The sequence below is a fragment of the Micromonospora sp. KC606 genome, from assembly GCF_004348675.1.
In the GTDB taxonomy this organism is placed as follows: domain Bacteria; phylum Actinomycetota; class Actinomycetes; order Mycobacteriales; family Micromonosporaceae; genus Micromonospora.
Genome location: NZ_SMKN01000010.1, coordinates 1 through 57,671 on the forward strand (window position 1 = coordinate 1; position 57,671 = coordinate 57,671).

At 71.6% G+C, this 57,671-nt stretch carries 43 protein-coding genes (1 of these 43 running past the window's edge); 18 read left to right on the forward strand and 25 right to left on the reverse strand.

All coding sequences use genetic code 11. The features are described 5' to 3' along the window. The 5 genes from E1193_RS04040 to E1193_RS04060 form a co-directional block, all read left to right on the forward strand. Positions 1 to 856 (forward strand): glucuronate isomerase (locus E1193_RS04040; protein WP_207922554.1); only part of this gene is annotated, 856 nt, incomplete at its 5' end. Then, complete coding sequence (locus E1193_RS04045; RefSeq protein ID WP_132180387.1) at positions 853 to 2,157, forward strand: enolase C-terminal domain-like protein; 1,305 nt, start codon at positions 853 to 855, stop codon at positions 2,155 to 2,157. The genes E1193_RS04040 and E1193_RS04045, both read left to right, overlap by 4 nt. Continuing rightward, positions 2,154 to 3,638: a mannitol dehydrogenase family protein gene (locus E1193_RS04050; protein ID WP_132180389.1), complete on the forward strand. Its 1,485-nt coding sequence runs from the start codon at positions 2,154 to 2,156 to the stop codon at positions 3,636 to 3,638. Before E1193_RS04045 ends, E1193_RS04050 begins: the two co-directional genes overlap by 4 nt. A gap of 55 nt (positions 3,639 to 3,693) precedes the next feature. Beyond that, positions 3,694 to 4,875: a Gfo/Idh/MocA family oxidoreductase gene (locus E1193_RS04055; protein ID WP_347877010.1), complete on the forward strand. Its 1,182-nt coding sequence runs from the start codon at positions 3,694 to 3,696 to the stop codon at positions 4,873 to 4,875. A 246-nt stretch (positions 4,876 to 5,121) separates the two neighbouring features. After that, the gene (locus E1193_RS04060) at positions 5,122 to 6,474 is read left to right on the forward strand and encodes a pectate lyase (RefSeq protein ID WP_132180391.1); all 1,353 of its coding nucleotides are present in this window, start codon (positions 5,122 to 5,124) and stop codon (positions 6,472 to 6,474) included. Positions 6,475 to 6,540: 66 nt separating this feature from the next. On the opposite strand, the gene E1193_RS32405 is transcribed toward E1193_RS04060, so the two are convergent. The 3 genes from E1193_RS32405 to E1193_RS04075 form a co-directional block, all read right to left on the reverse strand. Then, positions 6,541 to 6,924 (reverse strand): barstar family protein, encoded by a 384-nt coding sequence (locus E1193_RS32405; RefSeq protein ID WP_207922555.1) that lies wholly within the window; start codon positions 6,922 to 6,924, stop codon positions 6,541 to 6,543. Positions 6,925 to 6,979: 55 nt separating this feature from the next. Then, a complete protein-coding gene (locus tag E1193_RS04070) occupies positions 6,980 to 7,432 on the reverse strand; it encodes a ribonuclease domain-containing protein (protein ID WP_132180393.1) in 453 nt (150 codons plus the stop codon). A gap of 157 nt (positions 7,433 to 7,589) precedes the next feature. Next, a complete protein-coding gene (locus E1193_RS04075) occupies positions 7,590 to 8,045 on the reverse strand; it encodes a GNAT family N-acetyltransferase (protein ID WP_132180395.1) in 456 nt (151 codons plus the stop codon). 107 nt (positions 8,046 to 8,152) lie between these two features. Here E1193_RS04075 and E1193_RS04080 point away from each other — a divergent pair, with 107 nt between their 5' ends. The 4 genes from E1193_RS04080 (at position 8,153) to E1193_RS04095 (ending at position 13,170) form a co-directional block, all read left to right on the forward strand. Next, on the forward strand, positions 8,153 to 8,470 hold the full coding sequence (locus E1193_RS04080) for a hypothetical protein (protein WP_132180397.1): 318 nt from the start codon (positions 8,153 to 8,155) through the stop codon (positions 8,468 to 8,470). A 96-nt stretch (positions 8,471 to 8,566) separates the two neighbouring features. Next, positions 8,567 to 9,313 carry a TIM barrel protein gene (locus E1193_RS32860; protein ID WP_243707275.1) on the forward strand — a complete coding sequence of 249 codons (747 nt, stop codon included), beginning with the start codon at positions 8,567 to 8,569 and terminating at the stop codon, positions 9,311 to 9,313. Continuing rightward, complete coding sequence (locus E1193_RS04090) at positions 9,306 to 11,213, forward strand: heparinase II/III family protein (protein ID WP_243707276.1); 1,908 nt, start codon at positions 9,306 to 9,308, stop codon at positions 11,211 to 11,213. Before E1193_RS32860 ends, E1193_RS04090 begins: the two co-directional genes overlap by 8 nt. After that, positions 11,200 to 13,170: a DUF2264 domain-containing protein gene (locus tag E1193_RS04095; RefSeq protein WP_132180401.1), complete on the forward strand. Its 1,971-nt coding sequence runs from the start codon at positions 11,200 to 11,202 to the stop codon at positions 13,168 to 13,170. Before E1193_RS04090 ends, E1193_RS04095 begins: the two co-directional genes overlap by 14 nt. A gap of 25 nt (positions 13,171 to 13,195) precedes the next feature. On the opposite strand, the gene E1193_RS04100 is transcribed toward E1193_RS04095, so the two are convergent. Further along, positions 13,196 to 14,293: a substrate-binding domain-containing protein gene (locus E1193_RS04100; RefSeq protein ID WP_132180403.1), complete on the reverse strand. Its 1,098-nt coding sequence runs from the start codon at positions 14,291 to 14,293 to the stop codon at positions 13,196 to 13,198. Positions 14,294 to 14,462: 169 nt separating this feature from the next. Between E1193_RS04100 and E1193_RS04105 the strand changes: the two genes are divergently transcribed. From E1193_RS04105 to E1193_RS04135, 7 genes are all read left to right on the forward strand, one after another. Further along, on the forward strand, positions 14,463 to 15,476 hold the full coding sequence (locus E1193_RS04105; protein WP_132180491.1) for a hydroxyacid dehydrogenase: 1,014 nt from the start codon (positions 14,463 to 14,465) through the stop codon (positions 15,474 to 15,476). 57 nt (positions 15,477 to 15,533) lie between these two features. Beyond that, positions 15,534 to 16,796 (forward strand): sugar ABC transporter substrate-binding protein, encoded by a 1,263-nt coding sequence (locus E1193_RS04110; protein WP_132180405.1) that lies wholly within the window; start codon positions 15,534 to 15,536, stop codon positions 16,794 to 16,796. An 89-nt stretch (positions 16,797 to 16,885) separates the two neighbouring features. Then, a complete protein-coding gene (locus tag E1193_RS04115) occupies positions 16,886 to 17,800 on the forward strand; it encodes a sugar ABC transporter permease (RefSeq protein ID WP_132180407.1) in 915 nt (304 codons plus the stop codon). After that, on the forward strand, positions 17,797 to 18,702 hold the full coding sequence (locus tag E1193_RS04120; RefSeq protein WP_132180409.1) for a carbohydrate ABC transporter permease: 906 nt from the start codon (positions 17,797 to 17,799) through the stop codon (positions 18,700 to 18,702). Before E1193_RS04115 ends, E1193_RS04120 begins: the two co-directional genes overlap by 4 nt. 8 nt (positions 18,703 to 18,710) lie before the next feature. Beyond that, complete coding sequence (locus tag E1193_RS04125; RefSeq protein WP_132180411.1) at positions 18,711 to 19,451, forward strand: DUF624 domain-containing protein; 741 nt, start codon at positions 18,711 to 18,713, stop codon at positions 19,449 to 19,451. After that, entirely contained in the window at positions 19,448 to 22,615 is a 3,168-nt protein-coding gene (locus E1193_RS04130) for a glycoside hydrolase (RefSeq protein WP_132180413.1), read from the forward strand. The genes E1193_RS04125 and E1193_RS04130 overlap by 4 nt, the downstream gene beginning before the upstream one ends. 134 nt (positions 22,616 to 22,749) lie before the next feature. Next, on the forward strand, positions 22,750 to 22,962 hold the full coding sequence (locus E1193_RS04135; RefSeq protein WP_132180415.1) for a hypothetical protein: 213 nt from the start codon (positions 22,750 to 22,752) through the stop codon (positions 22,960 to 22,962). A gap of 188 nt (positions 22,963 to 23,150) precedes the next feature. Here E1193_RS04135 and E1193_RS04140 read toward each other — a convergent pair whose 3' ends face one another. The 3 genes from E1193_RS04140 to E1193_RS04150 form a co-directional block, all read right to left on the reverse strand. Continuing rightward, entirely contained in the window at positions 23,151 to 24,257 is a 1,107-nt protein-coding gene (locus tag E1193_RS04140; protein ID WP_132180417.1) for a cellulose binding domain-containing protein, read from the reverse strand. Positions 24,258 to 24,710: 453 nt separating this feature from the next. Then, positions 24,711 to 26,006, reverse strand: a complete 1,296-nt coding sequence (locus E1193_RS04145; protein ID WP_132180419.1) for a cellulase-like family protein — start codon at positions 26,004 to 26,006, stop codon at positions 24,711 to 24,713. Continuing rightward, positions 26,003 to 29,218 (reverse strand): DUF5107 domain-containing protein, encoded by a 3,216-nt coding sequence (locus E1193_RS04150; protein ID WP_207922557.1) that lies wholly within the window; start codon positions 29,216 to 29,218, stop codon positions 26,003 to 26,005. Before E1193_RS04150 ends, E1193_RS04145 begins: the two co-directional genes overlap by 4 nt. Before the next feature lie 245 nt (positions 29,219 to 29,463). On the opposite strand from E1193_RS04150, the gene E1193_RS04155 reads away from it, so the two are divergent. Then, positions 29,464 to 30,411: an AraC family transcriptional regulator gene (locus tag E1193_RS04155; protein ID WP_132180423.1), complete on the forward strand. Its 948-nt coding sequence runs from the start codon at positions 29,464 to 29,466 to the stop codon at positions 30,409 to 30,411. A gap of 75 nt (positions 30,412 to 30,486) precedes the next feature. On the opposite strand, the gene E1193_RS04160 is transcribed toward E1193_RS04155, so the two are convergent. Continuing rightward, the gene (locus E1193_RS04160) at positions 30,487 to 36,588 is read right to left on the reverse strand and encodes a DNRLRE domain-containing protein (protein WP_132180425.1); all 6,102 of its coding nucleotides are present in this window, start codon (positions 36,586 to 36,588) and stop codon (positions 30,487 to 30,489) included. A gap of 376 nt (positions 36,589 to 36,964) precedes the next feature. On the opposite strand from E1193_RS04160, the gene E1193_RS04165 reads away from it, so the two are divergent. Continuing rightward, positions 36,965 to 39,715: a BTAD domain-containing putative transcriptional regulator gene (locus E1193_RS04165; protein ID WP_132180427.1), complete on the forward strand. Its 2,751-nt coding sequence runs from the start codon at positions 36,965 to 36,967 to the stop codon at positions 39,713 to 39,715. Between the two features lie 242 nt (positions 39,716 to 39,957). Here the strand turns inward: E1193_RS04165 and E1193_RS04170 are convergent, their stop codons facing one another. From E1193_RS04170 to E1193_RS04250, 17 genes are all read right to left on the reverse strand, one after another. Continuing rightward, entirely contained in the window at positions 39,958 to 40,953 is a 996-nt protein-coding gene (locus E1193_RS04170) for a serine/threonine protein phosphatase (protein ID WP_243707277.1), read from the reverse strand. Positions 40,954 to 41,293: 340 nt separating this feature from the next. Further along, complete coding sequence (locus tag E1193_RS04175; protein ID WP_132180429.1) at positions 41,294 to 41,965, reverse strand: hypothetical protein; 672 nt, start codon at positions 41,963 to 41,965, stop codon at positions 41,294 to 41,296. A gap of 48 nt (positions 41,966 to 42,013) precedes the next feature. Then, positions 42,014 to 42,520 (reverse strand): sigma-70 family RNA polymerase sigma factor, encoded by a 507-nt coding sequence (locus E1193_RS04180; protein ID WP_132180431.1) that lies wholly within the window; start codon positions 42,518 to 42,520, stop codon positions 42,014 to 42,016. 812 nt (positions 42,521 to 43,332) lie between these two features. After that, entirely contained in the window at positions 43,333 to 43,635 is a 303-nt protein-coding gene (locus E1193_RS04185) for a hypothetical protein (protein WP_132180433.1), read from the reverse strand. 145 nt (positions 43,636 to 43,780) lie between these two features. Next, a complete protein-coding gene (locus E1193_RS04190; RefSeq protein ID WP_132180435.1) occupies positions 43,781 to 43,984 on the reverse strand; it encodes a cold-shock protein in 204 nt (67 codons plus the stop codon). A gap of 218 nt (positions 43,985 to 44,202) precedes the next feature. Next, entirely contained in the window at positions 44,203 to 44,427 is a 225-nt protein-coding gene (locus E1193_RS04195) for a hypothetical protein (RefSeq protein WP_132180437.1), read from the reverse strand. A 1,338-nt stretch (positions 44,428 to 45,765) separates the two neighbouring features. Beyond that, positions 45,766 to 46,743, reverse strand: coding sequence for a quinone oxidoreductase (locus tag E1193_RS04200; protein ID WP_207922558.1), 978 nt, complete (start codon positions 46,741 to 46,743; stop codon positions 45,766 to 45,768). Continuing rightward, a complete protein-coding gene (locus E1193_RS04205) occupies positions 46,740 to 47,717 on the reverse strand; it encodes a branched-chain amino acid transaminase (protein ID WP_132180439.1) in 978 nt (325 codons plus the stop codon). The genes E1193_RS04200 and E1193_RS04205 overlap by 4 nt, the downstream gene beginning before the upstream one ends. Further along, the gene (locus tag E1193_RS04210) at positions 47,714 to 48,388 is read right to left on the reverse strand and encodes an HAD-IA family hydrolase (RefSeq protein WP_132180441.1); all 675 of its coding nucleotides are present in this window, start codon (positions 48,386 to 48,388) and stop codon (positions 47,714 to 47,716) included. The genes E1193_RS04205 and E1193_RS04210 overlap by 4 nt, the downstream gene beginning before the upstream one ends. A 3-nt stretch (positions 48,389 to 48,391) precedes the next feature. After that, the gene (locus E1193_RS04215) at positions 48,392 to 49,786 is read right to left on the reverse strand and encodes a D-arabinono-1,4-lactone oxidase (RefSeq protein WP_132180443.1); all 1,395 of its coding nucleotides are present in this window, start codon (positions 49,784 to 49,786) and stop codon (positions 48,392 to 48,394) included. Continuing rightward, positions 49,783 to 50,673 (reverse strand): NAD(P)-dependent oxidoreductase, encoded by an 891-nt coding sequence (locus tag E1193_RS04220; protein WP_207922559.1) that lies wholly within the window; start codon positions 50,671 to 50,673, stop codon positions 49,783 to 49,785. Before E1193_RS04220 ends, E1193_RS04215 begins: the two co-directional genes overlap by 4 nt. Next, positions 50,670 to 51,344: an RraA family protein gene (locus E1193_RS04225; protein WP_132180445.1), complete on the reverse strand. Its 675-nt coding sequence runs from the start codon at positions 51,342 to 51,344 to the stop codon at positions 50,670 to 50,672. Before E1193_RS04225 ends, E1193_RS04220 begins: the two co-directional genes overlap by 4 nt. Positions 51,345 to 51,376: 32 nt before the next feature. Next, positions 51,377 to 53,323, reverse strand: coding sequence for a transketolase C-terminal domain-containing protein (locus E1193_RS04230; protein WP_132180447.1), 1,947 nt, complete (start codon positions 53,321 to 53,323; stop codon positions 51,377 to 51,379). A gap of 34 nt (positions 53,324 to 53,357) precedes the next feature. Continuing rightward, a complete protein-coding gene (locus E1193_RS04235; protein ID WP_132180449.1) occupies positions 53,358 to 54,152 on the reverse strand; it encodes an SDR family oxidoreductase in 795 nt (264 codons plus the stop codon). Next, entirely contained in the window at positions 54,142 to 55,236 is a 1,095-nt protein-coding gene (locus tag E1193_RS04240) for an N-acetylneuraminate synthase family protein (protein ID WP_132180451.1), read from the reverse strand. Before E1193_RS04240 ends, E1193_RS04235 begins: the two co-directional genes overlap by 11 nt. 616 nt (positions 55,237 to 55,852) lie before the next feature. Next, positions 55,853 to 57,190, reverse strand: a complete 1,338-nt coding sequence (locus tag E1193_RS04245; protein WP_132180453.1) for a hypothetical protein — start codon at positions 57,188 to 57,190, stop codon at positions 55,853 to 55,855. Continuing rightward, a protein-coding gene (locus E1193_RS04250; protein WP_132180455.1) for a hypothetical protein crosses the window boundary here: on the reverse strand, positions 57,187 to 57,671 show its 3' end. Its footprint extends 883 nt past the window's final position; the window shows 485 of its 1,368 coding nt (coding positions 884-1,368); its start codon lies beyond the right edge, outside the window — the gene reads right to left on this strand; it ends in the stop codon at positions 57,187 to 57,189. The genes E1193_RS04245 and E1193_RS04250 overlap by 4 nt, the downstream gene beginning before the upstream one ends.

Below are 57,671 nucleotides of genomic sequence, written 5' to 3' on the forward strand. Positions count from 1 at the left end.
GGTCATCACCACCTTCCGCCCGGACAACGTGGTCGACATGGAGTTCGACGGGTGGCGGGCCAACGTCGACCGGCTCGGCGAGATCGCCGGCGAGGACACCGGGACGTACGCCGGCTACCTGGCCGCGCTGCGCGCCCGGCGGGCGGCGTTCATCGCGGCCGGCGCCACCTCCTCCGACCACGGTCACCCCACCGCCCGTACCCTGGCGCTCGACCCGGCGCAGGCCGCCGCCCTGTACGACAGGGGCCTGCGCGGCGAGGCCGACGCGGCCGACGCCGAGGCGTTCCGGGCGCACATGCTGGTGGAGTTCGCCCGGATGTCGCTGGACGACGGCCTGGTCCTGCAACTGCACCCCGGAGCGGCGCGCAACCACAACCGCTGGCTGCACGCCACACACGGCCGGGACGTCGGCGGCGACGTGCCGCAGGCCACCGAGTACGTCCATGCCCTCGCCCCGCTGCTGGACGCGTACGGCAACGACCCACGGCTGCGGCTGGTGGTGTACACCCTCGACGAGTACACGTTCAGCCGGGAGCTGGCGCCCCTCGCCGGCGGCTACGCCGCGCTCTACCTCGGGGCGCCCTGGTGGTTCCTGGACTCCCCGGAGGTGCTGCGGCGCTTCCGGGAGGCGGTCACCGAGTCGGCCGGTTTCTACAACACCGCCGGGTTCGTCGACGACACCCGCGCGTTCTGCTCCATCCCGGTTCGCCACGACGTGGCTCGCCGCATCGACGCCGGCTTCCTCGCCCGGCTGGTCGCCGAGCACCGGCTGACCGAGGACGAGGCCGCCGAAACCATCGTCGACCTGGCGTACCGGCTGCCGAAGAAGGTCTTCAGGTTCGGGGAGTTCTCATGAGTGTCAGGATCATCGGCGTCGACGTGCACGACGTCCGCTTCCCCACCGCGGCGGCCGGCGACGGCTCCGACGCGATCAACAAGGGCGACTACTCGGCCACCTACGTCGAGCTGCGCACCGACGGGGGCCCTACGGGTGCCGGGTTCACCTTCACCAACGGCCGGGGCAACGAGATCACCTGCGCCGCCGTCCGTGCCCTGGCCCACCACGTGCAGGGCCGCACGGTCGAGGAGATCGCCGCCGCGCCGGTGGCGTTCTGGCGATCGCTCGTCGCCGACGTGCAGCTGCGCTGGTTGGGCCCGGAGAAGGGGGTCATCCACATGGCCACCGGCGCGCTGGTCAACGCGGTGTGGGACCTGCGCGCCAAGCTCGCCGGCAAGCCGATGTGGCGCTACCTCGCGGAGCTGCCCACCGAGGAGCTGGTGGCCAACGTCGACTTCCACCACATCACCGACGCGCTCACTCCCGACGAGGCGGCGGCCATCCTCGACAAGGGCCGCGACGGGCTCGCCGACCGGCTCGCCGAGCTGGAACGCGACGGGCTGCCGTCGTACACCACCTCGGTGGGCTGGCTGGGCTACCCGGACGACAAGGTCCGGGCACTGACCCGCGAGGCGTACGCCCGGGGGTGGCGGGCGATGAAGATGAAGGTCGGCGGGGCGCCCGAGGACGACCTGCGCCGGGCCCGGATCATCCGGGCGGAGATCGGCCCGGACGCGCTGCTGATGATGGACGCCAACCAGGTCTGGGACGTCGACGAGGCGATCGCCAACATGACGGCGCTGGCCGAGGTGGACCCGTACTGGATCGAGGAGCCGACGCACGCCGACGACGTGCTCGGCCACGCCCGGATCGCCCGGGCGGTCACCGAGCTGACCGGCGGCCGGTGCCGGGTCGCCACCGGCGAGGTCGCCGCCAACCGGGTGATCTTCAAGCAGCTCCTGCAGGCCGAGGCGATCGGCGTGATGCAGATCGACGCCTGCCGGGTCGGCGGGGTCAACGAGGTCCTGGCGGAGCTGCTGATGGCGGCGAAGTTCGGGGTGCCGGTCTGCCCGCACGCCGGGGGCGTCGGCCTGTGCGAGTACGTGCAGCACCTGACGGCCTTCGACTTTCTGCGCGTCAGCACCAGCCTGAAGGGGCGGATGGTGGAGTACGTCGACCACCTGCACGAGCACTTCGTCGACCCGGTCCGCACCCGCGACGGCCGCTACCTGCTACCCACCGCCCCCGGCTACAGCACCACCATGAAGCCGGAGTCGATCGCCGGGTTCCGCTTCCCGGACGGCCCCGCGTGGCGGTGAGCGTAGGAACCGAGCGGCTCGGCCTGGCCACCCTGCGCCGGGTGCCGGCCGAGAGTCGGCCACTGGTGCGTCCCGGCACGGTGGCCGCCGGCGTCGTCCACCTCGGGTTGGGCGCGTTCCACCGCGCCCACCAGGCGGTGTACACGGAGGCGGCGATCGACTCGGCCGGCGGGGACTGGGCCATCGTCGGGGTCGCCCCGCGCAGCACCGCGCTGGTGGAGGCCCTCGCGGCGCAGGACGGCCTGTTCAGCGTCAGCACGCTCTCCGCCGGGAGCGCGGCCACCCGGGTGGTCGGGTCGCTGGCCGGGGTACGGCACGCGGCCAGCGACCCGGCGGCGGTGGTCGCCCTGCTCGCCGACCCGGCGATCCGGGTGGTGACGCTGACGGTCACGGAGAAGGCGTACCAGCTCGACCCGGTGAGTGGGGTGCTGCGGGCCGATCCGCAGCTGACCCTCGACCTGTCCACCGACCGTCCGCCGCGGACCGTACCCGGGCTGCTGGTGCGCGGGCTACTCGCCCGCGCCGACGCCGACACCGGGCCGATCGCGCTGGTCAGCTGCGACAACCTGCCCGCCAACGGCCGCCGGCTGCGTGGGCTGGTGCAGCAGTCGCTGGCCCTGGCCGGCGCCTCGGACGCGACGTTGGAGCGGCTCGCCGCCCAGGTCACCTTTCCCGGCACCATGGTGGACCGGATCGTCCCGGCCAGCACCGACGAGACCCTGGCCACCGCCCGTGCGGCGCTCGGGGTGGCGGACCTGGCGGCGGTAGCCGCGGAGCCGTACACCCAGTGGGTGGTGGAGGACGACTTCCCCGGCGGTCGGCCGGCCTGGGAGCAGGCCGGCGCGGTGCTCACCGACGACGCCGGCCCATGGGAGCGGCTGAAGCTGCGCGGCCTCAACGGTGTGCATTCGGCGGTGGCCTACCTGGGTGCGCTGGCCGGCTGCGAGACGATCGCCGAGGCCCTGGCCCTGCCCGGTCTGGCCGGGGTGCTGCGGCGGTTCATCGCCGACGACGTGGCGTCCAGTTTCACCCCGCCCCAGGGGGTCCGGGTGGTCGACTACGGCGACGAGGTGCTGGGCCGGTTCGCCAATCCGGCGATTCGGCACCGCACCCTCCAGGTGGCGATGGACGGCTCGCAGAAGTTGCCGCAGCGGGTCCTGCACACCATCGCCGACCTGCGGGCCGTCGGTCGGTCGGCGCACTGGGGCGCGCTGGTCGTTGCGGCCTGGCTGCGGTTCCTCGGCGGGCAGGCCGACGACGGCCGGCGGTTGCCGCTGGACGACCCGCTCGCCGACCGTATCCGGGCCGCGCTGGCCGCCGCTCCAGACACCCCGGCGGGCACGGTGGATGCGGTCTTCGCGCTGCGCGAGGTCTTCCCGAGCGCGTTGGCCGAGGATGACCAGGTGCGGGCCGAGGTGACCGGCTGGTTGACCGCCCTGCGTGAGCACGGGGTGGTGGCCACGCTGGCGGGTTCACCGTGAGCGCGAGGAGCGAGCCGGGCCTGCGAGCCCCACAGCCGCGAACCGAGGCGGCACCGTGAGCGCCGTGCCGCCCCGGGTGGCGATCGTCGGGGCGAACGGGCACGGCCGCTGGCACCGGCGGGTGGTGGCTCCGCTGCACGAGGCGGGCCGGTTGCGGCTGGTGGCGCTGGTCGACGTCCGCCCGATCGAGGACGAGCCGGCCGCACCGGTCCCGGCAGACGTCACGGTCCACACCGACCACCGGGAGATGCTGGCGGTGGCCCGACCGGACGTGGTGGTGGTCTGCACCCCGCCACACACCCACCTGCCGATCGCCCTGGACGTCCTCGCCGCGGGCGCGGACGTGCTGTTGGAAAAACCGCCGGTGCTGTCCATGGCCGAGCACCGGACACTGTCGCGGGCGCTGACCGACACCGGTCGGGCTTGCCAGGTGGGCTTCCAGGCGTTGGGCTCGGCCGCGCTGGCCGTGCTGTCGGCCGCGATCCGGCGGGGCGTGCTCGGCACGGTCACCGGCATCGGCACGGTCGCCGCGTGGCAGCGCACCGACGGCTACTACGCCCGCGCACCCTGGGCCGGTCGGCGCACCCTGGACGGCCGGCCGGTGCTGGACGGGGCGCTGGCGAACCCGCTGGCGCACGCGGTGATGCAGTGCCTGGCGGTGGCCGAGGCCGTGGCCGGCACGCCGGTGCGCCCGGTCCGCATCGAGGTGGAGCGGTATCGGGTCCGCCCGATCGAGGTGGACGACACCGCGGCCCTGCGGGTCGTCGGCCACGCCGGGCCGCCGGTCGTGGCCGCAGTGACGCTGGCCGGCGAGGACTTCATCGCCGGGGACGTCGTGGTGACCGGCACCGCGGGTCGGGCGGTGCTGGAGTACCCGACCGACCGGCTGTTGCTGCCCGGCGACGACGCGCCGCGCGCGGTGCCGGGCCGACGCGGCCTGCTGGAGAACCTGGTTGCGCACCGGGCCGACCCGGGCGGGGTGCCGTTGATCGCACCGCTGGCCCGGACCGCGCCGTTCACCGCCGCGCTCGAGGCGGTTCAGGCCGCGCCCGAGCCGACGCTGCTCGACGGCGATCTGGTGACCGCCAGTGGGACGGAGGCGGACCGGGTGGTGACGGTACGCGGGGTGAACACGGTCCTACGTCGGGCCGCCGAGCGAGGCGCGTTGCTGTCGGAGTTGGCGGTGCCGTGGGCGGTGCCGCCGGTACGCACGGAACTGGCGGAGGAGGTCGGCTGAGCCGGGGCCCGAATGCCGTGGGCCAGGGAGAAGCACTGCAAACAATGGGCACCCGACGCGCCGGAAAATCGGACGCTACCATCGCATTCTCGACCGCGACCGGTCGAGCGAACTCATCTTGTCCTGATTAACTGCAAAATATCTGCACATTGACATCATTGACTCTCTTGAGGGATTCTACGTACTGTTGGATCATCGGCGTTTCCAGGAACACGCCGTATGGATCGGACACCTCGGAGAGCACTGATGCGTCCACGGTTTTCGGGGGCGGCCCTGGTCGCCCTCTCCCTGCTTTTCGCGCCGGGCGTGGCGGTCGCCGCCGCGCCCGACGCCACCGCGGCACCGCCCCGCCGGGTCGAGGCGTTCGCCCGGCAGACCCTGCCCGCCGGTGACGGCTGGGCCGCCGACGGGGTCGGCACCACCGGCGGCTCGGCGGCCACCACCGACCAGGTGCACCTGGTCCACACCCGGGCCGACCTGATCCGCGCGCTGGGCGGCGACAACGCCACCAACAAGACCAACGCCACCCCCAAGGTGATCGTCGTGGACGGAACCGTCGACGGCTTCGAGGCCGACGACGGCACCCTGCTCGACTGCGCCGACCTCGCCGACCCGGAGTACTCGCTGCCGGCCTACCTCACCGCGTACGACCCGGCCGTGTGGGGCCGGGTGACGCCGACCGGAGCCCTGGAGGCGGCCCGGGTCCGCTCGGTGTCCAGACAGACGAAGCAGACCCAGATCAACGTCGGCCCCAACACCACCATCGTCGGGCTGCGCGGGGCCCGGCTGGCCGGGCTGACCCTGATGATCGACGGGGCCAGCAACGTCATCGTCCGCAACCTCACCTTCGACGACGCCCGGGACTGCTTCCCGGCCTGGTCCCCCACCGACGGCGACACGGGCAACTGGAACTCCCAGTACGACCAGATCTCGATACGCCGCAGCGAGCGCGTCTGGATCGACCACAACACCTTCACCGACGGCGACAACCCGGACAGCGCCCAGCCGGTCTACTTCGGCCGTCCCTACCAGGTGCACGACGGGTCGCTGGACATCACCCACACCGCCAGCCTGGTCACCGCCTCGTGGAACCGGTTCACCGGGCGGGACAAGGTGATGCTGATCGGCTCGTCGAACACCGTCGGCCCGGACGTCGGCCGGTTGAAGGTGACCCTGCACCACAACCTCTTCGACCGGGTCCTACAGCGGCTGCCCCGGGTCCGGTTCGGCCAGGTCGACGTCTACAACAACTGGTACCGCCTCGCCGGCGAGGACTTCGCGTACGCCATCGGCGTCGGCGTACAGTCCGCCGTGTACGCGGAGAACAACTACTTCACCCTCGGCACCGGCATCACCGCCGGGAACCTGCTCCACGACTGGGGCGGCACCGCCGTCACCACCCGGGGCAACTGGGTACGCGCCCACGGCGGCCTGCCCCGCCCGGTCGACCTGGTCGCCGCGTACAACGCCGCCCACGACCCGGACCTGGGCTCCGACGCCGGCTGGACGCCGCGACTGCGTACCGGTGCGGTGCTGCCCGCGCCGGCGGTCCCGCTCGTGGTTGGTGCGCTGGCCGGGGCGGACCGGCTGCCGCTGTAGACCCGGGTACGCACCGCGTCGTCCCGCGCGGTGCGTACCCGATGGGGGTGGGAAGGCACGGTGACGTCAACCAGTGGCGGTGACCCGGCGACGCAGTTCGGCAAGCCGCTCAGGCGCGGTGCGCAGGACGACCCGAACCTGGTGACGGCCCTGCGACCAGACATCGTCGAACACGTCGAGCAGGGAGGCCAACTGCGCGGGCGGCTCGTCGCCGAGGAGTTGGTCGGCGTTCTCGACCGTCAGCGTGAGCGGACCGGCCTCGACCAGGTCGAGCAGGCAGTCGGCCAGGGCGTCCCAGTTGTGCCCGAAGTACCCGGGCAGGTCGAGGGTCTCTGCCAGTCGGGTGAACAGTTCGGCGCGGGTCCGCGCGGCGGCACCCGGGACGACACCCGTGCCGTCGCCCTGCTCGGCGGCCAGTTCCAACCACGGCGGCGGTTCGGTGGTGCGCATCCGGTCATCCTTCCACCGGTCGGGCCGGGTGGTCCCGACCCGACCAGGGGCGCTGTCAGAGCAGGTAGAAGTTCGCGTAGTGGTCAGGCGAGAACCAGGTCTTCCCGGTGCTCTTGTTGACCACGATCCGGTAGGCGTCGCGCGACGCCCCGTACGCGCGGGGGTAGACGTCGTACTCGTGGTAGGTGGCGTTGGCCGGGAGCTGCCCCTCCCGGTTGTAGAACCGGCCACCGGCGAAGTTGTACAGCCCGCCGCTCCAGGCGTACCAGCCCCGGCTGGTCGGGAATCCCTTGGCGGCCCAGCCGGAGTGGGCGGCGCGGGCGTCCGCACAGCGGGCCATCGTGCAGGAGTTGTAGACGGCCGCCGAGGCGGAGTCGGTCATCGTCGGCGCGACCACGGTCGGGCCGAGGAGTGCCGCAGCGACCATCGCGGCGAGCAGGGCGAACGTGCCGACCAATCGGCGCGGGCGGGTCAGCGGGGCGGACGGGTCCACGGTGCCTCCAATCATGGGACATCGAAGATGGTCGTCCAGCAGTCTCGACGCGGCACCTGTTGGCGTACAGGCCCACGCCGAAACATCTCGATGAACGTCCGATGTCCGCCGACATTCGGCAGCCGATCCGGGCGCTCCCGAGCGCCCGTCGTCACTCCTGCGGGCACGGACTTCAGAGATCCAGAACGCCGACGGTCTGGCCACCGCTGCGCTCACCGGTCGGCCGGAAGCCCAGTTTCAGGTAGAACGGCTCCGGGCCGCCGGCGCGAGGCTCCCAGGTGACGTACGTGCGGGTGCCGCCGCGAGCGCGGATCTCCTCGCAGGTCGCCTCAACGGCGAACCGACCGTAGCCGTTGCCCTGGGCGTCGGCGGCGATGTTGAGCCGCCACAGGCCCGAGCGCAGATCGTCGGGATCGCGGTCGGGATCCCACGGGATGTCGAGGAAGGCCATCAGGAAGCCGACCAGCCGGTCACCGTCGTAGATCAGCCTCGGCCAGGCGTGGTCGGGGTAGACGTACGCCTCGGCCAACGACTTGACCACCGGCTCGACCAGATCCTCCTGGTCTGGGCGCACGGACAGGGCAAGCGCCGCCTCGTAGTTCTTCGGGGTGATCGGCTCCAGACGCATGCGGCGCACCGTACTGGGCGGCGGGTTCGCCCGCCCTTCGGTTTCGGCCCGGCCCGGTCGGGTGCGCAGAGCCGGGCACCCGTAGGGTGTCGCGTCCGGGTGGCAGGATGTCGGTGGACTGGATGCCGTTGCTGAGCACCGGGGCGTGGGCGCTCATCGCGCTCTCCGGCAGCTTCCTGGTCGACCTGCGCCGGGAACGCGACACCCGCGCGCGGGACCGAGATCTGGACCGCTGGCGCACCGGACTTCGCGCTCGCCCCGGACGCGGCGCACAGCGCGCATCGCCGACGGGGGACCACCCCCGCCGACCGGGCGATGACCGGCGCACCTGGCGGCGCGACGACCGGAGCCGGCTGAGTGCACGCGCCCGCTCGCCCGAGCGCCCGCGTCCGCCACGCAGCGGCGCCTTGCAACCGGGCCGCTGATTGATCTAGGCTCGGAAAGCGCTTACCCCCACCCCGTCTGCCGAGAGGGCGAGCGTGCCACCAACAAACCGGCCCCTGTCCCCTGGCATCTGTTCGGTGACCCTCCGACACCAGTCCGCGCAAGCGGTGCTGGACGTCACCGCCGCCGCCCGCCTGTCCTGCGTCGAGTGGGGCGCCGACGTGCATGTCCCTCCGGGTGACCGCGCGACGGCGGCCAGGGTGCGGGCCGAGGGCCTCGACCGAGGTGTCCGGGTCGCCTCCTACGGCTCATACTTCCGCGCCGGCCCGCACGGAGCCGAGGACTTCACCGCGGTGCTGGCCAGCGCGGTCGCGCTCGGCGCTCCGCGAATCCGCATCTGGGCCGGCACCGTCGGTTCGGCGACGGCCACGGTCGAGCAGCGCAGGGCCGTGGTCCGCGAGACACGCGCCGCGGCGCGGCAGGCGAGCGACGTCGGGATCGACCTGGCCTTCGAGTACCACTCCGGCACGCTGACCGACACCGCGGCATCGACGTTGGACCTGCTCGCCGACGTCGGGCATCCCGGCGTGCGCACGTACTGGCAGCCGCCCGTGGGGCTCGCGGACGCCGACGCCCTCGACGATCTGCGGCGGGTGCTGCCCTGGGTCGACACGGTGCACGTGTTCTCCTGGTGGCCCCGGCAGGAGCGCCTGCCGCTGGTGGCCCGCGACCGGCTCTGGCGTGGCGTGTTCACGCTGCTGCGCGGCACCGGACGGCAGCACGACACCCTGCTGGAGTTCGTGGTCGACGACGATGCCGACCGCGTCGCCGACGAGGCGGCGACCCTCACCCGCCTCATCGAGGAAGACGACGACCTTGACTGACCGAGGGCTGCTCGCGCGACGGTGGGAACTGCTCGGCGCCGACGTCCGGGAGGCGTCCCTGGCTCGGGGCCGGGAGGCGATCCCGCTGCCCCCGCCCGGCGACCGGCGGGCCTGGGCACACGTCGACGAGGTCACCGCCCGAGCGATCATCGAACGGGCCGACACGGACCGTCGCACCCCCTGGCCGCACCTGCGGCTGTCCGACTACGCGCGCTACTGGCGCGACGGCAACCGCACCGCCTACGAACAGCCCGCCGGCGAGCTACGCCGCCGTACGTCCGTGGCGGTGCTGGCCGCCGCGCTCGACGGGCAGCCCCACCTCGACGAGGCGGCGGACGGCCTGCTGGCGCTCTGCGAGCAGACCACCTGGTGCTGGGCCGCCCACGAACTGTTCGCCCCGAACCGCGGCCGGGTGGTGCCCGACCCCGACCATCCCTACCTCGACCTCGGCGCTGCCGAGACCGTCGCCGTGCTGGCCTGGGCCGACCTGCTCCTGGCCCCGGCCCTCGACGCGCGGGTGCCCGGCCTGCGCGACCGGATGCGCCGGGAGGCCCGGCGGCGCGTCGTCGAGCCGTTCCTGGGCAGCCGGGAGTGGCACTGGCTCGGCCTGGACGGGCACCTGCACAACTGGAACCCGTGGATCCACGGCCACCTGCTCGCGACCGCCCTGTTCCTGGTCGACGACGCGCCGGTCCGGGCCCGGGTGGTCGATCTCGTCGTCGACGGTCTCGACCGGTACCTCGCCGCCCTGCCCGGCGACGGCGGATGCGACGAGGGCTACGCCTACTGGTGGAACGGGCCGGCACGCCTCGCCGAAGCCCTCGACCTGCTCGACCGGGCCACCGGCGGCCTGCTGGACCCTTGGCGCTGGGATCCCCTGCCGGAGCTGGCCCGGTATCCACACCGGATGGCGCTCGGCGACGGGTGGTACGTCAACGTCGGCGACGGCCCGGCCCGCCCCGACCCGCAGCAGGCGTGGCACGTCCTGCACCGGTGGGGTCGGGCCACCGGGGACCGGCAGGTCGTCGAGCACGCGGCGGCCCACCGCGCCCCGGGCGCCCCGGCGGTGTCGGCCGACGCCGGGCTGGGCCGGGCCGTGCTCGGGCTCGCCGACACGCAATGGGCCACCCAGGCGCCGACCCCGGTGCCGCTGCCCGCGACGTCCTGGCTGCCCGACGTCGAGGTGTTGGTCAGCCGCGAGCACCCCGGTTCGCCCCAAGGGCTGTGCGTGGCGGTCAAGGGCGGGCACAACGACGAGAACCACAACCACAACGACGTCGGCTCCTACCTCGTGGCGCTCGACGGCGTGCCCGTGCTCGTCGACCTGGGTCAGCCGACGTACACGGCGATCTCGTTCACCGCCCGGCGGTACGAGCAGTGGGTCACCCAGAGCCAGTGGCACAACCTGCCGGTCGTCAACGGCCACGGGCAGTCCCCCGGCGCCGGGTTCCGGGCCTCGGCGATGGCCGTCGGCCTCGGCCCCGACGGCGACGAGGCCCGACTCGACCTCGCCGGCGCGTACGCCCCCGACGCGGGGTGTCGGTCGTGGCAGCGGCAGGTGCGCCTCGACCGGCGTACGGCGACGATCGCCGTGACCGACACGTGGCGCGTCGACGACCCGGCCGACGTCCGGCTGCACCACGTCCTCGCCGGAGAGCCCCTCGCCCACCACGCCGGAGGGCTGACCGTCCGCGCCCTCGGCGGGCGCGTGCTCACCCTGGCGTGGGATCCGCGCGCCGGAACCGGTCGGCTCGAACGGCACGCCGTGGATGATCCGCTACTGCGGGACGTGTGGGGTGAGGCCGTCCACCGGCTGGTCGTCGTGCCGCCGCGAGCGACCGCCGGCTCCTTCACCCTGACCGCCTCGGCCACCCCCGGAGGGCAGCATGACCGCCGATGACCGGCGCCTCTCCCCGTTCACCGGCTACACCCGTGCCCACTGGGCGGAGTCGGCGGACCGGATGCTGCTCGCCCTGCGGCCGTTCGCGTCGGCCGACCACGCGCGCATCGACCTGCCGGGGCGCTCCAGCGCCTACGGCCGGGACAGCGACTCCCTGGAGGCGTTCGCCCGCTCGTTCCTGCTGGCGGCGATCCGCCTGCGTGGCGAGGCGGGCGTGGACCCGCACGGACTGGCCCGGTGGTACGCCGCCGGGCTGCGAGCCGGCACCGATCCCTCGTCGCCGACCGCGTGGCCGCGCCCGGACCGGCTCGACCAGGCCAAGGTCGAGGCCTGCTCGATCGCCCTGGGCCTGCACCTCAGCCGGCCGTGGCTGTGGGATCTGCTGGATCCCGGCGACCGCGACCGGGTCGTGGCGTGGCTCGGCACCGTGGTCGGGCAGGAGTATCCGCCTATCAACTGGGTGTGGTTCCAGATCGTCGTCGAGACGTTCCTGCGCTCGGTGGGTGGCCCGTGGTCGCCGCAGGACGTGGACCGGGGGTTGCGGGTCCACGAGTCGCTGTACCGCGCGGACGGCTGGTACTCCGACGGACCCGAGCGGGCCTACGACCACTACGGCGGGTGGGCGCTGCACGTCTACCCGCTGCTCTGGGCGGAGATGGCCGGCGAGCTCTGCCCCGACGGGCTCCGCCGGGCCTGGCGGGACCGGCTCGCCCGGTTCCTCGACGACGCCGTGTCCCTGGTCGGCGCGGACGGCTCCCCGCTGTTGCAGGGCAGGAGCCTCGCGTACCGGTTCGCCGCCGCCGCGCCGTTCTGGGTGGGGGCGATGACGGGCGCCAGCGATCTGACGTCCGGGATGCTCCGGCGGGCGTGCAGCGGCATCCTGGGTCATTTCCAGGCCAACGGGGCGCCCGACGAGCGAGGGCTGCTGACGCTCGGCTGGCACCGCGAGTGGCCACGGATGGCGCAGTCCTACTCCGGTCCCGGCTCGCCGTACTGGGCGGCCAAGGGGATGCTCGGTTTGGCCCTGCCGGCCGATCATCCGGTGTGGACGGCGGTCGAGGAGCCGCTGCCGGTCGAACGAGGCGACGTCGCCGCCGCGCTTGCGGTGCCCGGTTGGCTGGTCAGCGGCACTCGCGGGGACGGCTTGGTGCGGGTCGTCAATCACGGCACGGACCATTCGGTGCCGCACGACGAGCGGGCGGACTCACCGTTGTACGCCCGGCTGGGCTACTCGACGGCCACCCTCCCACCGCTGGTCGGGGCGGCGGTCGGCAACCCGTCGGACAATTCGGTCACGGTGGTCGACGGGGCAGGCCGGCGCACCCATCGCAACGGGTTCGAGGCGCTGGGTTGTGAGCTGGTCGACGGCGTCGGCCGGGCGGTGTCCCGGGCGCGGGCGCACTGGGTCGCGACGGAGGACGAGCACGGTCCGGACCACGGCTCGGGCCGTGCGGGGGCGGTTCGCCACGGGCCGACGGTGACCATGGGGTCGCTGCTGCGGGGCGCGGTGGAGGTGCGGGCGGCCCGGGTCGACTCGACGGTCGGGGTCGAGGCCGCGACCAGGCTGGAGTTCAGCGGTTGGCCGGTGGCCGGCGACGGGCCGCCCACCGTCCGCACGGCCGCCGGTTCTCCGGGCGTCGAGGTGGCCGGTGGCCGAGTGGTGTCCTGCCTGGTGGGGCTGACCGGGCTCGACGAGGCGGAGATACGCCGGGAGCGGGACACCTCCCCGCTGGGCGAGCACCTGGCGGTGCCGCTGCTGCGGACCGCGCAGCCGCCCCGCCTGGGCGGGGTGTACGTGGCGGCCGTTGTCCTGCGGGGGGCGGACGCCGCGGAGACCGCACTTCCGGCCGTCACGGTTCGGCCGGACGGGGCGGCGCACATACTCACGGTCCGGTGGCCGGACGGCGTGACGTCGACCCTGTGCCTGCCGGCCTGTCCCGCCCCGGAGACGACCTGAGACGGCGCGTGCCGCCGTCGGCTGGTCAGCGCGGCGGCCATACCGTGGACGAGTCCCGGATCACCAACTCGGGGGTGATCAGCACTCGCTGCGAGGATCGGCGCCGGCCCTCCCGCAGCCGGGCCACCATCAGCTCGACCGCCACCCGGCCCACCTGGCCCTTGGGCGGCCGGACCGCCGTCAGGGCCGGCTCGGCCAGGTGCGCGACCTCGTCGTCGTACGACACCAGGGCGAGGTCGTCGGGGATGGAAACTCCCTGCTCGGCGCAGTACTGGGCAATGGACATCGCGTCGGGGTCGCCGTGCACGATCAGGGCCGTCGTCCGCGACTGACGGCACCGTCGCAGGATGCCGTCGATGATCTCCCGGTGCCCCGGGGCGTCCAGCGTCACCGTCTCCCGGATCACCATGTCGTCGGGCAGGCCGAGGTCGGCGCAGGCCAGCGCCCAGCCGCGCGCCAGGTGGGCCGAGGTGGGGCTGCCTTTGGACAACACGAGCCCGATCCGGCGGTGACCGTGCTGGTGCAGGTGGCGTACCGCCATCTCCAGACCCAGCGAGTGGTCGCTGCGCACCCACTCGAGCTGGCGGAGGGTGGGGGTCCACCGTGGCGTCTGCCGCTCCACCAGGATCGTCGGCACGGGCAGGTTACCGATCCAGCCGATCATCTCGTCGACCCCGTCACCCTCCAGGCTGGGCGCCAGGAGCAGCCCCTGCACCTGCTGCGACTCGATGAGTCGGGTGATCTGCCGGCGGTCCTCGTCCGGGTCGTAGCTCGACCCGCGCAGTTGGATGTGCACGCCGAGGGACGCGGCTGCGTTGCGGGCACCGGTGACGATCGACGGCCAGTAGTAGTCGAGCGACGGCACCACCATGCCGATGGTGAAGCGGGTGGGCGCCGGGCGTTGGCGCCGCGGCTCCGGCCCCAACTGGGTGGGCAGCGTCGCGCCCCCGTGCACCTTCGTCAGGAGGTTCTCCTCGGCGAGGGCGGTGATGTCGCGGCGCACGGTGAGCTCGCTGACACCGAGTGTCTGTGCCAGGTCCTTGACCCGCACCGCTCCGTGGCGACGCAACTCCTCCATCAGTCGCTCGCGGCGCTGGAGGTTGAACATCCGGTCCCTCGGCATGGGAGTCGTCCTCCAGGCTGATGTTCGTTCGTGAACGTTTCGGATCGATCGCGACCGGGTCATAGCGACCATGTTCGGAATAGGTTATCCATGTCACCGACACGAATTCAAAGGCACCGCAACGGTCGAGCGTCGGCCAGCGAGCCGTAACCGGGGAGACACATTGACGGTGCGAACCAAGCAGCAGGCACTCGTCGTGATGGACCGGGAATCCTTCCGTGCCCACTTCGACGAGGCACGGCTGGCACGGCTCGCCGAGTTGGTCGCCCTGGCCGACCCGATCTGGGTGGACGATCTGGACTCCCCGGCGGCCCGGGCCCGCCTGGCGGTGGTCGAGGTGCTGGTGACCTCCTGGGGGGCACCGATGCTGACCCCCGAAAGGCTCGCCGCCGCCCCCGCCCTGCGGGCCGTCTTCCACAGCGCCGGCAGCGTCCGCTCCCTGGTCACCAGCGAGGTCTGGCGGCGCGGCATCCGGGTCACCAACGCCGCCGACGCCAACGCCATCCCGGTGGCCGAGTACACCCTCGCCGCGATCATCTTCGCCGGCAAGAAGGCGCCGTTCATCGCCGCCGACCCCGACGCGGCGTACCAGGGCTGGGGCCACCGCGACGGGTACGGGGACCTGTCCAACTACCGCCGGACCGTCGGAGTGGTCGGTTTCTCCCGGATCGGCCGCCGGGTGGTCGACCTCCTCGGTTGTCTCGAGTCCGCGCAGTGCCTGGTGGCGGACCCGCACGCCGACCCCACCGAGGTCGCCCTGGCCGGCGCGACGCTGGTGGACCTGCGCGAGCTGCTGCCCCGCAGCGAGATCCTGTCGCTGCACGCACCCGCGCTACCCAGCACCCACCACATGATCGGGGCGGCGGAGCTCGCGCTGCTGCCCGATCACGCGACGGTCATCAACACCGCCCGAGGCAGCCTCGTCGACTCCGAGGCCCTCGCGGCCGAGTGCCGCTCGGGTCGACTGTTCGCGATCCTCGACGTCACCGAACCCGAGCCGCTGCCGGCGGACGCCGCGCTGCGCGCCGCGCCCAATGTCATGATCACCCCGCACATCGCGGGGTCGCTCGGCTCGGAGATCCTGCGGCTGACCGACCACACCCTCGACGAGTTGTCCCGCTGGATAACCGCCGAACCCCTCCGGGCCGAGGTCACCCCCGAGGCCCTTACCCTGCACGCCTGACCCGCCGGCGACTGCCCCCGGTCGTCGCGCTCGGATCCCCCGATAAAGGAGTTCTTTGTGAAGAGAAGGTTCGCCAAGGTCCTTGCGGTCGCCACCGGCCTCGCGCTGGCCACCACCGGATGCAGCGGTGACGACAAGCCGGCCACCGGCGCCGACGGCAAGACGATCCTCACGGTCGCGCTGTGGAACTACGACACCACCCCGGAGTTCAAGGCCCTCGTCGAGGCGTACGAGGCGGCGCACCCGGACGTCGACGTGCAGCCCGTGGACATCCTCGCCGACGACTATCCCCAGAAGGTCACCACCATGCTGGCCGGTGGGGACAGCACCGACGTGATCACCATGAAGAACGTCATCGACTACGCCCGGTTCGGCACCCGCGGGCAGCTGGCCTCCCTGAAGGACGAGGTGGACAAGCTCGACAAGAGCAAGTACCGCGGGCTGGACGCCTTCGACCTCGAAGGTGACTACTTCGCCCTGCCCTACCGCCAGGACTTCTGGGTGCTCTACTACAACAAGAAGCTGCTGGCGAACTCCGGCGCCGACCTGACCAGCCTCACCTGGCAGGAGTACGCCGACCTGGCGAAGAAGACGACCAAGGGCAGCGGCGCGAACGCCGTGTACGGGACGTACCAGCACACCTGGCGATCTCTGGTGCAGGCTGTCGCCGCGGCCCAGACCGGCGGCGACCAGCTCTCCGGTGACTACGGCTTCATGAAGCCGCAGTACACCATGGCGCTCGACCTGGAGAAGGCGGGGGCGACGCTGAAGTGGTCCACCGCCAAGACCCAGAAGGTCACCTACCACACGATGTTCTCCGAGGAGAAGGCGGCGATGCTGCCGATGGGCACCTGGTACGCCGCCCGCCTGATCGACGAGAAGAAGGCCGGCAAGATCAGCGTCGACTGGGGCATGGCGCCGCTGCCGCAGGCGACCGAGGGCGGGTCGACGACGTTCGGCTCGCCGACGGCGTTCGCGGTGAACAAGAAGGCCCGCAACGCCGAGGCGGCGAAGAAGTTCGTGAGCTGGGCGTCGGGTGAGAAGGGTGCGGCGGCCATCGCGAAGATCGGGGTCTTCCCGGCCTACGCCGACCAGTCGATCCTCGACCTGTACTTCGGGGTGGACGGGATGGCCAACGACGATGTGGCGAAGAAGGCGTTCCAGCCGGGCGAGGTGAAGCTGGAGATGCCGGTGAGTGAGAAGTCCTCCGACGTCGACACCGTCCTCAACGAGGAGCACGAACTCATCATGGCCGGCGAGAAGTCCGTGGACGCCGGCATCGCCGAGATGGGCAAGCGGGTCAAGTCCGAGGTCGGCTGACCGCCCGGTGCCCCGGGGCCCAATGCCCCCGGGGCACCGTCCATCTCCCGGAAAGGAGGAACGTCCGGGCCCCGGACGAGCACCCCACCATGGTCTCCACCACCGCATCCGCGTCCACCCCCCGGACGCGCAGCAGGCTCCGCCGGCGCAACACGCTGGCCGGCTGGAGCTTCATCCTGCCGAACTTCATCGGCTTCGCGGCCCTCACGCTGGTGCCCGTCGTCGCCACGATGGCGCTCGCCTTCATGAAGTGGAACTCCTACAGCACGCCCGAGTGGGTGGGCCTGGACAACTTCCGCCGCATGGTGGACAACGCCAACTTCTGGACGGCGCTGTACAACACCACCTACTACGCCGTCGGCCATGTGCCGCTCACCCTCGTCGCCGCCCTGGGCTTCGCCGTCCTGCTCAACCGCAAGCTGCGCGGGGTGCGGTTCTTCCGGACAGCGCTGTTCTTCCCTTACATCACCTCGCTGGTCGCCGTGGCGGTGGTGTGGAACATGCTGTTCAGCCCCGACGCCGGCCCGGTGAACCAGTTCCTGCGCGCGGTCGGCGTGGACAGCCCACCCGGCTGGACGACCTCGACTACCTGGGCCATGCCCGCGCTGATCATCACCAGCGTCTGGCGGGACATGGGCTACTACATGGTGCTCTACCTGGCCGGGTTGCAGACCATCCCCGGTGAGCTGTACGAGGCCGCCAAGATGGACGGGGCCTCCCCCTGGCAGCGGTTCCGGCACATCACGCTGCCCTCGCTGCGCCCCACCACCTTCTTCGTCCTGATCATGCTGACAATCTCCAGCTTCAAGGTCTTCGACCTGGTCCAGGTGATGACCGAGGGTGGCCCCGGCCGCTCCACCCTCGTCCTCTCGCAGCTGATCTTCCGCGAGGGCATCGAGCAGGGCCGCTTCGGATACTCCTCCGCCATCGCGATGGTCCTGTTCGTGGTCGTCCTGCTCGTCACGGTGGTCCAGTTCCGGCTTCAGCAGAGGAAAGAGCGATGACCGCGACCGCCACCACCCCGCAGCGCGGGGACGGCTCCCGCACCGGCGCCACCACCGCCCGGCCACCGGCGTCGCGCCGGCGAGGCACCGCCGTCGCCGGCCGGATCGCCCTGCACGTCCTGCTCACCGTCCTCGGGCTCGCCGTCATGGTCCCGTTCCTGTGGATGGTGACGTCCTCGCTGAAGCTGGACTCCCAGGTCTTCACCGTGCCGATCAGGTGGATTCCCGAGGAGTTCCACTGGGACAACTACACCCGCATCTGGGACCGGATCCCGCTGACCACCTACCTGAAGAACTCGCTGTACCTCAGCGTCGTCATCACGGCGCTGCAGGTGCTCACCGGCAGCTTCGCGGCGTACGGCTTCGCCAAGGTCCGCTTCCCCGGGCGCGACGCGCTCTTCATCGCCTACGTCGCCACCATCGCCGTGCCGTGGCAGGCGTACATGGTGCCGCAGTACATCATCATGGAGAAGGCGGGCCTGGTGAACACCCACCTGTCGCTGATCCTCCTGCAGGCGTTCGGCGCGTTCGGGGTGTTCCTGATGCGGCAGTACTACCTCACCATCCCCGACGAGTTGTGCGAGGCCGCCCGCGTGGACGGCCTGAGCGAGTACGGCATCTGGGCACGGGTCGTGCTCCCGCTGTCCAAGCCGGCGCTGGCCAGCCTCGCCCTGCTGACCTTCGTCAACACCTGGAACGACTACATGGGTCCGTTCATCTACCTGACCAGCAACGACCTGTGGACCGTGCAGATCGGCCTGCGCTCCTTCGTCGGCGTCTACGACGCCGAGTACGCCATGATCATGACCGGTTCGGTGCTGTCGGTGCTGCCGATCCTGACCGTCTTCCTCCTCGGGCAGCGTTACTTCGTCCAGGGCGTCGCCACCACCGGGCTCAAGTGACGGCCGGCATGACCACCTCCACCACCCCCCACCGGACACTCTCGGGCCGGGTCAACGTCAGCGCGGACACCTGGACGACGATCTGGTCGTTCGTACACCGGGTCCTCGTCGTCAACCTCGGCCTGGCGGTCACCAACCTTCCGCTGTTGGTGGCGCTGGCCGTGGTCGCGCAGCCCTGGCGGTACCCGGTGTTCTTCGGGTTGTTGTCGATCAGCGTCGGTCCGTCGCTCGCCGCGGCCTTCGGCTACCTCGACCGGGCGTCGGCGTCGTCGGACCAACCTCCCGTGCGCGACTTCGTCCGCGCCTACCGGCGGTCCTTCGTCCCCGCGCTCGCCCGCTGGTCGGCCACCGTGGCGCTGCTCGCCGTGCTCATCACCGACATCGTCGTCCTGCACGACTCCCGCCACGGCGCGGTGCTCGTCCCGCTGCTGGCCGTCACGGCTATCCTCCTTCTCGCCACAGGCGTGCTCGTGCTGGCACTCGGCGTGCTGGCCCCGCACCTGGGCCTCCGGCCCGTCGTCAGGATCGCCGCGTACGCCGTGCTGCGGCGCGCGCCGCTGAGCCTGTTCAGCCTGGTCCTGCTGCTGGTGACCGTGCTGTCGGTCAACCAGGCGCCGCTGCTGGGGTTGGCCACCGTACCGGGCTGCGCGCTCGTCGCGGTGTGGGCCAACAGCCGGGCCGCGCTGGCCCACCTCCTGCCCGACGACACTCCGGAAGGCCACCACCGATCCCGCGAGGAGAGACCATGACCGGACGCTCCACCCCGACGCGGCTGGCGGCCTTGCTCACCGCGACCGCCCTGGCCGTCACCACCGCCACGGTCACGCCACCGCCCGCCGTCGCCACCACCGGCGCCGCCGCCGTCCCCACCGTCGTGGTGACCCCCGACCCGTCCTACCGCGAACCGACCTGGGAAGGCTGGGGCACCAGCCTGGTCTGGTTCGCCAACGCCACCGGCGGGTACCCCGACGAGATCCGCAACCACCTGGTCGACCTGCTCTTCGGCGAGAACGGGCTGCGGCTGAACATGGCCCGGTACAACATCGGCGGCGGCAACGCCCCCGACGTGCGGACCGACTACATGAAGGCCGGCGCCACGATGCCCGGTTTCTGGAAGGCTCCCGCCGGCACCACCCGTACCGACGTCGACTGGTGGAATCCGGACAATCCCGAGCACTGGAACTGGGACGCCGACGCCAACCAACGCTGGTGGGTCGACCAGATCAAGGACCGGGTCGACACGTGGGAGGCGTTCAGCAACTCCCCGCCGTACTTCCAGACCGTCAGCGGCTACGTCTCCGGCGGCTTCAACTCCAGCGCCGACCAGATCCGCGCCGACCGCGTTGACGACTTCGCCACCTACCTGGTCCGGGTCACCGAGCGCCTGGAGGCCGCGCACGGCATCAAATTCCACACCATCGAGCCACTCAACGAGCCCAACACCTCCTACTGGGGCACCCAACTCGGCCCGGACGGCCAGCCCACCGGCGGCCGGCAGGAGGGCGCGCACGCCTCCCCGGCCCTGCAGCAGCAGGTGATCCTGGCGCTGGCCCGGCGGCTCAAGGACGCGCAGACGCGGGCGCGGATCGCCGCCATGGACGAAACCAACCCCGGCACCTTCGTCACCAACTGGAACGGTTACAGCGCCGAGACCCGCGCCGTCATCGACCAGCTCAACGTGCACACCTACGGCACCGGCCAGCGCACCTCCGCCCGTGACATCGCCAAGGGCGCCGACAAACCCCTGTGGATGAGCGAGGTCGACGGCCACTGGGGCACCGGGCAGAGCTTCACCAGCATGGACCCCGGTCTCGGCATCGCCGAGCGGATCGTCAACGACGTCCGCGAACTCGAACCCTCCGCGTGGATGCTGTGGCAACCCATCGAGGACTACAACCCGCAGCACGCCGGGAACAAGAACTGGGGCGCCATCCAGATCCCGTTCGACTGCACCGCCCAGGACACCCTGCAGACCTGCCCCGCGCGGATCAACACCAAGTTCCACACCCTGCGCAACTTCACCCACTTCATCCGGCCCGGTGACCACATGGTCAAGGTGGACGACACCGCCAGCCTGGCCGCCGTGTCGGCCAACGGCAGGGCCGCGACCGTCGTGCACGTCAACAGCTCCGACACCGGCCGCCGGGTCACCCTCGACCTTTCCCGGTTCGGTCACGTCGAGCCGGCGACGACCGTCACGCCGGTCGTCACGGACGCCTCCGGCGCCCTGGTCCGTCACCAGCCCATCCGGGTCGACCGGAAGTCCGCCGCCTTCACCGTGCCGGCGAAGTCCGTGACGACCTTCGTCGTCGACGGGGTACGAGGCGTCGCCGACGACGCCGCGCTCGTCGAGGACGGCCACGTGTACCGGCTACAGGGCGTCCAGAGCGGCAGGTCGTTGGCACCCTCCGGCTCGTCCCCGGTGATCCGCACCAGCGACCCAACCGCCGCCGACCAGCTCTGGCGGATCACCCCGGTCACCACCGCAACCGGGAACCGGTCCCGCTACCTGCTGTCCACCGGCGACCGCAACCTGGTGCTGCGCGCCGGATCCCTCGTGCTGGAACCGTCCTCGGCGGCTCTCGCCGCCGACCCGATCGCGCAGTGGATCCTCTCCACCACCGGCGACGGCACGTACACCCTCGTCAACGCCGCGACGGGCCGGCTGGTCGACGTGAGCGACCACGCCACCGCCGACGGCTCCCGGGTCGGCACCTGGACGCCGTCGTCGGGGAACAACCAGCGTTGGACGATCATCGACGAGACGGTGCTGTCCACGGTCGCCGCCGACCTCTTCACCACCCCCGGCACGATGCCGGTGCTGCCCAGGACCGTCACGCCGGTCTACCGCGACGGCGCCCGCGGCTCCCTGCCGGTGGTGTGGCGGACGCTGCCGCCGCACCCCCGGTGGTCCGTCCCCGGCACGGTCACCGTCCTGGGCACCGCCACCGACCCGCTCGGCCGGAAGGTCCAGGCCCGGGCCGTCGTCACCGTCGACACCGTCGTGGCCACCGAACCGGCCCGCGCCAAGGCGTACCCGGGTGGGCGCCCGGACCTGCCCGCGACCGTGACCGGTGTGGGCGCGCACGGCGCCCGGGTCACGCTGCCGGTGACCTGGTCCGCTCCCCCGGCCTACGACCGTGCCGGCGTCTTCGAGCTGGCCGGAACCACCGTCGTGCCGGGTGGGAGCACCCTGCCGGCGACCGTCCGGGTGCAGGTCACCACGCCGGTCCTCATCAACGCCGCGACCGACCCGGGCGTACGGGCCAGCGCGACGTTCACCGAGAGCGGCTACTCGGCCGACCGGCTGCGCAACGGCGTCACCGCCGAGAAAGCCTGGTCGAACTGGCGCTCCGGCACCAAGAACAGCTCCGACACGCTGACCTTCCTGCTGCCGGCCAGCCGTGACGTCGCCAGCGCCACGGTCCACTTCCACCGGGACGGCAACGCGGACACGTACGCCCAGTCGCTGCACGTCGAGGTCCGTGACGTGACCGGTGCCTGGGTACGTGCCAGCGACGAGATCAGCGTGCCGGGCGGGTCGCCCGCGCCGACGGTCACCGTTCCGCTGTCCGCCGTCTCGACGACCGACGGCGTACGGCTGGTTCTCACCGCCCGCCCGGGGCTCTGGATGACCGTCGGCGAGGTGCAGCTTCTCACCGCGGCGCCCGGACAGTCCTCGGACGCGGCCCTGTCGGCGCTCAGCGTCGACGGCGTGGCCGTTCCGGGCTTCGCCCCAGACGTCCTCGTCTACACCGTCTCCGCCCCCGGACGGGAGCTGGCGGCCACCCCGCGCGACCCGTTCGCGGCGGTGTCCACCGCCCAGAGGCGTGCCGAACGCACCGCCACGGTCACGGTGACCAGCGAGGACCGGAGCCAGACCCGGACCTACACGGTCCGGTTCCGGCGCTGACGGGCCGCCGGGTGGGGCCGGGCGTCCGGCCCCACCCGGCGGTGCCGCACCGTGGCGAGCCAGGTACCGACCCCCACCGCCGAGGCGCCGGCGTACGGCACGAGGACCACCGACTCGCCGACTATCGTGGGCGCGTGAGTACCCGCCACGTGCCCGCGCGGATCGGTGACCTGCCGCCGATCGGGCGACCAGCCAACAGTGCCTTGCTCGAAGCCGGCATCACGACGCTCACGCAAGTGGCCGCCCACAGCCGCCGCGACCTACTGGCCCTGCACGGGGTCGGGCCGAAGGCGGTCACCATCCTGGCCGCCGCGCTGGCCGAGCATGGCCTTGCCTTTGCCGACTGACGGCAGCTGGACCGGCCGGCGGTCCGGGAGCACGTACCGACCCCTCGATGGGTCCGGGAGTGAGCCGCCCAGTGGAGCACCGCTCCAGGAGGCGTCACTGGTGAACGCCTGGAGGCGGGCGGAACCGGCGATTCCGGCGCCGGCCGCCTCCAGGGCGCATGCGGCTGGTCTTCCCGGGTGGTCTCCTGTCAGCGGCTCGTGCAGCTGACGCCGGTCGGTGCGGCTGCGGAACTGCCACTGGCGACGTAACCGAACGACGTGGACCCGTTGGCGGGAACAGTGCCGTTGTAGGCCGCGTTCCGCACGTCGATCGCGCCGCTGGTGCCGGTGTTCACGCCGTTCCAGAGATTGGTGATGTTCTGCCCGGCGGGCAGTGTCATGCGTACCGTCCAGGCGTTGAACGCCGCGGTGTGGTTGTTGCGGACCGTCACCTCGGCCTGGAAGCCGCCGCTCCAGCTGTCGACCATCCGGTAGGCGGCGGTGCAGCCGGGCTGGCCCGGCGGCGTGGTGGTCGGCGGAGCGCTTGTGGGTGGCGTGGTGGTCGGCGGAGCGCTTGTGGGTGGCGTGGTGGTCGGCGGAGCGGATGTGGGCGCGGTGCCGTCGGTGATGCTGCGCGGCACCGCACGCAGGGCGTTGTACCAGACGGTGGCCATCTTGGCGTAGCCGCGCGAGTTGGGGTGCACGCCGTCGGCCAGGTCGGCGAGCGTCAGCGCGGGGTACATGTCGACGAAGTGAACCCGCTTGCCGGCGTTGACCTTGCTCTGCACGATGCCGGGTATCGCCGCGTTGTAGGTGCGCACCCGCGAGTCGGCACCGGACAGCGGAATGATCGACGCGACGAAGACCTCGGCGTTCGGTGCGGTGGTGGTGATGCGGTCGATCAGTGTGGACAGTCGCTGCGGTGCGCCGGACAGTTGCCTGATCATGTCGTTGGTGCCGATGTGCAACAGCACGGTGCGTGGGGTGGTGGCCCGCAGCCAGTTGACGACGTTGGCGTCGATCTGCGCGATGGTCCAGCCTGAGTGGCCCTGGTAGTCGTGGTCGCCGAGGCTGGGTGGGCCGTTGAACTGGGAGCCGACGAAGTCGATACGGTATCCGCCGGCCACGAACTTCTGCCACAGGTCGATCCGGTAGCCGCCGGGCACGTTGAAGCCGTCGGTGATCGAATCGCCCAGCGGCATGACGCGCACGCCGCCGTTGGATTCGGCACTGGCCGGAAGAACGGCCGACAGCGCTCCGGTGAGAGCCAGCACCGCGGCTGACGCCGCAGCGAGCAGGCCGCTCATTTTCCGCATGGAGATTTCTCCTTTGATCAGGGGCTCGTGCAGGTAGGTGCGCGCATTGCAGGGCCATCGGCGCCGATGAGCCCGCACGTGGTGGTGGTGGTGGTGGTGGCGTTCACAGCGAGCGAGCCGTGCCAAAGCGCGTTCCGCTCTGCCGGCTGGCCAGCAGGCCGGCAATGGCTCATCGCCACACGACAGGCCAGACACCGGGGCGTCGCAGCGGCGTCCACCGATGCGGACACGGGCTGCCCGTCCACCCATCCACACCCGGCTCGAAACACTCATTAGTATCGATCTAAAACGGTTTGGTGTGCAACCCCGGCACGCGTCGGACCACCACCTTGGCCACACCAGGTCAGAGCGTCCCGCCGAACACGACGCCGAGCAGCGCGGCCTCCTCCGTGAGGGCGACCGGGTGACGGTTGGACACGTGGAGCCCCCCCCCCGCAGTGGCGCCCCGTTCGACTAGCGCGGCGGCCGAAGACGGGTGTCGGTACGGAATGCCTCGTTGCACTGCCGCTGGAGGGCGATGTCGTCCCACATCGCGTGCTGCGGGGCGGCGTTGGAGCAGACGATCGTTCCCCAGGCGTCGACCCGCAGCGACTCGTCGATCGCCAGACGGCAGAACTCGGCTCCCACCGGGCCCTCTTCGAACCGGCCGTCGCGCGGCGTGTAACCGATCCAACCCTCCCCGAAGACAATCGGCACGCCGCGCTGGGTGGCCCAGTCGTGCGCGACGTCCAGCCAGAGCCGTAGCGTGGTCGCCATCTCCTTTTCCCATGCCGGGTAGTGCCGGTAGAGCCAGCGATCGATCGCCTCGGCGTCGCCCCAGTCGTGCACGAAGAACTCCGGCTCGGACACGATGGTCGCGTTCCGCCGCCAGGACTGGTCCGGCGACCACTCGGCCAGTTCGGGGGCTCCGGGTCGCAGGATGTCGTGTTCGGCGCGCGCCCGGTCGAAGGCCTGAGGATCACCGCGCAGCCCGTAGGTTTCGATGAATGCGTCCAGCACCCCGTAGACGTACGGGTTGCACGCCAACACGTCGATCGTTTCCGGGATGGCGCGCATGGCGCCGGCCGGCACCCCGGCGTAGTTCACCGTGACCGGCCGGCCGGGGTGACGGTGGTGGAAGGCGGCCAGCGCCCGCTCCAGCCGCGGTCGCAGGGCCGTCAGCCGTTCGTTCTCGTCACCGGCCAGGCCGTCAGCCAGGTACCCGGCCTGGACCTCGTTGTGGATCTCGGTGAACGCGAGCCGGTCGTCGAGCTGGTGTTCGGCCAGGAAGTCGACGAGGTCGGCGAGGGCGACCGCTTGCGCTTCGGCCCGCCGCTGCGGCTCGATGACCAGCAGGGCATCCCACCAGCTGGAGTCGGCGGCGAAGGAGGAGCTTTGCTGGTACTCCCAGGAGGAGAGGATGACGAAGCAGCCGTGCCGCTTCGCGGCCCGGAACAGCTCCAGCACACGCGCACGCGCATCGATGACCGCCGCCTGCCGGACGTCGTACCAGCGCACCCGCTGCCCGTAGTCGCCGCCCAACGGCCCGAGCCGGAGCGCGGAGGTGTCCAGGCCGCTGCCGAACAGCAGGTACGGCATGGCGCAGATCCGCACCGTGTTGTAGCCGCGCTCGACGGCTGCGGCGAATGCCCGGTCGAGGTCCTCGAACGGCTCTCCCGGCCCGGTCCGCACGTACCAGGAGAAGTCCCAGAGCGTGATGGTCAAGCGGTCGGGAAGGTGGGCCGGTGGGGGAACGGGAACGTAGCTCATCGGAGTCTCCCGGTGAGGTGGCGGTGGAGGTCTCGGGCCAACTCGTGACTGGGGTCGGTCGCGAGGACGGTGTCGAGGTGGCTCCGGGCGGTGGCCGGATCGTTCGCGAGGATCGCGAGTTGCGCGCGAAGCAGCTCGACGGCGAGGTCGACCCGCCGTTGCGGGTCGTCGTCGAAGAGCAGCAGCGACGGCAGCGAGGTGGCGAAGTAGTCGATGACCGCCGGTGTCCGGGCGAGCCGCTCGGCGTGTTGCGTGAGGCCGGCCACCAACTCGTCGGCGTAGGCGGACTCGCCGAGCCGGCGGGCGGCCAGGATCGAGAAGTAGGTGTTCTCCGAGAAGCCGGCGGGGTTCATCTCGCTGAAGTCGCCCCGCGAGGCGGCGGCCTCCCGCCAGCACCGCTCGGCTCTGTCGTGGTCCCCCGTCGCCTCCAGGGCGTTGCCCAAGGTCAGGAGCAGCCGGGCCGGACTGGCCAGCGGATGGCGGGCCTCACCCAGAGACGGCGGCGGCTGCAGCGCCAGGTCGGCGTGCGCGGCAGCTGCCACGGCGTCCCCCCGGTCCAGAGCCTCGTCCGCCAGGGCCAGCCGCGTGCGTTCCCACACCCGAAGCACCTGCCCCTCGCCGCCTTCCCACGGCTGGAACTGACGCTGTTCGAAGACCGCCAGGGCGTGCGCCGGCCGGCCGGCGGTGACCAACAGATGGGCGTACTCCACAGCCAGGTCGTCCCGCTCGAGCAGGGCCGACGGCGCGTCCTCGAGCCGACGGAGGCGGTCGTCCGCCGGCGCCCCGATGCGCCTGAGTAGTTGATCACTCTCGCTCAGCAGGCGGGCATCACCCGGCGCGAGCCGCAGTGCCCGCTCGTATGCCGCGGTCGCGGCCTCGGGATCGTGTCGGTGGTTGTGGCTGGCGATCCCGAGGTTGCGCCACACCACGGGATCGGACCCGTCGTGTGCGGCCGACCGCTTCCAGCAGTCGATGGCGTCGTCGACCCGGTTGTGGGCGTAGTACCAGTGGCCCAGAAGGGCGGCCGCGGTGGCATCGGCGGGGTCGGCTGCCAGCGCCGCCTCCAGGGCGGCGACGTCGTCGAGGCGGGTGGCGAAGTTCCAGGTCCGCTCACCGGCGCGGGCGCGGGCCCGGGCCGTTGCCGCAGCCACCGGGTCACCGAGGCGGTCGGCAACGACCGCGGCGTGGTAGTCGGCCAGCACCGCACAGGCCGTCTGACCGAGCGGGCGGCGCGCGTCGGCGGACCGCGCGTCGGTGAACAGGGCCGTGGCCGTCTCGAGTTCACCGATCCGGACGTGTTCGAGTGCCACGTCGAGCAGTGTCTGGGCTTCCCGGTGCCCCTGGGCCGCGTCGAGCCGACCGGCCAGCTGCAGCGCCCAGATGTCCAGCGGATCCAGCGTGAGCGTCTCGGCGAGGACGTGCTCGGCCTCCGCGTCGCGGCCCAGCCGGCGCAGCAGTACCACGATGAGATCGCGGACCTGCAACTGCTCGGGTCCCGCGCGCAGGGCCGCGCTCGCCCGCTCCAGTGCCTGAGCGTCCCGACCGTGACGGGCGTCGAGCACCGCCAGCTGATGGTTCCCGGGGCCCGCCCAGGGGGCGAGCCAGGTCGCCTTGGCGAACGCCGCGTAGGCCTCGTCGTCGCGCCCGCGCCGGGCCAGGGTGAGCCCGAGCAGGTAGTGGGCCTCCCCGCTGTCCGGGTTCGGGTTCAACGCCGTCAGTCGGTCCAGCGCGGTTCGCAGGTGCTCCTCGGCCTCCGCGAAGCGAGCCTCGGCGTACCGGCGGGCCGCGAGAGCGGTGTGCGTCGCGGTGTGTCCCGGATCGCGGACCAGCGCCTGCGCCCAGTACGGCTCGGGGGAACGTGTCGCGTGCCGGTACTGCTCGAGGTGGCGGCCGGTGAGGTACAGCACTTCGACGGAGGCGATCTCGGTGGGCGGGGCCGGCTCCTGAGCCGGCTGCACCCTCACCCGGGCGGCCTCGTCGGTGCTCGCGGCCGCCGCGGGGCGCTGCCAGCGCAGGAGGCGCCGCCCGTCGCGGCGCAGCTCGACCGCGTGCGGTGCCGTCGCGACGACGACGGTCGGCCGCGCCTCCGGCCCGAGCTCGAACCGTTCGCTGTGCAGCCGGTCGCCACGGTGGTCCTGCACGAGGAGTTCGACCTTGCCCAGGTCGCGCGTCGCGTCGAGGCGCAGCGCCGTCTGTGCCGTCCCGCGCTCGATCCCCAGAGCCGCGTCGAGGCTCGCCGCGACCACCGGACCGGTGCCGGCCAGCGGATACCAGTACTGGGAGAAGGTCTTCGTCTCGCCGGGAGCGAGGTGGGAGAAGTCCGGCTGGTTGTCGGTGAACACGCCGGCCATCAGTTCGATGTAGGCGGCGTCGTCGTCGGCGAGATTGCGGTTCCAGGCGTGCCCGAAGGGTGCGTCGCCCCACGTCCACTGCTTCTTGCCCACCGCGTAGTGGTGGTCGGCGAAGTGGACGAAGCCGGCCCCGGCGCGATGGTCGTAGCCGCCGAAGAAGTCACCCCGCGAGTCCACGCACATGTACGACGTCGGCACCGGGATGTTGCGCGGCCAGTCCAGCCGGTCGCCCGGGACGCGACGCGGGCTGTCCGGCCGGCGGTCCAGGTCGCGCCGGTTCGGATAGTCGATCCCGTAGTAGGGGCTCGTCGCGGTCGGGAAGGTGCTGATCGCCCGCTTCGCGTGATCGGCGACCACGGTCACGTCGGCCGGGAAGAACGACTGATAGTCGGCATGGACCTGGGCCGCCGCGTTCGCCCACCAGAGGAAGGTCTGCGTCTGCTCGCTACGGTTGAACAGGCGGACCTTGAGCTCGATCACCGTCGAATCGGGCGCCAGCCGTACGCCGTGCATGCCCTTCATTCGGGCGAACGGGTCGTGATCGGAGCACCAGACCGTGCCGGCGGCCTCGTCCACCTGCCACGTAGTGGGCAGGAAGGTCGCCGGACGGTGATGCTGCGGCCAGTTGAACTCCACCCCGCCGGCCAACCACGGCCCGGTGAGTCCGACCAGCGCGGGTTTGATCACCGGATTGGCGTAGAACAGCGAGTAGCCGGTGCGCTTGTCGACCGCGAGTTGGATCCGCCCGCCGAGTTCGGGCAGGACCAGTAGCCGCAGGTATGCGTTCTCCAGATGCAGCCCCAGCCAACGGTGATCGGAGCGGGACTCCTGGATTCGGTCGTGAAACGGCAGCGGGAACACGCGCCCTGACGATCCCTGATAGACCCGGCGGTCGAGGTAGGCGGGGTACCGGCTCGGCGTCTCGGGCAAATAGGTCGGGATGGTGACCGGTGCAGCCCACACGGCCACTGGCGCGTCCGTCAGGCGATCCGGACGAGGCGGGAGGTCGAAAGGCATGAACGAAACCTAGGCCGCGATCGAGACCTTCGGAATGTACGGATCGACGGTCAACCTGGACGATCCTCTGATCCGGCTACCATCGATAGATGTACCTTCGCGACGGCTTTCCCGATCAGCGACTGCACGTCCTGCCCCGGCTTCTGGCGAAGCAGGCGCTGCAGCGCAAGCCGACCTCGCGGATGCTCGTGACCGACGCTGGATATTTCCCGCATGCGGCCAGACACGGTCGATCGCGCCGCGCAGGGGCGGCCGAGGCCATCGTGATCATGTGTGCCGACGGCGGCGGTTGGTGTGAGCTCGCCGGGGCCCGGCATGACGTAGGCCCGAACGAGGTCCTCATCATTCCCGCCGGCGTGCGCCACCAGTACTACGCCGCCGAGGCGGAGCCCTGGTCCATCTGGTGGCTGCACGTCACCGGCGACGACGTACCCGACCTGCTCAGCGCCATCGGCCTCACCGTGGCCGCGCCGACCGCGCCGATGATCGACCCGCTTCGTGCCTTCGCGCTGGCCGAGAGCATCTGCGACGACCTAGCGCGCGACGAGACGGCGGCGAGCCTCACCGCGGCCGCCGGCACGGCCTGGAATCTGCTCGCCCAGCTGGCCGCCGAACGCGACGGCCGGGGGGTCACCCGCGAACCGATCGCCCGCGTCCAGGACTACCTGCGCGCGCATCTCTCGGCGTCGCTCAACATCCGTGCGCTGGCCGACCTGGCGGGGTACAGCACCTCCCACTTCTCCGCGAGATTCCGCTCCCTGACCGGATTCTCGGTGACCGAGTACATGAAGCGGCTACGCATGGCGCGGGCCCGTCAGCTACTGGTCACCAGTGCCCTCAGCATTGCCGAGATCGCCGCCGCCGTCGGCTATCACGACCCCTTCTACTTCTCGCGTCACTTCACCGCGGTCAACGGCATGAGCCCGCGCGAATACCGGGCCCGAGACAACGAGGAGAATCCCGCCTCGTCCGCGACGGCGCGGACACGTGCGGCGCTGACCGGTACCGCCGCCGTCACGGCGAACCCGGACACGTGAGCCGGCGGGCATCCGCCCGCCGGCTGCGCGGGCCGGGCCGGTTCGAACGGCCCGGCCCGCGGTGTCATCCGACCGTCACCACCGGCCGCGTGACCACTTGGTGTACATGAAGCCGAAGCAGCCGGCATAGCCCCACGAGCGCCACTTGCCCCGGAACGCCTTGCGGTTCTTGATGGAGTCCACGACGATCCCGCCGAACGCGCCGTAGGCGCAGGCCTTGCCGTAGCGCTTACCGCGCTTCTTCCACTTGTTGGTGAACTTGTAGAACTTCTTCGCGCCGTGGTTGAGCCAGCAGGTGCCGCACCATCGGGTCTTGCCCTTGCCGCCGCTACGGTTCCAGCACCACTTCCACACGCAGATGCGCTTGCCGTCCAGATCCAGCTTGTTGGCCGGGTCCGCGCAGGTGTACTCGTAGCGGCCGCAGCTGCCCCCGTAGACGGGGTCGACCTGCAGGAACCGGCCGGTGGCGGTGTTGTAGAGCCGGACTCCCATCAGCACCAGCCCGGACGGGGCGTCCGCGGCGCGGAGCTTGCCGCCGAGCCAGCCGTACCGGCGCTCGCCGACCTCGTCGGCCGGGATGCCGTACTCGGATGCCTCACCGACCGTGGTCAGGCCGGCGTCGTCGCCGTGGATGGTGGCGACGACGTCGCCGTGCAGGTTGGTCAGCTGCCAGCCGACGGTGCCGGCGGCGCTGTCCCAGATCCCGGCCAGCTCCGCCAGCCCGGCCACCGGCCGGGTGTGGTCGGTGGCGTTCTCCTGCGTCCAGGCCGGCGCGTCCTCGTCACCGTCGTAGTGGTGCACGGCGGTGACCGTCGCGGCGCCCGCCGCGTCGGTCCACGAACGGATCCGTTCGCCGTCGACGTCGAGCCGGTAGTCAGTGCTCCGCCCGCCCTGGGTGATCGTGTCCACCAGGTCGGTGACGTGGTAGCCAACGGTGACCTCCCCGCCGTCCGGGTTCGCGGTGTCGACCGCGGGCACGCTGGTCGTACGGCCCAGCGTGTCGTAGGCGTACCCGGCCGTGGTGGCCCGGTCGGCGGTGTCGTAGCTCCACGTCCGGGTCGCCGCCGGGCTCGTGGCCTGACAGCCTCCGTCCCCGGCCGGGCCGTACTCGGTGCCCGACCGGCGGTTGCTGGCCGCGTCGAAGGCGTACGTCCGGGTAGTGCAGCCGTCTCCCTCGGTGACCTGGACCTGGGTGAGCCGGCCGACCTGATCGTAGCGGTACGCCCGGCGCGACAGCGTGCTCACGATCTCCCGGGCCTGGCCGTGCGCGGAGCGGTCCACCGACTCGCGGAACAGGGTGCAGTCGGTGGCCGCGCAACCCGGTCGGGTGTACGTCACCGCGACCGGCTCACCGCTCGGGTCGACCTGCCGGCTCACCACGACTCCGATGGGCCAGCTCTCCGAGACCAGGGTGCCGTCCGGGTCGTAGCGGCCGGTGAACAGGCCAGCCTGGCTGTCGTGCACGGAGGTGAGCAGGCCACGCCGTTCGGCGCCCCCGTCGTAGGTGTGCACCCTCGTGCCCCGCCCGTCGGTGCTGGTCGCCACCCGGCTGCGCAGGTCGTACGTGGTGGTCGAGACGTTGCCGTCGGCGTCGGTGTACGACGTCAGCCGGCCCAACGTGTCGTAGCCACGCACGATCTCGGCGATGACGGCGCCGCCGCTGACCGACTGGGTCCGCACCAGCAGCCCGGTGACCGGGTCGTACACCTTGCGTTCGGTCGGCACGGCAGTGCCGGAGCCGGCCGGACCGGCCACCGTCGTCTCGTACTCGCGGCCCGCCCCGTCGTACCTGGTGGTGGTGGTCCGCAGTACCCCGGCGCCGGTGCGTTCGGTGACCACTCGGGGCTGGTGGAACATGTCGTAGGTGGTCACCGTCGAGGGCAGTTCCGGTCCGTCGGCCGGCTGCCCGCCCGGCTGCACCCGGCAGGGCAGGTTCGCCCACTCCGGCCGCAGGTCGCACTCGGGGTGCCCAGAGCCGGCGGTGGCCCGGTAGACAACCGTCCGGCGGGTGGCCGGGGTGCCTGTCGAGGTGCCACCGGCCGCCGTGGTGGTCGAGGTCTCCACCGCGGTGCCCGGGTCGTAGCTGCTGCGCACGGTGTGGGCCAGTCCGCCCGGGTCCGCGGTGGTCGCCGTCGGCTGGCGCAACGACCAGTCGTAGGCGGTGCTGGTGGTGCGCTTGTCGGTGTCCACCTCGACACCGGTCGGCCCCCAGTGCCGGACCAGGTCCTCCCGGGTGGTGAGCAGGTGGTACGGGCCGCCGGTCGACGGCGCGCCCTGGTCGTAGGTGTTGCGGGTGAGGGTGCGACCGAGGACGGTCGCGCCGCTGGGCAGCACCACCTCACGACGCGGGGCGAGGGTGGACAGCAGCCGCTGCCCGTCGTCGGACCAGACCTGCTCGGTGGAGTGGTCCAGGGCGAGGCTGCTCTCCCGCTCCGGGGTGTCGCCGGGCGCGTCGTCCAACGCCCGAGCCCGGTTGGCGGCGGTCAGGGAACGGACCACGTTGCCGTGCGCGTCCCGCCAGGTGGCGGTGACGTGCCCGCCGGGGGTGGCGGTGTTCACCTCGCGGGCGTTGGCGTCCAGGTAGGTCACCGACGCGCGTTCCCAGCTCGACGGCAGGGAGCCGGTCGCCGGGTTGCCCGTGGGCACCTGGTCGGCAGGGAAGACCGCAGTGGCGTCGGTCGGCACCTCGGACTGCCCCCAGCGGGCGGTTTGGGCCGGTGACAGGTCGTATGGGGCGCCGCCGCCGGAGACCGGCACCCGGTAGACAACCGTGTCGGTGGCGGTGCCGGCGGCGAGCGCGGAGCGGCTCACCTGGTGCAGCCGGCCGGCGCCCGGGTCGCCGGGGACGGTGGTGTAGCGGAACCGCCACGACTCCTGACCGGGCGGGGTGACCGTGGACAGCACCCCGTCGGCCTGGTAGGCGTAGGTCTCCCACTGGTGCCGGACGACGCCGCCGTCGGCCCGGTCCCGCCGGGGGTCCCACTGAGCCCGCAGCCGGCCGGCGTCGTCGTAGGCGTAGCGGGCCAGCACCACGGTCCGCATGGCGGGGGTGGCCTGATCCGGGTCCCACGCGGTAAACGCGATTTCCTTGACCCGGCCGAGGTAGTCGCCCCAGGTGTCCTCCGTACCGCCGGTGGCGGTGGTGGCGGTGGCGTACCGGAAGGTCAACGCCCGGCAGCCGCGGGTCAGCGTCGCGCAGTTGACCCCGTCGGGCACCGGCGCGAGCATCCGGGTCGGGCGCAGCACCTCCTGGCCGGCGACGGTCACCCGTTCCCAGCTCCAGGTGGTGGTCTGCTCGCTGCCCGGGGTGCGGGTGACAGTGGGCACGTACCGGCCGGCGGCGGAGCCGGCGACCCGGGTGAACGTCACGGCGGTGCCGTCGGTGTCGGTGAGGGTGTACGTGTCGCCGGCGGCGGTGTAAGTCAGCTTCAGCGGTTCCATCCCGACCTCGGGGTCGAAGACGGTGGCGGTGCGCCGGGAGAAGCCCACGGTGTCCCCGTCGGTGGTGCCGACCTGCACCAGCGAGCCGTACACGGTCAGTCCGGTCCAGGCCGCGTCGGCCTCCTCGACGGCGGCGCCGGACACCCAGCCGGGGCCGAACATCGCCGTGGCGTCCGTCTGGGTGGAGCGCCGGCTGTGGTAGGTGCGGCCGACGGTCAGGTCGCTGCCGTAGGCGTCCACCGACACGTCGGTGTCGGTGACGGCAAGGTCACCGGTGATCAGGTTCACGGTGCCAGGCCCGATCTCCTCGGTGGCGGCGGTGGCCCGGTCCCGGTCGAAGGTGATCCGGACCGCGCCGGACGCGGCGGCGGTGCCGCCGACGAAGCTGCCGCGCAATTGCAGGGGACCGTCCCGGGGGACCGCCTGCGCGTCCACGCCGGCCAGGGTGGCGGCCACGTCCCAGTTCAGCTTGGGGAACTCGCCGCCGCCGCTGGTCGGCAGCGGCCAGGTCACCTTCGCGCCGCCGGCCGCGACCGTGACGTGCGCGGCGGGGATGTCGACCCACGCGTCGGTGTCGGCGCGCCGCCACTGGTACGTCACACCGGTGGCCGTGGACCGGCCGACCCCGGTGATCGGGGTCTTCGCCGCGGTGATGTCACCGGTCCGCGGGCCGGTCAACGCGCCGCCGCCCACCGAGAAGGCATAGGCCCGCAGTGGCGACCGGTTGCCGGCCCGGTCCCGGGTGCGCACGTAGAGGGTGTGCGGGCCGTCGGCGGCGGGGGTCAGCGACAGGGTCACGTTCGCGCCCGGCGCCGCGGCGTTGACGACCTGGTTCGGCGGGTTGGTGTCCAGCCCGTACTCGTAGGCGGCGACGTCGGCCACCCCGCCCGCGCCGAGGGTGAAGCTGCCGGTGGTGCCGGCGGCCCCGGCCCACTGCCCGGCGGGGTAGGCGGTCGAGGAGACGGTGGGCGACGCCGACGGGGCGACCGTGTCGACGGTGAGCTCGCACCATGGCGACCAGGCGTCGGCCTCGGCGCCGTCCCTGCCGCGCACCCGCCACGCGTAACTGCCGCCCTCGACGAACGCCCCGGCGGGGACGGTGGTCGACAGCCAGGAGCCGGAGGCGCCCGGCCCTTCGGTCGCCGACCCGATAAGCGCGCCGCCGACCGCGTGCCACTCGAAGGTGGCGTGCACGGAGGACCCGTCGGCGTCGGTGACCTGTGCCCGCAGCTGCGGGGTCAGGCTGGCGATGTACGGCCGGTCGGCGCCGGTGGCGCAGACGGTGGACGGCGCGGTGGCCTGGGTGGTGACCGCGGACTTCGACTCGTAGGTCAGCGTGACCTTGGGCGGGTTCGCCCCCTCGGCGGAGTGGAACCGTTTCCAGCCGTAGCTGTCGGTCTCGCTGGTGGCGCGTAGGCCGATGTTCGAGGTCTGCCAGCGCTCCTCGGCGGTCTTCTGGAAGGCGAGGGTCACCGGCACACTGACCCGGCCGCCACCGCAGGAGGTGCTGAACCCCTTGGTCTCGGTGGAGGTGCCCGCCTTCGCCAGCCAGGCCGGTTGAGCGGTCCACCGGGCGGTGTTGTTGACCGGGTTGACCTGCCAGGCCTCCCACGACCGGGCGGAGCAGGAGTAGGAGTGGTGGTTCCACAGACTGAGGGTCGCCGCCGTCACCCGCTTGTCCCACAGCCAGGACAGGTTGTGGAAGCTCAGGAACGACCTGGCCTTGGTGGAGCCACCGTCGTGGGTGCCCAGCTTCAGCTCCGTCGCCGTCGACTGGTCGGTGGGATAGGTGTTCTGCACGAACGCGTCGAAGTTCGGGCCGAGGCTCTGCGACGGGTCGATGACCACCGGGTAGGTGGTGGCCCGGTCGGTGAGGAACCTGGCGTCGGGGGTCAGCACCAGCGTGGACTTCGCGCCGGTGCCCTCGTGCCGTACGCCCACCCCCGCCCGGTGCGTGCGCTCCCCGGAGGCCCGATCGACCCGGGAATCCCACATCAGCGCTGGCAGGTGGCGGGCCCGCGTCGCGGCCGCGGTCGCTGTCCCGGGGGTGCGCCAGGGCAGGCGGATCTGCCGGACCTGGGCGGCAGCCTGCCGATTCTTGACCACGAGCGTCTGCTCATAACCGGTGCGGGTCGCCGTCACCACCAGGTCGACCCCGGGGCGGACCTCCGGGTAGGTGGCCGTGGCGCCGTCGAGGATCGGCTCGGGCAGCCGGCCGGACCAGCCGAGGGTCGACTGCTGCCCGCCGGTGCCGAGCTGGATCAACTCGTGCTCGCCGGCGCCAACCGGCCCGGACAGCTTCAGCCGGTACGGGTGCGCCGCCGGTGTCACCGAACCGTCCGGGTTGCGCCGCAGGGTGGTGTCCACGTCGACCCAGCCGCCGTCGTCGCCACGCACGCGCACCGGCCCGGCGCTGATCTCCGCCTCGACGGCGCCGCTGGGCAGCGCCCAGAACTGGGTGGTCCCGGTGGTCCGACCGCTGATCAGGACCCGCTTGCCGCTCAGCCGCGCGGTGGCCAGCGCCGCCGGCTCGTCCGGCCGTTGCAGCGGCCCGGCGGGCTCGCCCGCCGGTGCCGTCGGTCCCTGCACCGGCGCGGCCTGCGCCGGTCGGGCCTGCACCGCCGCGCCCAGGCCGGCCGCCAGCACGACGCTCAGCGCCGCCGCGATCCGGCGGCCGCCACCGCCGGGATGCCCGGCCCTGAGGGTCCGGCCCCAGCTTCTTCCCTGTCTAGCCACCACGACCTCCTGGGTGAACCGAGGCGTCTCTCGCCGTCGGTATGGCCCCGTCCCGTTGACGCCCCGTGCGTCGGTCAGGCAGGTTGGACCGTCTCCATCGCCACGCCGCTCGCCGCTGCGTTGCGCGGGCGGCCGCAGCACGAAGGCGGCGAAAATCGTCGGCGATGCGGACATCCCTGTGGGTCAGGGCAGGCGTCACGGTAAGGACCAGCGCTTCGAAAACCCTTTGACCAGCAGACCGGGAAACCCGCGCCGATGAACGGTCGGCGGCGCTCGGGTGACCGGCGGAAGGCGTGCGGATTACCGGCGCGACGGCGCGGCTCACAACGTGGAAACGGGGCCAACCAGTCGAGCGACGATGATCCATAGTGGGGCTATGAACGACCGGAGCTGGAGCCGGCGTTACCACCTGTTGGGGCCGGTGACGGTCCACGACGACGGGGTGCCGGTGCCATTGGGCGGACCCAAACCCCGCACGATCCTGGCCGCGCTCCTGCTGGACGCCAACCGGGTGGTCGCGGAGGAACAGCTCGTCGCCCTCACCTGGGGGGAGACCTGGCCGGCGACGGTTCGCGGCCAGCTGCAGGCGTACGTGTCGGGCCTGCGCCGGCGGCTCGGCGCGGCGACCATCGTTCGTCGCCCACCCGGTTACCTGATCACCGTGCGGCCCGGCGAGCTCGACCTGCACGACTTCGACGAGGCGGTGGCCCGCGCCCAGCGGGAGACCGCCAACCCGGCCGCGCGGGCCGACCTGCTGCGCCAGGCCCTGGCCCGGTGGCCCGGGCCGGAGATGGGCGGCACCACCGAGTCGATGCGCGCCACCCGAGGCCCCGAGCTGCGGGAACGCCGACTCGCCGCGGCCGAGGAGTGGTACGACGCCGAGCTTGCCGCTGGGCGGCACGCCGAGATGGTCGGCCCGCTGCGGCAGGCGGTGCACGCCGAGCCGTTCCGGGAACGGCTGCACGCCCAGCTGATGCTTGCCCTGCACGGCTGCGGCCGGACCGCCGAGGCGCTCGACGTCTACGCGGCCGTGCGGGCCCGACTCGCCGACGAACTCGGTGTCGACCCGGGTGTGGTACTGCGACGAGCCCGGCAGCTGCTGTTGCGCGGGGACGATTCGGAGGCCGGCGGGCCGCCGGTCACCGTGCCCCGGCAGCTCCCCGCCGAGCTGCCGGGCTTCATCGGCCGTGCCGAACAGCTCGCCAACCTGGACGCGGCCGTGCGCCCCAGGTCCGGAGCCCGGATCGCCGTGGTCACCGGCACCGCCGGGGTGGGCAAGACCGCGCTGGCGGTGCGATGGGCGCACCGGGCGCACGCCCGGTTCCCCGACGGGCAGCTCTACGTGGACCTGCGGGGGTTCGATCCCGCCGGCCCGGCCATGACCGCAGCCGAGGCGGTCCGCGGCTTGCTCGACGCACTGCAGGTGCCGGCGGGGCGGATCCCGACCGGCCTGGACGCGCAGGTGGGCCTCTACCGCAGCCTGCTGGCCGACCAGCGGGCGCTGGTGGTGCTGGACAATGCCCGCGACCCCGACCAGGTGCGCCCACTGCTGCCCGGTGCGGCGTCCTGTTTCACGCTCGTCACCAGCCGGACCGACCTCGCCGGGCTGGTGGCTGCGGAGGGGGCGGTGCCGGTGCCGCTCGACCTGTTCTCGCCGGCGGAGGCGTGCCAGATGCTCGCCCGGCGGCTCGGCGCGGACCGGGTGCGCCGGGAACCGCGGGCGGTGCAGGAGATCATCGACGCCTCCGCCCGGCTGCCGCTGGCCCTGGCCGTCGTCGCGGCGCGGGCGGCCGGCCGGCCCTCGTTCCCGCTGTCGGCCCTCGCCGCCGAGCTGCGCGCGCACCACCGCCTCGACCAATTCGACGGGGGCGGTCCGCGCAGCGACCTGCGGACCGTGCTCGCGGTGTCCTACCGTACGTTGGACGCCACCACGGCATGGGTGTTCCGGCTGCTCGGCCTGCACCCCGGGCCGAGCATCTCGGTGGCCGCCGCGGCGAGCCTGACCGGCGTCGACGAAGGGACGGCACGCCGGGCGCTGGTAGCGCTCACCCGCGCCCATCTGTTGGACGAACCGTCCCCGGGCCGGTACGGCATGCACGACCTGCTGCGCGAGTACGCTGCCGAACTGGTCCGCACCCGCGACGACGAGGGGCAGCGGCGGATGGCGACGCACCGCATGCTGGACCACTACCTGCACACCGCGCTGGCCGCGGATCGGCTGCTGAACCCTCAGCGGGACGCGATCACGCCGGCGCCGCCCCGGGCCGGGGTGCGCCCCGAGACGCCGGCCGATGCCCAGGCGGCGATGCGGTGGTTCACCGTGGAGCACCCGGTGCTCGTGGCCCTCGCCCTGACGGCGCAGACCGGCTTCGACGCCCACCGCTGGCAGCTGGCCTGGGCCCTGGTGACCTACTTCGACCGGCAGGGACACTGGGACGACTACGTCGCGGTGCATCACGCAGCGCTCGACGCGGCGGGACACGACGCGGGGCCGCTGCCACGGGCGCACGCCCTGCGCAACCTGGGCCGTGCCTACAGCCTGCTGCGCCGGCTGCGTGAGGCGGACAGCCACCTGCGCCAGGCGCTGGCGCTGTACGGTCGGTGCGGTGACGACACCGGGGCGGCGCACGTGCACGGCAACCTGTCCTGGGTGGCGGAGCGTGACGGCCGTTTCCGCGACGCGCTGTACCACGCGCGGGAGGCCATGCTGCGGTACGAGCGGCTCGGCGACCCGGTGATGACCGCCAATGCCCGTAACACGGTGGGCTGGCAGCACGCGCAGTTGGGTGAACTGGACCAGGCGTTCGACGACTGCCGGGCGGCGTTGGTCCTGCTGCGGGAGGCAGGTGACCGGTTCGGTGAGGCGGTCACCTGGGACAGCCTCGGTTACATCCACCACCGGCGGGGTGAGCCGTGGGAGGCGGTGGCCGGTTACCGGCGGGCGCTGGAGCTGTTCCGGGAGGTCGGCGACCTCAACAACGAGGGGCAGACCCTGACCAAGCTCGCCGCCGCGTACGACGCGGCGGGCGAGCCGGCCTCGGCTCGGCGGTCCCGGCAGGAGGCGCTGCACATCTTCGACAGGCTGGGGCACCCCGAGGCGGAGAAACTGCGCGCCGAACTCGAGTGACGTGCCCGGATGTTGGGTGCGGGTCCAGGTCCATTCGCTCGCGAGGGTCCGCCACTCGCCGGCTATGGCCTGAGCTGGGCTTGATCGCGATCTTCGTCGTCATGTTCGTCCGAGAGTCGGACTGGTTGGTCCGTCTGCTCCAGCCGGATCACCTGCCGAGGACTCGCGATCTGCAGCCCGCGCCACGCCACGCGGCGCGGTTCCCGCAGGTAGATGACCGCCGGCATGATCGCAGGGCCGAGCTAACAGCCCGGATACTCCGCGTGGATGTCGCCGCCGTACAGCCGCAGACAGAAGTCGTTCATCCGCACCGCCGTGAGGGCGTGCCGGGCAAGGATTCCCGCCACGGCCGCCGGCACGCCCTGCGGAATGTCGCCGCTCGCGCAGCGGCGCACGTATCTGTCGCGGGCGACAAAATCACCGTTGACCGGTGCCGACACCCCGCACACGGTGGTGACCAGCCAGTTCACCAGCCACATCGCCGCGTAGTCGGCATCGTGGCCGACGTGGTGCCCGACAAACTCGCGCTCTGCGGGTGACAGGTCGAACCGAGGTGATGTGGCCAGCCCGAAATCGACGAGGTAGATCCGATCACCGTCGGCCCGCATGTTGCCGAAGTGTCCGTCCATGTGCAACAGCTCGCGGGTGCTCAGGAACGCCGCGATCTCAAACAGCTGCCGCTCGAACGTCTCGGCCATGTCGGTCGGGTCGTTCAGCCAGTCGAGCAGCGGGTGGGGGACGTACTCGTGAAACAGCACCAGGCTGGCGGCCGCGCCGGCCAGTTCCTCGAACCGGATGCGCACGCTCGGGGCACCGCCGAAATGGGCCACAACGGCGTCGATGTCAAGGTGCTCGGACGCGACAGGTGGGCGGCCGGGTAGCACCCGCCAGTGGTACAGCAACGGGAAGGACTCGGCCTCAGCGGCGAGGACTCCCTCGGTAATGATCATGTTTGCGGCCAGCTCGCGCCAGGCGCCGAAGCCTGGGCCGGCGAGGCGGTGGATGCCGTACTGGCAGTAGGTCGGCAGGTCGTACAGGTTTGCCGTGCTGAGTGGATGGGCCAGCTCCCGGTCGGTGATCGGGATTTGCTTGGCGAACACCGGCACGCCATCGATGTCGAGCACCGAGGATCCGCCGCCCACGCCCACAGCGCCGGCGGGCGCGGCCTGGAGGAACGCCGCCAGCTCGTCGTCGGTGTAGGCGGACTGCCCGTTCGCCAGCGGTAGCACGGGACGCACGCGCAGATCGCCGAGCGGTGGAGGCGCGAGCCCGGGGCGGCGAGCTGGCCCTCCTCCTGGAACTGGTCGCGCTGGCGCTCATCCCGCGTACGGCGCTGTTCAGGAACGTCACCGCCCGGTGAGAGTCGCCGACCAGCACAACCCGACTGATGACCACGGTGCTCGCCAACCAGAGCGCCACCGCCGCCGACACTTCGGGGGCATCGCCCGCCAACCGCTGGATGGCCGTGGAGAGCCACCCTGAGTGAGGCCGGGCCGCAGCGGCGTGGCCGGTTCAGGCGACCAGGCGAGGCCGCGCGGACGCGGGAGACGTCTGTGCGGCCTCGCCTGGCCTGGCGGATCAACCGCCCACCGACACCGCCTCATCGGTGACGGCGATGCCCTTCGCGAAGCGCACGATCTGCTCTTCGCTCAGCCCCAGCTCCCCCGGAACCTGCACCAGTACACTCACGCCCGAGGCATCCGGGAAGATCAGCCACCGGGTGTCCGACAGCTTTCCCTCCGCCTCCTCGGGGAAGCCCAGCTCACCCGCCCTGCCATTGATATCGACCTTCGTCACGGGGGATTTGTCGGGAAGCCGTGACAGGCTCTGAAGGGACACCGAGATCCGGCCCTGCAGGCTGACAGCGCCCCCGGGCGCGGGTGGGGCCGTGTCCGGGCCGGGCGGCATCACCACGAACATGCTCCTGTCCGATGAGACCACCTGCCAGCCCTCGGGCACGGTGCTCACCTCGAAGCCGACCGGCTGAGCACCGGTGTAGGCGACGAGCTGCAGCTGCGACGTCTGCGTCGTCGTGCCGGGTCCCTCCGCGACCGTGGTCGCGGCGCCACCGAGCTGGCCGGCGCCGAGGGCCACAGCGGCGACGGCGGCGACGGCCGCGCCGGAGAACGCGAGCCGCTGTCGCCGCCGGCGGGTCAGGGCGCGGTGTCCCCGGGCCACGTCGGCGGCGACGACCTCCGGGTTGGTCTGGTCGGGCGTGACGGCATGCGGCAGGGCCCGCAGGACGTCCACGACGTCTGGCATGTCAGTACTCCTTGACTCAGGCGGGTCAGATTTGGATCAGGCGAACTGGTGTACATGTGCTGGGAAGAGCGCCCGTAGCCGCTCCAGCCCGCGGGCGCTCTGGCTCTTGACGTTGCCCTCGCTGCACCGCATGGCGTCGGCGGTCTCGGCGACGCTGAACCCTTCGACGTACCGCAGCACCACGGCCGTCCGCATGCTCGTCGGCAGGGTGGCCAGCAACGCCAGGACCGTCGTCTCGTCGCCGTGCGGAGCCTCGACGGCGGCGACGTCGGGCAGCTGCGCCTGTACCTGCTCACGCCGACGAAACAGGCTGCGGCGCTCGTCCGTCGCCGCGTTCACGACGCACCGCCGCGCGTACGCGTCCACGGTGTCCGGCCGCACTCTCGGCCAGGCCAGATACAGGCGAGTCAGCGCCGTCTGCACCACGTCCTCGGCCTTGGCCAGGTCACCCGAGACCAACAGCGTGGCCACCCGCACCAATGCGGCGCGCCGGGTTGTCACGAACTCGGTGAACTCGCGATCCTGCTCGGAAGGCCGTCTCACAGGCCACCCACCTCTCCTCGTCCCCGCTTGTAATTCGGACACCTCTCATACGGGATCGCCTTCGTGTCCGTTGCATGCCGGACGAGGAGATCTGCGGCCCCCGCTTTCGTGGAGCCGGCGGCCCTGATGCCCGGACACCGACGGAGGCTTGGCCTTCCACACCTGCAGGATCGGTCCGACCATCGCCCACTGCGAATTGGTCAGGTCACTCGGAGACGCCCCGCGACGACTTCCCGGGTGAAGGGCACGCTAGGTTCGGCACCCCCCTGCGGGCATGGCAGGCGTTGCGCGAAGGCTGTGACGTGTCCAGATCGCGACGTCGAGCAGGCGTAGGTAGCAGTCTGGGTGAGTCCACGCCGGCTGGGCGGAGCCCCTCGATCTCATCCCGAAGGGCGGATTCTTTCGGCGCGGTTGAGGATGGATCACCGACGCCCGGGCTGCCGCCGACCGTGCGCTAGCAACGTCACGGCAAGCGGATCGATTCCGGCGTACGGTCGTGTGCCGAGATCCGCGTGCCGATCACTGATGCGGGTCTAGCCGATGAGTCCCGTCGGGCAGCGCCCCCAGGAACGCGGCCGTGCGTGTTCGGGTTTCCGGCCGATGGTGCGGGTGGCCGTCCAGGCGACAGTCGTCGCGGACCGCCCGACGCCGGCAGCCTCAGTCGCCGCCGGCGTCGTCAAACCCATCACCGTGGTTCGCGCGCTCCAGCGCACCGTCGAGGTCGGCGAGGTCCGGTGCGGACGCGGCTCCTCGTAGCACTATGGGCCGGCGTTCGCGCTACTGCAGGTATCGCCGACGATTGTTTTAGCAGCTCACACTATCTGGGCGGCAGTCTTTACCGTCGTTCGCTGTGGCGTCGTGTCGGCTGCGACGGCGAACGGGTGGCGCAACCGATGCATCGCCACCTCACCGCAGTCGGATGCACGAGGTGCGGGCTTTTCTTCTTCCGCGATGGACGGAGCAAGAAACTGTGCCATGCAACCGCAGGCCGCAGCAGGGGTCAGGCTTCGGAAACGCGGAGCGCCGGCAACCGGGTGCCAGCTGTGGCTGAACCCGCCGACGACCGTCGCCGGGTGGGCGCCGGTTGTGCGCGGTGACGTGGTGATCACTGTCATGCTATGCCTTCCTCGAACGGCACGTCGCAAGGAAGGCACGGGCCGCAGGCCACGAGACATCACAGAACGAACCTGAACAAATGATGATAGATGCGCCGAACGGCGGCCTGCTGAACCAGTCAGGCCGCCTGCGGCAGAGCGTGGATCAGAGCAAGCGGATATCCGACGCCTGCGGACCCTTCGGGCCCTGGGTGATGTCGAACTCCACCCGCTGGTTCTCCTCAAGGCTGCGGAAGCCACTCGCCGAGATCGCCGAGAAATGGGCGAAAACGTCGGCGCCGCCGCCGTCCTGGCTGATGAAGCCGAAGCCCTTGTCGCCGTTGAACCACTTCACGGTACCTGTAGCCATGTCTGCTCCTTCGCAGGCCGTTGGAGACCGCACTGTGCGGACTCGCGCGCCGCCGCGTTGATCATCCGCGCCGGAACCGACACGAAGACGAAAAAAGCACCTGGATGGGTTTTGGTTAACCCATCAGGCGCCGAGACGTCTACGGAAATCAAAACTGCAACCAGGCAAGTCTAGCACAGAACCAGGCGCTCGCCGGCAGCCTGAGGCATGCGCCTCCGTCACAGCACTGCACCGCGAGGCGCAACTTCGATCGCCGCGACGCCTCGGCCGTAGAGTACGACGAGCCGATCACCGTGTTTGGTGCGCAGCACTCCCGAATCCTGCGCCAGCGTCGAGATCACGTGCTCCACAAGCTCGTCCTCATCGGAGACGTCCGGTTTGTCGCACGTGACGTCCATGCGGTCGCCGCCGATGAGCCGGACGCGTAGCACCATAGTTGCCATGTCGTAGAAGCTAGTCGAGTGGGGATGCCAGGGACAGCGGCGCTGCCACGGGCTCCTCCGGTCGAGTCGTGCAGCCAGCTGGACCGACGTGCAACCGCTGCTGCAGGTCGCAGCTGCCGACACAGGCGAGGCTCGGACGATGGAGCGCACCCGGACGGATGTGGCAATGGACACGAGACGAGGTCGTGTCGATCCCCAGCGGGGGGAACCACATTCATCGCTGGAATCAGCATGCTGAGCGGGCAGCGCCAACGCTGCGTGTAGTGCGCGTAGAGTGGGTGGTGAATCAGCTCGTCGACATCGTTGGCGCGCCACCGTCCACCGGGGGTGCTACCCAGGTCTCGGCAGTGTCCGCAGGACAACTTCGAGATCCGAGGGACGGGCGTTGGCAGACCATCCGATCGCCACCAGCACATCAGTGTGCTGGCAGCGGACAACGCCGCGTCCGTTACAGGCGACGACCAGCGACGCATTGGCGTCCCGTCGGCGATCACGCCCAGGTGATCAGCCGCTGTCTTGCTGGGAAACGATCCACCAATCCCGCCCATCGCGGTACGACGAGGCCGTCTCGGCACACCTGCGGCAGATGGGCGCCAATCTGGCTGGCCTGATCCAGCAACACCGAACCACAGGACAAAGGACATGACTTTCGTGTTAGCCCCGACCGCGGTCTCTCCGTCACCATTGCGCGAGCCCGCCAAGACCCTCCGCGAAAGAGGAGCAGACAGTTTTCACACCGCGCTCGCGGCGGTCCTGGCCAGCGGGCTGGAGAATGCGCTTGAGGCGGGTGACCACCCGAGAGCGATCAGCTTCATCAACCGCGGCTTCGCAGAGGGCAGTCCGCAGCTGGGCTGCGACCTCCTCTGCCGGGCAATCGCGTTCGTCGGGACAGCCCGGACCTGGACCGTGCAGCTCGCACCCCTGCGATCACCGTAGCTCCCTGGATTGACGAATCACGGCTCCCAGAAGACCAGTACCGAATGCGCCAAGACTGTTACGGAGCCGACGCCGCGGTCGTGAACCAATCAGACACCGCGCCGTCGACTATCGTGGTGCAGCATCCGCTCACGCCGCCGACAAAGCGCGGCACCGGCCCCGCTTCCCGCCTCACAGGACGGCCGTAGGATCTGGGAGCGGACGATCGAGCACCGCGAGGTGCTCCCGTACCGGGATTTCAGCCGGCTGCGCGCCGTCCACGCAGGCGACTGCGAGCGCGCCGAGGATCGCGAGGTCCGCGGGGGTGCTGCACGACGGTGTCCGCCTCGTGCGCCGCCCGCGACCTCGAGACCGACCGCTCTGCTGGGCGGCCGCCCAGCAGAGCGCGGTGTTCCACCCCGCTCAGCCGTGCGGCAGGAGCAGGAGCTTGCCGGTCGAACGCCGGCCGGCCAGATCGGCGTGGGCAGCCGCCGCGTCCGCGAGTGGATAGGCCCCTCCAACGTGCACGCGCAGCCGGCCGGTCGAGAGCAGGTTCAGCACCGCGCCGGCCCGGGTGAGCAACTCGTGCCGGGTGGCGATGTGGTGGCTCAGATTCGGCCTGGTCAGCAGCAACGAGCCGGCCGCGTTGAGCCGTTGCGGGTCGAACGGGGGCACCGGGCCGCCGGCCTGGCCGTACAGGGCCAGGGTGCCGCGCGTACGAAGCGCCGCCAGGCTGGCGTCGAAGGTCGGACCTCCGACGCCGTCGTAGACCGCGGCCACGCCCACGCCGCCGGTGAGCGCGCGCACCTCAGCCGCCACGTCGGCCCGGTCGTAGCGGATGACCTCGTCGGCTCCGGCGGCCCGGGCGAGTTCGGCCTTCGCGTCGCTGGAGACGGTGCCGATCACCCGTGCCCCTCGCCATCGCGCCATCTGGGTGAGCAGCTGTCCCATCCCACCGGCCGCCGCGTGCACCAGCACCGTGTCTCCCGGACGCACCGGGTAGGTGTCGTGCAGCAGGTAGTGCGCGGTCATCCCCTGCAGCAGTGCGGCGGCGGCCGTCTCCAGCGGGAGATCGGGCGGGACCGGCACGGTGGCGGCGGCCGGCACCGCCACGTGCTCGGCGTATCCGCCGGGCTGGTTCACCCACGCGACCCGGTCGCCGACCGCCACGCCGGTTACGTCGGAGGCCGCGGCGACCACCGTTCCGGCCCCCTCGATGCCGGGAACGAACGGCATGGGCACCGGGTAGACGCCGGAGCGCTGATAGATGTCGATGAAGTTGACGCCGCTGGCGGCCACGGCGACCACCACCCGCCCGGGCTCGGGCACGGGCACGGCCTTCTCGGCCGGGCGCAGCACCTCCGGGCCGCCCGGTTCGCGGACCACGATCGCCCGGCTCACCTGGGCACCTCCGTCAGCCAGTCGGCGTGCCGGCCGGAGCGGCCCCGCACGAGCCGGGTGTACTCGGCCGCCAGCCGCTGGGTTACCGAGCCGGGGCGACCGGCCCCGACCTGCAGGCCGTCGACGCTGGTGATCGGCAGGATCTCCCAGGCGGTGCCCATGAAAAACAGCTCGTCGGCGAGGTAGAGCTCGCTGCGGTCCACCTCCCGTTCGATCACCGGCTCGCCGGATTCCTCGAGGAGGCGGAGCACGGTGTCGCGGGTGATGCTCTCCAGCACGCCACTGGTCAGCGACGGGGTGATCACCGTTCCGTTGCGGACCAACGCGATGCAGGCGCCCGGGCCCTCGCTCACCTTGTGCCGCTCGTTGAGCAGGATCGGCCAGTCGTGGCCGTTCTCCTGTGCCTCCATCATCGCCAGCCGACCGTTGTGGTAGTTCGAGAAGGCTTTGACGCGGGGCGGCATGGCGGCGTCACTGATGCGTTGCCAGGAGCTCACCCCTGCGCGGCAGCCGCGGCCGGTGTCGAGACGGCTGCGGAACGGCCAGCTGTCGATCACCACCTCGCAGACCGACCCCGCCGGCACCATCTGCTCACGGATGAGCCCGGACGGGAACGCCCACGGCCGCACGTACGCGTCCTCGCGGTAGCCGTTGCCCCGCAGCAGCTCGAACACCGCGGCCCGCAGCTCGGAAAGGGTGTACGGCAGGTCTAGCCGGCAGATCCGGGCCGAGTCGGACAGCCGGCGCAGATGCTCGTCGAGCCGGAACAGCAACAGCCGCCCGTCGTCCGCCCGGTACGCCTTGATCCCCTCGAAGACCGCCGCCGTGGACGCGTGGCCAACCGCGTTGACGTGGATCTGCGCCTGCTCCCACAGCACCAGCCTGCCGCTGCGCCAGATCCATTCCGGGCGATCGGCGGCGGGACTGGCGAGCGAGTCCAGCGCCGCGAGGGGCGCCGGTGCGGAGACGTTCATCGGTTCCCTGCTTCTGTGAGTCGGTTCAGGTAGGCATCCGGCACGACGTCGACCAGGCTGGAACGGATCTCGTCCGCGGCGGAGAGGTCGGCGTGCGCGCCCACCGCATTGCGGACCGCGACGCAGTACACCCCGGCCGCACGGGCGGCCCGCACCCCCGACTCGGAGTCCTCGAAGGCCACCGCGTCGGCCGCCGGTACGCCGGCGCGGCGCAGCGCCAGCCGGTAGAGATCGGGGGCGGGCTTGTGCCACGGGGTGTCGTCGCCGGTGACCAGCCGGTCGAAGCGGTGCCGCAGGCCGAGTCGCGCCAGATGTGAGTCCACCCAGCTCAGCGAGGAGCTGGAAACCACACCCAGGCCCAGGCCGGCGGCCCGGCCCGCGTCGAGCAGCGCCGTGACGCCGGGACGCTCCGGCTCGGCGGCGCACAGCTCGCGTTTGCGCCGCAGCCGGGCCGCCCGCGCCGCCTCACCGAGTGGGCGGCCGAGGCGCGCGGACAGGTCGGCGACGGCGACCGCCTCCCCGTCCGAGCGGCCGGCCATCGCGGCCCACACCCGGTCGGGCAGACCGTGACCGAGCAGCTGTGCGTACACCTCGTCCCAGGAACGGTGGGCGGCCCGCTCGGTGTCGCAGAGCAGCCCGTCGAAGTCGAACAGGAGCAGGCGCAGTGGCATGGATCAGCCACCGTCCTCGACGGCGGCGGTCTCGTGTGGCCCGGCCTGCGCCGGCACCGTCACCGCCGCCCTCGCCTCGTTCGGTTGCACAGGGCCGAGCACCCGGTCGGTGTAGTCGCTGGCGAACAGGCCGTCCGGGTCCAGTTCGGCACGAATCCGCTGGAACAGTTCCCACTCGGGGTAGCGCGGGGCGAGCACCTCCACGGTGGCGGTATGCGCCTTGCCCCAGTGCGGCCGTCCACCGTGGTCGCGCAGCACCGGCTCTATGGCGCGCAGCAGCTCCACCTGCCCAGCCGTACGCGGCACGGTCAGGTTGACGTAGCCGGTTCGCCGCCCGTACGCGGGACTCAGCGGCGAGTCGTCGCCGGCGCCCACCCGGACCAGCACGGAGTAGGGCGAGTAGGCGCCCGTGCGGCGCAGCGTGCGGCGCAGGGCGCGCAGGGCGTCTGGTGTCGCCTCCAGCGGCAGCGCATGCTCCAGGGCGAGGAATTTGACCGGCTGCGGGAAGGTGAACACCCGGTGGCTGGCGTCGACGTATTCGACGGCGGGCCGGGCCGGCAGCAGGCGTCGCCCCTTGAGCCACGGGACTGCGCGGGCGTCGGCGCGGCCGGCCAGCCCGATCAGCCCGCAGCGCACCTCGTCTAGCGTCGTTGCGTACCGTCGGCGGACCGCGTCACGGGTGCGCGGGGCGTCCGTGACCCGCAGCGCCCGCAGACCGGCCCGGTTCTGCCAGGGTAGCCAGGAGAACGCGACGTGGTCGGCCTCGGCGGCCCAGTCGGTGAACCCGTCCAGCACCGTGTCGAGCGGCTCGGAGCGGGTGCTTACCCGCAGGTTGAACTGTGGCACGCAGCGCAGCGTGACGGTGCTCAGCACCCCGAGCGTGCCGAGCGCGGTCCGGGCGCAGCGGAACACCTCGGGCTCGTGGTCGGCGTCGAGGGTGCGGACCCGGCCGTCCGCGGTGACCAGCCGCAGGCGGATGACCTGCGCCGACAGCGGGGCGTGCGCCAGTCCGGAGCCGTGGTTGCCGGTGGAGATCGCGCCGGCGACGCTCTGTTCCGCCAGCGTACCGATGTTGGCCAGGGCCAGGCCGCGCCGGTCCAGCACCTCGGCGAGCTCGCGCAGTGTGGTGCCACCGCGGACCGTGACCTCGCCGGCCGCGGCGTTCACCGCGAGTACACCGCGGTAGCGGGACAGGTCGAGCAGCACGCCATCGGTGCACGCCAAGGCGTTGAAGGAGTGACCGGAGCCGGCGGCACGCACCGGGATCCCGCGCTCGCCGGCGGCGCGCACCACCGCCACCACAGCGTCCTCGGTCGTCGGGGCGAGCAGCTGGGCGGGCCGGCACCCCACCGTGCCGGACCACGTCTGCCAGCGGCGGCCCGGCTGCGGCGCGGTCATCGCCGGTCTCCCTGCACCAGCGACAGGTGAAACCGGTCGACCGCGTCCTGCCAGGTGGGCATGGACCAGCCAAGTCCGGACAGCCGGTCGGTGTTCAGCGTCGAGTCGATGGGCCGACCGCCCAGGAAGCCCCATTCGCGCAGCGGGACCCGCTGTGGGGCGGGCGCGTCCGGAATTCGGCCGGTCAGATACTCGCCTACCTGGTACCAGCTCGCGGTGCCCCGGTTCGCCACGTGGATCGTGCCGGTCACGGTGGCGTAGGTGAGCAGGAAGGCCAGCGCCCGGGCCAGGTCCACCGTGTACGTCGGCGCGCTGAACTGGTCGTCGATCAGCCGGGCCGGGGTGCCGCGACGGGCGTGGCCGAGGATGGCCAGCACCGTGTCGAGGCGTTCGTCCGTGCCGCCGAACAGCCACGACGTCCGGACGGTTAGGTGGTCGTCGAGCAGGGCGACCATCCGCTCCCCCGCCACCTTGGTGAGCCCGTACACGCTCTGCGGATTCGGGATGTCATCCTCGCGGTAGCCCCCGGCCGGGGTGCGTACGCCGTCGAACACGTAGTCGCTGGAGATGTAGACCAGTCGGCTGCCGTGCCGGGCGCAGGCGTCGACGACGTTGCGTACGCCGGCGATGTTGACCCGCAACGCCAGTTTCGGATCCAGTTCACAGTCGTCGACGATGGCGTGCGCCGCAGCGTGGACGACCACGTCGGGCGCGAACGCCGCAACGGAGGCCTGCACCGCGGTGCCGTCCGCGATGTCGAAGTCGCGGACCGAGACACCGCGGATGTCCCAGTCCGCGGTGTCCGGGTTGTCGGCGAGGGCCGTGGTGAGTGCGGTGCCGAGCATGCCGTCGGCGCCGGTCAGGTAGAGGCGCACCGCTCGGCTCACAGGTGGCCGAACTCGGTAAGCAGGTCGGTGACGGTGGCACCGGACTGGATCTTCTCGCGGATGATCCGTTCCTTGCCGATCTGGTGGTGGGTGCCCTCCAGCACCTCCTCGGCCAACTGCTGCGGCACCACGGCCAGCCCGTTCTCGTCCGCGACCACGATGTCGCCCGGGTTGATCACCTGGCCGCCGACCACGACGGGAACGTTGACCTGCACCGGCTCCGTCCGGTTGTGCACGGCGGTCGGCGAGGGCCGCGGGATGGCACCGCGGTACCAGACCGGGAAGTTCAGGTCACGGATCTCGTCGACGTCGCGGATGAAGCCGTCGACGATGCCGGCCGCGACCCCGGCCTTCAACGACAGCGTCGACATCAGGCCGCCCCACATCGCGGTCAGCGGCGAGCCGTGGGCGGCGACGACGATGATGTCCCCGGGCTGGGCGGTGGCCAGTACCGGCATGGTGTCGACGAGGTCGTCGATGGACAGGTTCACGGTCAGCGCCGGCCCGGCCACCTTGTGCTCGGGTCGTACCGTCTGGAAGCCGCCGATCGCGCCGACCCGGCGGCGGGCGTCGGTTACCAGGCAGCTGGGGCTGTACTCGGTGAGCACCTCACGGAACCGGTCGACGATTTCCTGGGGCGGGCGGTGCAGCTCGTTGTGGATGGTCTCCATCGTCTCTCCTCGGGTGTGTCGGGACGGGAACGTCAGTGCCGCAGGGTCACGTCGAACCGGCCGGGCTCGAACTTGCCACCGACCTCGGCTCGTACGATGTCGGCGAGCCGGTCGGCGTTCAGTCCGTGCGCGTGCAGCGCCTCGGCGGGTGTGCCGCAGCGCGGCACCTCGGTGATGCCGATTCCACGAAACGCGGGCGGATCGGGCAGCTGCAGCTCGGCGAGCGCGCGGGCCAGCACGTCGGCCTGCCCGCCGCGGATGAAATGGTTCTCCACGACGATCAGGTGGTCGGCGCTCTCTACCAGGTCGCTGAGCCAGCGATGATCGACCCGGTTCAGCCACGGCAGGGCGACGACCGTCAGGTCGATGCCGTCGGCGGCCAGCAACTCGGCTGCGCGCGTCAGCTCGGCCAGCACGATCGGTCCGGCACCGACCGCGACCACCGGCCCGCCGAGGCGCACGATGCGCCCACGCCCCACCTCGAGCGGCTCGGCGGGCAGCCCGGCCACCGCATCCGGGACGGGCGTGCTGACCAGCCGCAGGTAGACGCTGTACGGCGTGCCGACGCAGAAGTCGACCGCGGCGTGCACCTCGGCCGCGTTGGCCGGCTCCAACACCACCAGGTCGGGTATCGCGCCGACCGCGCTCACGTCACGCACGGCCTGGTGGGAATGGCCGGGCGCGGCTGGAAGCAGCCCGGCGAGCGACCCGACGTAGACCACCTTGCGGCCCTCGGTGGCGTTGTTGAAGATCTGTTCGTTCGGCCGGGCGTGCAGGAAGCAGGAGAACGAGTGCACGAACGGCAGCAAGCCCCGGTAGGCCAGCCCGCTGGCCATGGACACCATGTCCTGCTCGGCGATCCCGCACTCGACGAACCTGTCGGGGTATGCCTGGGAGAACGGGATGAGGCCGGTGTCCAGGACCAGGTCGGCGTCCAGGGCGACGATCCGGCGGTCTCGGCCGGCCTGGGCCACCAGCGCTTCGCCGTACACCTCCGGCAGGCGCGGCCCGCCGCTCGGGGCCGGGGCGGCGGCGGGCGCGGCTGCGGCCAAGCGCAGCGCGGCCAGGCCCGCCGAGCCAACGATGTCCTCCGCCGTGGCGACCAGTTCGGCGTACGCGCTGTCCCGTTCGCTCGGGGACGGAGCACCGCTGTGGAACAGGTACCGCCACTCCCCCTGCCCCATCGACGTCGCCGCGAAGGTGGCGCAGCCGGCGCCCTTCACGGTGTCGGCGATGATCACCGCGGGCAGGTTCGGGTACGACTCGGCCCGTTCCCGGCACGCGTCCCGGAACGCGGCGACGTCGTTGCCGTCGCAGCGCAGCACCGCCCAGCCGAAGGCGGCGAACTTCGCCTCCAGGTCGCCGAGATCGCTGACGTCGGCGACCCAGGTGTCGGACTGGAGCTTGTTGTGGTCCACCACCACGGTCAGCTCGCCCATGCCGCGGTGCGCGGCACCAGCCAGCGATTCCCAGTTCTGGCCCTCCTGCAACTCGCCGTCGCCGGTCATCACGAAGACCCGCCGGCGGGTGCCCAGCAGCCGGTCGGCCAGGATCACGCCCTTGGCCTTGGCGATGCCCATCCCGAGCGAACCGGTGTTGAACGGCATGTGCGGGGTGTGAACGTCGGGATGGCCGGGCAGCCCGTCGATGCGGCGCAGCGCGTGCACCAGGTCCTCGTCCAAGAGCCCCAAGCCGATCAACGCGGCGTACAGGCCGGGGGCGTCGTGACCCTTGGACGAAAAGTACAGGTCACCGGTGTCTGTGAAGGGCCGGCGCAGCTCGTGCAGGAGAAGCCAGCTCACCACGTCGGCGGCGCTCATGCTGGACCCGAGGTGTCCCGAGCCGGCCCGGGCCACCATGTACAGGATGTTGATCCGGGTCAGCGCCGAGAAGGCGCGGGTGCGGGTGACCGGATCGTCGATGTCGTCGAGCACCCGGCGGATCTCCTCCACCGGTACCCAGCGCAGCGGCGTAGTCATGTCTCCTCCGATGGTCAGTGCGCCGTCAGCGGTGTCACCAGGCGACATAGCCGCCGTCCACCAACAGCTCGCATCCGGTGACGTAGCGACTCATGCCGGAGGCGAGGAACAGCAGCGGGCCGGTCAGATCGTTTTCGGTCGCCATCCGACGCATCGGCACCCGGGCGGTGAACTTCTGCCGGAAGGCCGGGTCCTGGCCGCCCAGCACGCCTCCCGGTGACAGCGTGTTCACCCGGACGCCGGCCGGACCCCACATCGCGGCGAGATAGCGGGTCAGCGCCGCCACCGCGGCCTTGGACATCCCGTACGCGGGTGGCTTGAGGAACGGCGGATCCATATCGATGTGGTCGTAGAGCCGCGGATCCGGCCCGACGCTGCCGTACAGCGACCCGATGTTGACGATCGAGCCGCGGCCGTTGCCGGCCATGGCGGCGCCGATGACCTGGCAGACCCGGAGCACGCCGAGGGCGTTGACGTCCAGTACCGCGCCGGACAGCTGATCCGGGACGTCCTCGAACAGCCAGCTGCCGGCGTCGCGTGACGGAGGCTGATCGATTCCGGCATTGTTCACCAGGATGGTCGGCGTCCCGGCCCACCGGATCGCCGTTTGCAGGGCGTCCCGCAGGCTCGCCCGGTCGGTCACGTCGCCGCGCAGACCGAGGTAGCGGCCGCCGCCGTCATGTTCCTTCACCGCGGCCGGGGTTACGTCGTCGAGGTCGAGCCCCACCACGCCGGCGCCGGCGTCGAGCAGCGCGGTCGCCCAGATCCCGCCGAGGCGGCCGCTGACACCCGTGACAACAGCCACCTCACCGGTCAGGTCAATCCGCACCGTGGTTCGCTCCCGCCACCGCGACCACCGGCTCGGCCAGCATTTCCGGACCGAAACCGGTGTCCTCGGCGATGTCGACCCGCAGGACCCGGCCCAGTACCTCGTCCAGTTGGTACGGCTTCATGCCGTCGCCCGGCGACTTGCAGGCGACGTCCTGCTCGGTGACGACGTGCCCGGCCGGCAGGTCCCGCGCGGCGACCAGCTTCTTGCCCATCTTCCGTACGGCCTTGGCCTCGCTGTCGCTGCGCCGCTTGACGGGCTCGCCCAGCGCCTCGTGGGTGCGCCGCAGACCCGCCGTCAAGTCGGCCAGCTGGGGAGCGTCCAGGGAGAAGTGGTGGTCGCTGCCGGGCCGCGAGTGGTCCAGCGTGAAATGCTTCTCGATCACCCGTGCGCCCAGGGCGTACGCGACCCAGCTGAGCTCGGGGCCCAGGTCGTGACCGGAGAAGCCGATGACGGTGTGGGGGTACTCCTCGCGGTAGGTGGTGATCACCGAGAGGTTGAGGTCGGACGGAGCCGCCGGGTAGACGGCGGTGCACTGCAGCAGCGCGAGGTTCGGGTTGAGCGGCAGGATCGTGTCGCAGGCCCGGCGGACCTCGTCCATCGTCGCGCCGCCGGTGCTCAGGACGAGCGGCTTGTCGGCCTTGGCCGCGTACGCCAGCAGGGGCGTGTTGGTCACGTCCGCTGACGCGATCTTGATCGCCGGCAGGTCCACGTCGACCAGGAAGTCCACGCTGGGCTGGTCGAAGGCGGTGGACATGAAGTCGATGCCCAGTTCGGCCGCGACCCCGGCGAGGTGCACATACTCGGCACGGCCGAACTCGAGCGCCTCACGGTGCAGGCCGTAGGTCGGGCCGTAGCTGTTGCGCCCGGTGTAGGGCTCGTTGTACATGGCCTTGGTGAACAGCGACCAGTTGTCCCGCTTCTGCAATTTGGCGGCATGCGCGCCCGCGGCGGCAGCCTGCCGGAACAGCTCCTCGGCCCGTTCCAGGCTGCCCTCGTGATTGTGGCCGATCTCCGCGATCACGTAAGCCTCGGTGTCGTCAGATATCCGGCGGCCACCTATCCTGAGCTCGCGCAACGTCATCCCTTTCTTTGCGCTTCGGAGTTCTCATGGATCGAATGAAGGCATGGCAAATCGCCATGGCTGCAAATGGAGAGTTGATCGCCGCCGGGCGCGCACCTTGGGTGCCGCACAGGAGGCAATGAAGGATCTGACCAGATCGACGAGCCGTGCATCGCCCGACTCGCCACCACCGTCACGCCCACGGGCGCTCAACGGCGGCCGGTGCGCTCACCAAGGATCGCGCCGTCTCCGGTCGACCTGCCCCGAGGGTCCCGCCGGCCGGCGGGCCCGGAGGGCGCCACCCGCCACGGCTCCCCCGGCCCGCGAGCCGCAAAAGGGTCATACCTATGACACGATCGCAAAACGGCTTGCATTACTTGCAGTCCCCCTCAGGAAGCTCGGTCATATGACGATCCCGAAAACAAGCATGCCATTCACATCAACATATTCATAGCCCTGACTCACCTGATACCTGGTGTCCGAATCTCGACCGAACCCGCCTGGCGCCGTTCGCAGAGGTCAGCGCCATTCCCTCTTTTCCGCGGAGTCGGATTGCCCGTTGGTGATACGCCGGCGAACCATTTCCGTTAATTGACACAAAAAGGTCGTTCAGGTGTTGCCGGGCCGCCGCGTACGGTCACGCCGCAGCCGGGTAGTAGAAGATGCCCGTGGTCCGGGCCGCCGCCGTCACGCCCATGCCGATCACGGCGCCCTCGCCGGCGGGCAGGGCCCGGATGTGCGAGCCCGCGTACCCCTCCGGCGTGAGGAAGCAGTCCCACACCGCGTGCCAGTCCCGCCGTTGCCCGGTCTGCGGATCGATCACCGGTTCGCCTCGCGGCACGACCCTGCGCTGCACGATGGAACCGCAGTCCGCTCCGACGCGCAGAGCCCGCTGCCACTCGTTGTCGTCCACCAGCCAGCCGGCCACGATGCCCGCCCCACCGAAGTCCGCGCCGGGCTTGAGCATCAGCTCGCCGCGCCTCGCCTCGCACTCGCTGAACAGCTCGGCGGTCACGGTCCGGGTCCACGGCAGCACACCGTCGACCAGGCTCGTCTCCGCCGGCGTCAGCTCACCCCGCCGGGCCAGCTCCGCCAGAAGCGCCAGCGAGGTCTTGTTGTTGTAGAGCTCCCCGGCCAGCGACGTGTAGAGCACCACGGTGCCGTCGGCGTCGGCGCGCGCCAGATCGTCCACGACGCGCACGCCGTCCGGGTCGTCGAGGAAGTCGCCCACGCCGAAGTAGCGCAGCACGAGGTCCACGGCACGGCCGTGCAACGTGACCCGACCGCCGACGAACCCGACGTCGGCCAGCTCGCCGAGCAGCACCTCGACCCCGAGACCGGCCAGCATCTCCTGGAACGACCTGGCCAGATGCAGGTACGGCGCCATCGCGCCGTTGCCGTCCACGAAGGCGACCACGGGCGCGCGCTCGCCGCACACCGGACGCGCCGCCGCGCGCAGGGCCCGGTCGACCTGGGTTCCCGTGTCGACGAAGTCCAACCGGTACTCGGCCGCGAACTCCTTGAACGCCGGCACCTGCAGCAGGGCGGCGGAGATCTGGGCCCGATCCATCCCGCCGAGGGCGCTGCCGATGTTGAACTCCAGCAGCCGGAAGGTGGTCCCGTCGTGGTAGAGGTCGGCCCGCCCGTACCGCTGAGGTCGATCGGTGAACCGCGCGAGATAGGCCGCGCGCCGGGCGTCCATGCCCACCGCGCCGGCGTAGCGCTCGCGGTCGCCGCCGAAGAACCGATCCGGCACCGAGGTGAGCAGGTCGAACAGCGCATTGATCCGCTCGGCGAAGCCGAGAATCTCGGCGTCCGGCATGAACATCGGCCGGGGCAGGAACCGTCCGTGCATCGAGGCGGTCAGCGCGGTGGGTAGCCGCGCCGCCGACATCGCGTCGAGCAGGCCCCGGTCGCCGTCCGCGCAGCGGCGCAGGTACTCGTCGGTGACCGGGTCCCGCAGTACGCCGGTCACGCCGCACTCGCGGGGAACTGGAAGACGGCGGCGTTACGCCGGGTGGGCCGGTAGCGCGGGATCTCATCGTCGATGGGCATCGCCCGCAGGCTGGATCCGGCATAGCCGTGCGGGGTGAAGAAGACCCCCCAGGTCGCGGCGTACTCGTCGATCGCGCCGGTGTCCGGGTTGACCACCGGCTCGGCGCGGCGGATCACCCGGCGCTGCACCAGGGCGCCCTCCGCGACGCCGGTGGCGAGCGCGGCGGCCCAGTCCTCGTCGCTGGTGTCCCAGCCCGGCACGATGCCGTCCGCCCGGAAGCTCCGCTGCTGCTTGATGATCAGGTCTTTGCGGTGCTCGCGGCAGTACGGGATCAGGTCCACAGTCTGCCCGTCGGCCTCGGTCTCGGTGTTCAGCAGCAGCCTCGTCCAGGGCAGCACCCGGTCGATCAGCGCGGCCTCGTCGGTGGTGAACGCCGCCCGCAGGCGCGAGTCCGACAGCA

Excerpts from the sequence above, each read along its gene's own strand:
- E1193_RS04045 (WP_132180387.1), top strand. The coding sequence starts at position 853 with ATGAGTGTCAGGATCATCGGCGTCGACGTGCACGACGTCCGCTTCCCC.
- E1193_RS04060 (WP_132180391.1), top strand. The coding sequence starts at position 5,122 with ATGCGTCCACGGTTTTCGGGGGCGGCCCTGGTCGCCCTCTCCCTGCTT.
- E1193_RS32405 (WP_207922555.1), bottom strand. The coding sequence starts at position 6,924 with ATGCGCACCACCGAACCGCCGCCGTGGTTGGAACTGGCCGCCGAGCAG.
- E1193_RS04070 (WP_132180393.1), bottom strand. The coding sequence starts at position 7,432 with ATGATTGGAGGCACCGTGGACCCGTCCGCCCCGCTGACCCGCCCGCGC.
- E1193_RS04075 (WP_132180395.1), bottom strand. The coding sequence starts at position 8,045 with ATGCGTCTGGAGCCGATCACCCCGAAGAACTACGAGGCGGCGCTTGCC.
- E1193_RS04080 (WP_132180397.1), top strand. The coding sequence starts at position 8,153 with ATGTCGGTGGACTGGATGCCGTTGCTGAGCACCGGGGCGTGGGCGCTC.
- E1193_RS04095 (WP_132180401.1), top strand. The coding sequence starts at position 11,200 with ATGACCGCCGATGACCGGCGCCTCTCCCCGTTCACCGGCTACACCCGT.
- E1193_RS04100 (WP_132180403.1), bottom strand. The coding sequence starts at position 14,293 with ATGCCGAGGGACCGGATGTTCAACCTCCAGCGCCGCGAGCGACTGATG.
- E1193_RS04115 (WP_132180407.1), top strand. The coding sequence starts at position 16,886 with ATGGTCTCCACCACCGCATCCGCGTCCACCCCCCGGACGCGCAGCAGG.
- E1193_RS04120 (WP_132180409.1), top strand. The coding sequence starts at position 17,797 with ATGACCGCGACCGCCACCACCCCGCAGCGCGGGGACGGCTCCCGCACC.
- E1193_RS04125 (WP_132180411.1), top strand. The coding sequence starts at position 18,711 with ATGACCACCTCCACCACCCCCCACCGGACACTCTCGGGCCGGGTCAAC.
- E1193_RS04130 (WP_132180413.1), top strand. The coding sequence starts at position 19,448 with ATGACCGGACGCTCCACCCCGACGCGGCTGGCGGCCTTGCTCACCGCG.
- E1193_RS04140 (WP_132180417.1), bottom strand. The coding sequence starts at position 24,257 with ATGCGGAAAATGAGCGGCCTGCTCGCTGCGGCGTCAGCCGCGGTGCTG.
- E1193_RS04145 (WP_132180419.1), bottom strand. The coding sequence starts at position 26,006 with ATGAGCTACGTTCCCGTTCCCCCACCGGCCCACCTTCCCGACCGCTTG.
- E1193_RS04155 (WP_132180423.1), top strand. The coding sequence starts at position 29,464 with ATGTACCTTCGCGACGGCTTTCCCGATCAGCGACTGCACGTCCTGCCC.
- E1193_RS04165 (WP_132180427.1), top strand. The coding sequence starts at position 36,965 with ATGAACGACCGGAGCTGGAGCCGGCGTTACCACCTGTTGGGGCCGGTG.
- E1193_RS04185 (WP_132180433.1), bottom strand. The coding sequence starts at position 43,635 with ATGACAGTGATCACCACGTCACCGCGCACAACCGGCGCCCACCCGGCG.
- E1193_RS04190 (WP_132180435.1), bottom strand. The coding sequence starts at position 43,984 with ATGGCTACAGGTACCGTGAAGTGGTTCAACGGCGACAAGGGCTTCGGC.
- E1193_RS04195 (WP_132180437.1), bottom strand. The coding sequence starts at position 44,427 with ATGGCAACTATGGTGCTACGCGTCCGGCTCATCGGCGGCGACCGCATG.
- E1193_RS04205 (WP_132180439.1), bottom strand. The coding sequence starts at position 47,717 with ATGAACGTCTCCGCACCGGCGCCCCTCGCGGCGCTGGACTCGCTCGCC.
- E1193_RS04210 (WP_132180441.1), bottom strand. The coding sequence starts at position 48,388 with ATGCCACTGCGCCTGCTCCTGTTCGACTTCGACGGGCTGCTCTGCGAC.
- E1193_RS04215 (WP_132180443.1), bottom strand. The coding sequence starts at position 49,786 with ATGACCGCGCCGCAGCCGGGCCGCCGCTGGCAGACGTGGTCCGGCACG.
- E1193_RS04225 (WP_132180445.1), bottom strand. The coding sequence starts at position 51,344 with ATGGAGACCATCCACAACGAGCTGCACCGCCCGCCCCAGGAAATCGTC.
- E1193_RS04230 (WP_132180447.1), bottom strand. The coding sequence starts at position 53,323 with ATGACTACGCCGCTGCGCTGGGTACCGGTGGAGGAGATCCGCCGGGTG.
- E1193_RS04240 (WP_132180451.1), bottom strand. The coding sequence starts at position 55,236 with ATGACGTTGCGCGAGCTCAGGATAGGTGGCCGCCGGATATCTGACGAC.